This is a genomic window from Chitinophaga fulva (assembly GCF_012927205.1).
Lineage (GTDB): Bacteria > Bacteroidota > Bacteroidia > Chitinophagales > Chitinophagaceae > Chitinophaga > Chitinophaga fulva.
Map to the genome: position 1 here is coordinate 519,043 of NZ_JABBGC010000004.1, position 57,671 is coordinate 576,713.

Here is a 57,671-nt window from a genome sequence, read left to right on the forward strand (position 1 = left end):
GGTGGACTCTACGTCTACCAGCAGTACCAGCTACGCGGGTATCGTGATCAGCAGCTCCTATACTTCACCTACTAGCTCCGGTGATGCAAAATGTGATAACAACACTTTCTCCTCCAACAAAATTGTGGGTGGCTATTATGGTGTTGTGCTCACAGGTAGCAGTACCATGGCGAATATGAGCAATAAGATCATCAACAACACCATTACTGAATTCTATAACTCCGGGGTAAATGCCAGCGGATCATTTAACACGTTAGTGGAGAATAATATCATCAGCAGGCCGACGCGGGCTAACGTGTCGACCTTCTATGGTATCAATTTCTCCAACCTGAATACCAAAGCCAACATCACCCGTAACCGCATCAGCAATCCCTTTGGTGGTGCGCCTGCCAACGTGAGCACCAGTTACGGGATTTATTTCTCCAGTACTGACGCGCTGTCTCAACTGGAGAACGTGGTGTCCAACAACCTGATCTATAACTTTACCGGTAAAGGCGATGTCTACGGTATTTATAACTCCAGTTCAGACAACGTTTGGTATTTCCATAATACGGTTGCACTGGACGGGACTTCTACCAGCGCCACTACGTATATAGCGCGCGGTTTCTATCAAACCTCCAAAGCCGATGGTATTGAGTTTATCAATAACCTCATCTCGGTGACACGCGGTGGCGGCGGCAGCAAATACGCCGTGTATTTCAATACCACTACCGGTACCATCCATGCCAACAATAACCTGTACTACATGGCCGCACAGGGCGGTACCAGCTTTACAGGCTATTATACCGCCAACCGCAGCACCTTGCTCGACTGGCAGACGGCTTCCCAACAGGACACCGCTTCGTTGTCATCCAACCCGCTGTTTGCCGGTGTTGCCTCCGGCAACTATCAGCCTACCAGTGCTTCTATAGACAACAAAGGGCTGCCTGCCGGTATCCTCGTCGATATTAACAGCAATACCCGTAGTACCACTACACCAGACATTGGCGCCTATGAATTTACGCCCGGTCCGTGTACGACGCCGCCTACACCAGGCGACGCTACGGTGAGCACTACACCGGTATGTATCAACCGTAAAGTGTCACTCAGCCTGATCAATAACAGCATCGGCCTGGGACAAACTTACCAATGGCAAACAGCTACTACAGCTGCTGGTCCATATACCAATATTGGCAACCCGATGACCAATCCGGATACTGTGGTAACAGCCACGGCTACCCTGTATTATCGCGTAGCGGTGACCTGTACCGGTAATACGGCCTACAGTAACCCGGTATTGTTGTCTGTAAACCCGGCCTTCCCGGGTGGAACCTATACCATCAATAAAGGCGCGCCGTCCAGCGCGACTAACTTTGTCAGCTTTAATGCTGCCAAAGCAGCCATGGAATGTGGTATCGCCGGTCCGGTAGTATTCAATGTAGTAGCTGCTTCCGGTCCTTATGCCGAACAACTGATACTGGATTCCATCGCCGGCATGTCTGCCACCAATACCATTACCTTTAACGGTAACGGCAACACGATCAAGTTTGCACCAAACGACGACAATGAAAGAGCGGTGATCAAACTTCGTGGCGCTGACTACGTTACCTTCGATAGCCTCGTGATAGATGCACGCGGCGGTACCAACGGTTATGGCGTACACCTGCTGGCCAATGCGGATAACAATAAGATCACGCATAGCCGTATCCTTACCGACAATACCTCCACCAGTTCCAGTATGGCCGGTGTTGTGATCAACGGCGCTGACGCCAGCACCAGCAGCGGTTCCAACAACCTTTGTGATAACAACCTGGTGCGTGGCAATAACATCAACGGTGGGTACTATGGTGTGATCGTTTATGGCGCAACACCAGGTTCTCCTGTCGGCAACCGTATCGACAGTAACGCTATCAGTGAGTTCTATTCCTATGGCGTATACCTGTCTAATGCAGAAAATACTGTAGTAGACCATAACGATATCTTCCGGACAGCACGCAGCAGCGTGTCTTATTCCAACTATGGCATCAGTGTGAACAGCAAAGGTGATGGTACCGTTATCAGTGGTAACCGTATCCATGGCCTCTTCAATGCTGCCACCACCACCACTAACTCCTTCTATGGTATTGAGTTCAGCAGTGCTGATGCTATCGTTACTAATCCGGCGAAAGTGATCAACAACGTGATTTATGATATCCGTGGAAGTGGTACACAGCGTGGTTTCTATAACTACAGCAGCGACTTTGTGCTGTATTACCACAATACTGTTGTATTGAACGATGCCGCTAATACCGGCAGCGCGGAAGCCACCGGTATCTATCAGTCCAGCACTGTGGCTGGCGTGGAATTCCTGGATAATATCCTCGATATCAGCCGTAATGGCGGCGGTAACAGGACCGGTATATCCATTGCCGCTGCTGCGGAATTCAAATCCAACTATAACGACATCTTCGTAAAAAGCAGCCGTAATACCGCCTACACCGGTAATAACGGCACCAACTACATTACCCTGGCCGACTGGCGCGCCGGAGCCAAACTGGATAGTAACTCCCTCGCCATTCAGCCGGTATTTGCCGATCCTTCTATTGGTAATTTCGCACCGGTAATTTCTCCGCTGGATAACAGCGGTCGCCCGGTAGGTGTTACCATCGACATCCTGGGTGCGGCCCGCAGTACTACTACACCGGACATAGGTGCTTATGAAATCAGCATCCCTGAATGTACCTCACCGCCGGTAGCAGGTAATGCAACGGTAGATCCTACCACGCCGATCTGTATGGGTACCGCCATCAAGCTGGACCTCGTGGGTAACAGCAAAGGCGGTCATCAGACCTACCAATGGCAGGTGTCCGCTACAGCTGCTGGTCCGTGGAAATATGTGAGCGATACCCAGTACGTGAGTGTTTACAACACCATCGCTGGTGCGGAGAAATATTTCCGCTGCGCCGTGGTGTGCAGCAACCGCGATACCGTGTATTCCACACCGGTAATGGTGAACCTCAATGATCCATTGCTGGCAGGTACTTACACCATCAACCCGGCACAACCTACCAGCACCACCAACTTCCAGTCATTTGCAGCTGTTGTGTCCAAACTGGAATGCGGTATCGCAGGACCGGTGTTGTTCCTCGCTGCCAATGGCACTTATACCGAACAGCTGACCATGCGTAATGTCCCCGGTGCTTCCGCCGTGAACAGAGTGACTTTCAGCAGTGCTTCCGGCAATGCGGCAGATGTGACCATCACTTATGCCGGCACGTCCGCACTGAATTATGTGTTGAAACTCGACAGTGTGAGTTATGTGACCTGGCAGAAAATCACCTTCAAACCGACTGGTACTACTTACGCACGGGCCGTGGAATTTGCGAAGAAAGCATCTTATGACAGCTTGCAGCTTTGCGCCATCACGCTGCCGGTAACTACTTCCACCGGAACCAACAGTGCGGGTGTATACGCCAGCAGCTGTACCGGTGTGGGTAACGTGATCACCGGTAACGCCATCACCGAAGGCGGTAACGGCGTGTACTGGATGAATACCTACGGCGACGGTATGTCCCCGGGCGTCACCATCGACAGTAATACTATTACGCGGTCTTACAACTATGGTATCTATGCTGAGTATGTAAACAGATTGACAGCGCGTAAAAACACTATCAACCTGAATGGTGCGCTGGCATCCACTACATATGGCATTTATGCCGATGATTGTGATAGCGCGATTACTATTGGTCGAAATAAAATCAATATTAACAGTACCACTTCCAAAGGATATGCGATTTACCTCAGTTATTGTGAACCGACTGCAGCGGCTCCGGGCTTCGTGACCGGCAACGAAATCTTCGCCCGCACGGCCAATACCGGTGAGCTGAGAGGTATCACCCTGACGTCTTCCAACATGATCAGTGTGAATAACAACGTGGTGAGCATACATACTACTGCCACCAATTCGTATGGTCTTTACAGTGAGTACGGTAAAAACCTTAATTATCTCAATAACAGTATCCTGAATACTTCCACCAGCAGTGTGAACAACTATGCGGGTTATTTCGCGCATTCGTCTTCCTCTGCTTCACCAGTGAAAGTAAGGAACAACATTTTCGCTTCCGATGCAGGACGTCCTATGTACGTCGCCAATCCGAACTTCCTGAACAGCGATTACAATACGTTGTACACTACCGGTTCTGTATTGGTAAGACAAAATACACCGATTGCTTCCTACGCCACGCTGGCTGCTTATCGCACTGGTAGCGGTCTGGATGCCAATTCAATCGTGTACAAACCGGCATTTACAGGTCCGGCCGACCTACATCCGGCACTGACTGATCCGGAAGTATGGGCCATCCATGGCCGTGGTGTACAGGTGCCTGGTAACGATAAAGACATCGACGGTAATCCAAGGCCGGTGACATTGCAGGCAGGCGTACCGGACATGGGCGCTTATGAATTCCTGCCTACCTCCGTGCCGCCGGCATTACCAGCCTTCCCGGCAGCTCCGGCAGCAGGTGTTACCCAAACGTTCATGTTTGGTACCGACACCGTGACGAAGATCACCTGGAACAATGCCACATTGCCGTCTAACATGACCGTACGCCGTTATTCCGGCGTGAAACCGCCGAATATCGCAGCGGGAACGGACTTCATGTATTTCTATACAGACGTGGACGTTACACCGGCCAGCGGCGTGTACGACTTCAATATTCAACAGTTCTATCTTGATCCTTGGCAGGGTTATATCAAACGCCAGAAAGATATCCGGTTGGCGATGACCGACAGCACGGATAAGTGGAAGACCGATTCGCTGAGCAAGGTAGATGACATCACCAATGTGATCACTGACAGTACCCTGCATTATTTCGATAAGTTCACCGGCCTGAATGGTGGCACCGCCGCACCGCAGCAGCTGCAACCCGCAGACAGCTCCAACAGAGGCACCCGCTTCTGGGTAGGTTACGGCCATCACCAGTTCTTCACCGGCGATAACACCCAGCAAATGGTGCTGTACCTGAACGCGAAAGACTCTTCCAATGTGACGGTCCGCGTAAATGGCACCTCATGGGTTCGCACATATCACATACCGGCCAATAAAACCATCACGACGGAAACACTGCCTAAAGGCGGTATGAACGATGCCCGTCTGCTGGAAGAAGGCTGGTCCGACAGAGGTATCAGCATCGAAAGTGATGTGCCCATTGTAGCCTATGCACACATCTATGGCAGTGCCTCTTCCGGTGCCACCATGCTGTTGCCCGTAGGTACTTATGGTTACGACTACTACGCGCTGACCTCCAGACAGTATTATTCTACGGATACCTATTCCTGGTTCTATGTGGTGGCGGATTATGACAATACCACCGTGGAAATCACGCCCAGCGTGCCTACACTGGCCGGCAGACCTGCCAACCAGACGTTTACCGTAACCCTGAACAAAGGGGAAGTGTACCAGGTATTAGGCGCTCTGACAACTGGCTCTGAAGGATACGACGTGTCCGGCAGCCATGTCCGCTCCATCGTAAATAGCGACGGTAAGTGCTTCCCGGTAGCCTTCTTCTCCGGTAGCAGCCGTACCGGTATCGGATGTGGCGGCAGCACCGGTTCTTCTGGTGATAACCTCATCCAGCAAAACTTCCCGTCACAGGCATGGGGTAAAAAATACCTGACGGCGCCTACTTCCATCGATGATGATGCCACCAGCTTTATGACCAACATTTACCGTGTGCTGGTAAAAGACCAGTCCACCATCGTAAAACGTAATGGTGTGGCATTGACTGGCCTGATCAACAACCGCTTCTATCAATATGAAAGCAACACCGCAGATTATATCGAAGCAAATCAGCCGGTGATGGTTGCCCAGTATATGTCATCCAGCGGGGCCTGTGATAACACAGGAGGTGACGGTGATCCGGAAATGATCTACCTCAGCCCGCTCGAACAGGGTATCAAACAAGTCGGTTTGTACCGCAATACCGTTGAGTCTATCAACACCAACTACCTTACCCTCATCATACCAACAGGCGGATTGAGTTCTTTACAGATCGATGGCAGCAACCTGTTTGACCACACTTATGCGCATCCTAACCATCCCGGCTATACGGTAGTGGTGAAAAGGTGGGATGCTGCTGCAGCACAATGTAATGTTGTCGCTGACTCAGCCTTCACCGCTATCACCTACGGTTTGGGCAGTGTGGAAAGCTACGGTTACAACGCCGGAACATTGGTGAAGAACCTCAATATCCTGCCAGCCTTCAGCAACGTGCTGAATCCGTCCAGTGGCAACAACACGTACACTTGTGCGAAAACGCCGTTCCGTTTCTCCATGCTGATACCGGTGAAACCCACCACACTCACCTGGAAACTGAGCGCTGTGCAGCACCTGTCGCCCGCAGTGGACGTCGTACAGAACAACCCGGTGCCGAAAGATTCACTGGTGGCCAACGATCGTACTTACTATCGTTTTGTACTGCCTGATGAATATGTGTTCTCTGCACCAGGCACTTATAACATACCAATCCTGATTTCTCATCCGGACATAGAAAGCTGTAACAACAGCTTCGAGGCGATCCTCTCCATGAAGGTAATACCAGCACCGGTGGTGAACTTCACCAGTGCATACTCCGGCTGTGTGGGCGATGTGGCCCAGTTCACGGGCAGCGCCACTACCAGCAATAATGTGGGTATCAGCAGCTGGAACTGGAATTTCGGTGACGCCACTTACGGTTACCGGAAGGATACTACCAAACAATTCAAATCTCCGGGTATCTACAAAGTGAAACTCAGCATAGTAGCGGCAGAAGGATGTATCGGGGATACCACGAAAGAAGTGGAAGTATATACGCCGGGCGTAGCTGCTATCGTGAAAGATTCCATGACCGTGTGTACCGGCAGTGATGTATCACTGGCCGTAAAAGATCCGGAAGCAGGTGTGCTGTACAACTGGTACGATGCGCCAACAGGTGGTAACCTGCTCTTTACCGGTGACGTATACACGATCACTGCCGTGAGTGTCAGCGGTACCTACTACCTCGAAGCCATCAATCATGGTTGCCCGGGTGCTACCCGCGCCAAAGCAGTGGTGCATGTATTGCCGCTATTGACTAAACCGGTGGTGAGAGTAGACACTGTAGGCGTAAACATGATTCGCTTCAAATGGGATAAGGTGCCCAATGCCACCAGCTATGAAGTATCCATCGACGGCGGTCTTACCTGGACACAGCCATCATCCGGAAGAGAAGGGCTGGAGCATGTCATCACCGGTCTGCAACCTGTCCAGAGCGTGAAACTCCTCGTGAAGGTGAAAGGTTGTGAAGACAAAATCTCTGATCCGGCCGAAGGCAAAACCCTGCCGGATGGTATCTACATCCCCAACACGTTCACACCGAACAACGACGGTAAGAATGATATGCTGAAAGTGTATGGCTATATCATCAACAAGGTGCATATCGCCATATTCGATCAGTGGGGTGAAAAAGTGTTTGAGTCCAATAGCCAGGATATCGGATGGGACGGTACTTACAAAGGCAAAACGATGCCTTCCGGTGTGTACATCTATGTATGTCACCTGGTATTGAAAGACGGTTCCAGCGTAGAGAAAAAAGGTGTGATCAACCTGATCCGATAACCAAAAAATGGAAGAAAGATGAAGTACTTGCTTGCTTTCATAATTACAGCTGCGTTGCTGCATGGGGGAATAACCCATGCAGCAGCCCACAGCTGTCGGCAGGGAATAGACAGTCTGCTCAATAGCGCCCGGTCTATCACTGCTTATCCTAACCCGGCCTCTGTATCGGTGCATGTGAAATCAGTGAAGGACCTGCGGGAGCTGGTCATTTACGGACTGGACGGCAGGCAGGTGAGGAGAATAGCCACACCGGGAAAAGACCACATGGTGCAGGTTTCCGGACTGGCGCAAGGGCCTTATATGTTGCGGGCCTTATTTGAAGATGGGACAAGAACGTCGAAGATGATCATCAAACAATAATCATTTCAAGATGAAAAATTGTACAAGATGTTGACCAAAATAACCAATCATCCTGCCAGCCAACGGCTACAGCGATGTCTCATAACCATATCTGTGTTAGTGTTGCAGTTCGTAGCCTTTAGTTCGCACGCCCAGAATCTTTCCAACAAAGGGAAAGACTTCTGGGTTGGCTACGGACATCACCAGTTCATGGAACCAGGAGGGGGCAACACACAGGAGATGATCCTGTACCTGAGCGCCGAACAGGCCGCTACGGTAACAGTGAACATCACCGGCACCGCCTGGACACGGACTTATAACATCCCTGCCAATACTGTTATTGCGACAGACCTGATACCTAAAACAGGCGCCAACGATGCCCGGTTGTATTCACCACCGCCTTCTTTCGGCGGTACGGGCGGCGAAGGCACCTTTACCAACAAATCCATCCATGTTCACAGTAATGTGCCTATCGTAGCTTATGCGCATATTTTCGGCAGTGCCTCTTCCGGCGCTACCATGCTGATGCCGGAAGAAACATGGGGCTATTCTTATATTTCTGTCAACAGTCAGCAGGACTATGCCTCCGATTGTTTTTCCTGGATGTTTGTGGTGGCCAACCAGAACAATACCGTGGTGGAAATCAAACCTTCGGTGCTGACGCGTAATGGCCGTGCGCCGGGTGTTCCGTTTACCGTAACGCTTAATCGCGGTGATATTTACCAGCTGGTAGGCGCCTCCCTCGGTGGCTCCCAAGGCCGTGAGTTGACCGGTACCACGGTGAAATCCATTGGCAACTCCGCGGGAGAATGTTATCCCGTGGCCGTGTTTTCCGGTAGCAGCCGTACGTCCCAATCATGTACCAATAGCGGTGGCAGCGGTGATAATAATATTCAACAGGTATTCCCCTTCCAGGCATGGGGAAAACGTTACCTGACCGCGCCTTACTCTCATTCGGCCACCCCTACTTCCAATCAGACTTCGATGTATAAAGTAGTGGTGAAAGACCCGACGACGATCGTAAAACTGAATGGTAGTACACTTGGCGGATTGACCCCGGGTTCTTACTATACATTTAACAGCAAGACGGCCGATTATATTGAAGCCGATAAACCTGTACTGGTAGCGCAATACATGCCGTCATCCGGCTCCTGCGGCAACACCGATCCGCTGGGTGATCCGGAGATGGTTTATCTCAGCCCGATTGAACAGGCGGTGAAAAGAACTGGTTTCTATCGTAATAACCGCGAGTTCATTACGGTCAACTACCTGACGCTGATCATCCCTACCGGCGGTTTGGGTTCCCTGCTGATCGATGGCAGTCCAACGATCAATACCTCTTACCCACACCCCAATATGCCGGGTTACTCCGTGGCGGTGAAACGCTGGAATGCCGCACAGGCACAATGTATCGTGACCAGCGATTCGGCCTTTACCGCAACTACCTATGGACTGGGCAGCGTGGAAAGTTATGGCTACAACGCAGGTACGCTGATCAATAACCTCAACGCAGTGGGTGCTATTCACAACGAGTTTGATACTTCTAAAACAAAGAATGATTTTACCTGTACACAAACACCGGTAGAACTGTCTATCCTCATGGCTTACAAGCCTACCAAGATGGTGTGGAAACTGAGCCTGCTGGGAGCGGCCATTACGCCTAATGCAGATGTAACGGTGAATTCACCAGTGCCTACGGCCACCGTCGTGATCAATGGTATCACTTACTACAAGTATACCTTACCCGGCTCTTATAAATTTGCCAATACGGGAGAATTTGATATCACGGTGATGTCTACCCATCCATCTATTGAAAACTGTACCAATACAGAAAAGGTAGGCTATACGATTTCCGTGAAAGCCAAACCCCGTGCGATATCCAGTTACGCCTACAGTGGTTGTACGCTGGACAGCGCCATCTTCAAAGGAGAAAACAATCAGCCGGATTATAAGATAGACCGCTGGAAATGGGAATTTCCTGGTCCGGCACTGGATAGCGGCATCGAAGTACATCATGCGTTCCAGCCGGGACAGGCCAACGTGAAACTGACGGTGATCTCTACCGATGGTTGCGTAGGCGACACTGCCTTCCAGTTAACCGCTGCGGCCAAGCCGGTGGCTAATTTTGCCAGTGACGTTCCGTCTCTGTGCGAAGGCGCCCCTGTGAAACTGACCGACAATTCCACCTACGGCGGCACAGCACCATTGAAAGAGTGGTACTGGGATTTTGGCAATGACTCCGTGAAGAAAGCTACCACCAATGCGCCGGAATCTATGACCTATAACGGCTATAAAACTTATACCATCAAACATGTGGTGAAAGTGAGCGACCTGTGTATCAGCGATACCGCCACCCAAACCATTACGGTATATGCGAAGCCGCATGCAGCATTCACTTTCCCCGGTGACTGTCTGCCGGTAAATGGCATCGTGCAATTTACCAGCACCGCCACCGTGCCCGATGCGCAGACGCTCGCCGGACACAGCTGGGATTTTGGTGATGCGAATGCTACACCAACCAATCCGAATACGTCATTGATAGCATCGCCCTCACATGCCTATACGAAGTTTGGTACCTATACCATCAAATACCAGGTGACTACCGATAAAGGCTGTACGAAAGATACGACCGTCACCGCCAGCTTTAAGCTGAAGCCGCAGCTGGCCTATGCGCCGGTGACCGGTGTATGCGTGAACGTGAAGGGAACTATCAAAGTGGCCAATGCTACTGTGCAGAACGGGGTAACGGGCAAAGGCTACTACAAAGGGCCGGCAACCGATTCCTCCGGTAATTTCACTCCTTCCGTAGCCGGTCCGGGAACACATCAGATATGGTATGTGTTTAACACCAGCACCGGTTGCTCGGATTCAGTGGCTACTAACGTGGTCGTATATCCCAAACCAACGGCGGCCTTTACCGCAACGGCCAATGTCTGTCTTGGCCAGCCTGCGGTTATCACAGACCAGTCCACTATCAGTGGTGGCGCCATTACTACCTGGAAATGGGATGATGGTAAAGGCCAACAAACACAGGCTACCAACAATAGTCCGTTTAACATCCTCTATACTGCCGATGGCAGCTATACCGTGAAGCTGGTGGCCGTCAGTGATCAACAGTGCCTTAGCGATACCGCCTCCGTGCCGGTGGCTGTGCATCCGTTGCCGGAAGTGAATTATCAATTGCCTGCTTCCGTGTGTATGCCGGAAGGTAGCGCCAAGTTCACTAACCTGACAACGATCAAGGATAACTCAGCCCTCACCTGGCAGTGGAACTTCGGCGATGGCAGCGCTACCTCCGCATTAAAAGACCCACTGCACAACTACACTGCTTACGGTCCGTTTGACGTAGTGCTCTCCGCTACTTCCGCCTTCGGTTGTAACGCACAGGCCACCAAACGGATAGAGGCATTTTTCGGTCAGCCTGTGGCTTCCTTTAAAGTTGCTCCTGACACGCTGTGCCAGGGAACAGATAACACATTCACTGACCAGAGCACGGATGCTAAAAGCAATATCATTACCTGGGCATGGGAATTCGGTGATGGTTCTACCTCCACCGCACAGAACCCGGTGAAGAAATACACCTCTCCCGGTGAATACGGCGTGCAGCTGAAAGTAACGAATGCCGCGGGTTGTACCTCAGCGCCGTTCAGCAGCAAAGTAGTGGTATACCTGCAACCTGTCATCGACGCAGGGCAGTCGTTTGTTGTGCCACAGGGAACAGTGATCACTTTCAGGCCTACGGCCAATGATTCCGTGAACCTGAAGTTCCGTTGGGAACCAGCGGCTGACTTCCCGAACCCGACATTGCTGTCGCCCACCATTCCGGCGATGCATGATCAGGTTTATACGCTGACTGCTATCGGCAAACACAACTGTACCGCCAGCGACCAGATGTCTGTCAAGGTGTTGAAACCAGTGATACCGCCCAATGCTTTCTCTCCCAATGGTGATAACATCAACGACAGATGGGTGATCCATAACCTGAGCGATTATCCTGACAGTAAAGTGGAAGTATTTAACCGCTACGGTCAACGGGTATACGAATCCAGTGGTTATGCCCTGCCATGGGACGGCCGCTTTAAAGGCAATCCGCTGCCGGTAGGCACCTACTACTATGTCATCACCCTGCGTAACGGATTTGCGCCGCTTTCAGGGTATGTGGCCATCATCAGATAACGAACATTATTCACATAAAACACGGACACAAAATGAGAACTAAAATTGCAACATGGCTCATGTCAGTGACAGCCTTCTTCGCCTGCTCCAGGGCGATGGCCCAGGCTGACCCGCATTTCTCGCAGTACTATACCTATCCCTCGTGGCTCAATCCGGCCCTCACCGGTGCTTTCGACGGGGACTACCGTATCGCTGCGATATACCGCACCCAATGGGGAAATATCAGCCCTTTTAAAACATACGGTATCACGGCGGAAGTGCCGACCGCCAAAAATATCAACTTCGGCGCCAGCGTACTGAATCAGGCTGCCGGTGATGGTGGCTACAACTACACCACCGGTTATGTTAGTGCCGCCTATACAGGCGTGAAGTTGGATGCGGCGCATTATCATCAGCTCAACTTTGGCCTGCAACTGGGATTTATCCAGCGTCGTTTTGATCCTTCCAAGCTCACCTTTGGTGAGCAATGGAACCCGGTGACAGGCTATAATCCTGGTAACCCGGTTACCGATGTGCTCACCAGGACTTCTTCGCTTTCTTTTGATGCTGGCGCCGGCGCACTCTACTATGATGCCACACCGGGCAAGAAGTTCAATATCTATGGCGGCTTTTCCGTGATACATCTCACCCGTCCGCAGGACCAGTTTGCTGCAAAGGGAGATGCCCGTTTTCCCATGCGCTTTAACGTACATGGTGGCGTGAAACTAACGTTGTCGGACATACTGAGTATTACGCCCAACTTCCTGTTTATGGCGCAGGGACCGGCGCAGGAAAAGATGATCGGCGCCTATGGGCAACTGAAAGCCGCCCCGGAAACAGACTTTCTCCTTGGGCTGAACTACCGTTACAAAGATGCCTTCACCACCCACGCCGGTTTTATTTACAAGACCATGATGCTGGGCGTGAGCTACGATATCAATACATCAGACCTGAGCAAGATGGCCCGCGGTTCTAACAGCTTTGAAGTATCACTCACATTTATCGGACGGAGGAAGGTGAAGACACCGGAAGTGGAATTTGTATGCCCCCGTTTGTAATTCATCTCTACATGTAACAGACATCTCATGAAAAAAATATTCTTTACCGCATCTGTGTTACTGGCCACTATGACGCTACAGGCGCAGTTTACCTACGATTACCTGAAAGCAGCCGATCAGTACTATAAAAAAGAAGATTACAATTCAGCTGTACAGTATTATGAAAAATACCTCGGCACCAGGCACAAATCCTTCCGGCAGGATTCCTATAAGCCCTATGCGGCGGTGAATGCCAGCCGTAAGAACATCGTGCCGGTGAGCAGTGAACAACAGGCAGTATATAAACTGGCAGAGAGTTACCGCAACCTGCACAACTATGAAAAAGCGGCACCTCATTATGAAACAGTATTGGAAGCAGACAGGAAAAATTTCCCGCTGGCGGCTTACTATTATGCTGTTTCGCTTCGTGCCCTCGGTAAGTATGAAGAAGCGGAAAAGGCTTTCCATAGCTTCCTGCAGGGCTACGGCTCAAATGACAGCTACAGTGCTTCTGCCGAACGGGAAGTCAACAACCTCGCATTTATCAATGCCCAATTAAAACGGTCTGACCTTTCCCTCTATGAAATACGTAAAGCGCCGGCTGCGCTTAATACCACCGGCGCCAGCTATGCGCCGCTCTGGACGGCCGATGGCGCATTACTGTTTACCTCCACCCGTCCGGACCCAGCCAAAAACAAAGGGTTCATTAACAGGGTGTACACCGCCGACTATGCTGACGGACAAGCTGCCAATATCAGGCTGCTGCCGGTTGCCCAGCCTGAATCGCTGCACCAGGGCGCTGTCAGCATCAGCCCAGATGGACAGCAGCTGTTCATCACCCGTTGGCAGATAGATCACGGTAAAAAAATCACCGCTATCTGGGTGTCCCGCAAAAACGGCAACGACTGGGGAGAACCTGCGCCACTGGACGCTGTGATCAATGTGCCGGGCAGCAACACACAACAGCCGTTCGTATTACCTGATGGCAAACACCTGCTTTATGCCAGCGACCGTCCCGGCGGACAAGGTGGATTTGACCTGTGGTGCGCCACGCTCGACGAAGCCGGTAAACCGGTGAGCACCGTCAACCTTGGTGAGGTGATCAATACCACGGATAACGAACAGGCGCCTTATTACCACACCGCCACCCGCACGCTGGTGTTTTCCTCAGATGGCAGGACCGGCATGGGTGGTTACGATTTCTTCAGCAGCAAAGGAGAACCGGGCAGCTTTCAGCCGCCGGTGAATATGGGATATCCTGTCAATTCCGTCAAAGATGATATTTACTTCGCCAGTCGCAGTAACAACCGTAATCTGCTGGACGATGTGCTGCTGGGAACAGACAGAGCGGCCGAATGTTGCCTTGAGCTTTTTTTCCTGCACAAAACCCGGCCGGCGCGGCAGCTCAGCGGTATCGTGGTAGCATGTAACAGCAATACACCGGTTGCCGGTGCGGAAGTGCGTATCATCGATACCGTTAGCCACCAGGTGATCACCACCCGCAGTACCGGTGCCGATGGTAGTTATGCTTTTACGTTGAACGAATACCAGCCGCTGGTAGCCGTAGCTAACGCAGTAGGTTATACGCAGGGCTCCCAGCGCATCGGGGTGCCACAGAATGAAGATACCGTAGCCATCACCGCGCCGGAACTGTGCCTTACCCCGATAGTGCCGCCGCCATCGCCGGTGACACTCGAAAATGTATACTACGACTACGATAAAGCAACGCTCAAAGAAGAATCATCTGCATCCCTGGATAAACTGGTGACCCTGCTGCAGGCCAACCCTGAAATGGAGATAGAACTAAGCGCGCATACCGACAGTAAGGGCAGCAACCGCTACAACCAGCGCCTTTCTGAAGCCCGTGCCAAGAGCTGCGTAGATTATCTCGTGGAAAAAGGAATAGACCCTCATCGCCTTACCCACAAAGGTTACGGCGCATCCATGCCAATAGAGCCCAATACGCTGCCAGACGGATCAGACAATCCGGAAGGAAGACAGAAGAACAGAAGGACCACCTTCACGATAACGAAGAAGTAATGCGGGCCTGTTTTTAATCTAAAACATTGAGTCATGAAAAAGTTTGTGTTAACTGGTCTGATAGGATTGATGGCGATGTGGGTGCAGGCGCAGCAACAGCCGCACTATACGCAGTATATCATGAATCCTTTCATCATCAATCCTGCTGTGGCAGGAATAGAAAACTACTGGGACCTGCGGCTGAGTCACCGGCATCAATGGGCAGGATTGAATGGTGCGCCGGTGACCACCTATCTGACGGTGCACGGGCCGTTGCGCAAATCGGATTACAGCAATGCATCGCCTACCGGCTTTGAGATGCAAGGGGAGAACCCTCGGGGCAAAGCTTACTGGCGTGACTATACGACGCCTCCGCCGCACCCCGGTGCTGGCCTGACTATCCTGAATGACAAGGCCGGGCCGCTCAACCGCTTCTCCATCAGTGCCGCTTACGCTCATCATATCAACCTGACGCCAAGGACCAGCCTCAGTGCCGGCCTGTCGCTCGGTATGCAGCAGGTGAGCCTCGATGCCAGTAAAGTGGGGTTTCTTGATCCTAACGATCCGGCCATCGGCGGTACTGGTATCCTGAACCGCTGGCGTCCTGATATCGGTGCTGGTTTGTGGCTGTATTCTGCTGATTTTTTTGCAGGCATCTCGGCGCAGAACATCATCCCCCAGAATATCGGCTATGATAACGGTAAACTGGTGGGGGATAGCGTATACCGCGGTAAACTGGTGCCACATCTCTTTTTCACAACGGGCTATCGCTTGTGGATAAACGATGATATCAATGTGCTGCCTTCTGTGATGGTGAAGTTTATTACGGCGATGCCGGTCAGTGTAGATGTTAATGCCCGTATGATGTACCGTGACAGGCTTTGGGTAGGCGCCTCTTACCGTTTGCATGATGGTGTAGCGGGTATGTTTGGTGTGAACATCAACTCCACTTTTAATATAGGTTACTCTTACGACTATACGGCGTCTTCGTTGAATACTGTCAGCAAAGGATCGCATGAGATCATGATCGGTTTCCTGCTGGGTAATAAATACGGAGATACCTGTCCGCGGAATGTATGGTAGAAAAAATCAATCAAAATAAACATTTAAATCCAAACTGTAATGATGAAACAAGTATTGCGTTGCATGCCCTATGCACTGGTTCTTTCTGTTGTAGTATTTTTCATGTCCTGCTCTAAAGATGGTTCCCAGGGCCCTGCTGGTCCCGCCGGTTCCAATGGTACACAAGGTCCTCAGGGCCCTAAAGGAGATCCCGGAGATCCCGGTTCCGCCAATGTTATCTATTCCGGCTGGGTGGATGTTCGTTTCCAGGGTGCTCAGACTTCTACCAGACCTGACGGCACCGTAGACACAGTCGTGTATGCGGCCACACTTAATGTACCTAAACTGGATTCCGCTGTATTGGCCAATGCCCTGGTAAATGTGTATATCAACCTGGGCACTGCTTCGCAGCAGAGCATTGTGCTGTTGCCTTACACCGATGAATTCGGGACGCTGATCCGTTACGTGGCAGCTTCCAAATCCATTAATCTTATTTCGAATGGTAATCCCAGTACCCAGACAACATCAACCGGCAAACGTTATCAGTACCGTTACGTGATAGTGCCGGGCGGTGTGGCTGCCCGTTCTGCCAGCAGTCTGGACTGGAGAAATTATAGCCAGGTTCGGCAGGCGCTGAATCTGCAAGACTAGGTTATTTACTCATAGCCTCCAGCATATAGAAATAATGGTCTCCCTGTCGAGGGAGACCGTTTCCTGAACTTATTTTTTAACGCTTGAAACCTGTGTATGAACAAGTATTCTGATTTTACCGACCACGAACTCATTCGCCTTTATATTGATGGCGATAACCATGCGTTTACCACGCTGGTACATCGTCATAAAAACAGATTGTATACGACTATTGTACTGCTGGTACGCAACCGCGATCTGGCAGAAGATATTTTTCAGGAAGTATTCATCAAGATTGTCAATGCCCTCCACAGCGGGCAATATGCTGACAACAACCGGTTCCTGGCCTGGGCGGTACGGATTGCGCATAATTGCTGTATCAGCCATTTCCGTAAAGCCAGCGCCTGGGGCAAAACCATGGTAGCGCCCTATAATGATGAAATGGGTGATAGCCTCGATCTGATGGAACACAGTGCAGAACACCACCTGATAATGCATGAAACGAACCAGGAGATAGGAGCTTTGCTGGACCAGCTGCCGACGGTACAGCGCGAAGCCGTGATCTTACGATATTATGCAGACCTGAGTTATAAAGAGATGGCACAGACCATCGGTATCAGTATCAATACTGCCCTGGGCAGGGTACGCTACGCGATCATGAACCTGCGGAAACAGATGTTGGTGGAAGAGGAGTAATTGTCCAAATGCAGGTATATAAAGAGAGGGCTAGTTCAAAATATTGATGAGGTTAACCACTACTTTGATCATCATTTCCATTTCATCTGTTTTACTTTCTGCGATCATTAACGTCAATGCCACCAGTGCATTGTCTGCAATGCGTTTTGATCCATCGGGTTTGTACAGCAAATTATTTTTCTCCATGAACCATATGAAGAGGAAAGCAGCAATCCGTTTGTTACCATCTGAAAAAGAATGGTTTTTAATGACGAAATACAACAGGTGCGCTGCTTTTTCTTCAATACTGGGATATAACTCCTTGCCGTCAAAGGTTTGATAGATGGTGGCCAGTGAACTACGGAAAGAGTCATCTTTTTCATTACCAAATAAACTGCTGCCTCCAAATTTCTCTTTCAAACCATGAATTGCTTCCATCGCTGTATGGTAGGTTATTTGAAAAATGGTATTCGTAGTAGTGTCGGCTATGAGCAACTGTTGATGATCGTATCGGTCCAATACATCCAGAGCATAGGCGTAGTCAGTTAAAACCTTCAACAGTCCTGTGGCTTCGTCAGCCTGCAAGGGATGACTTTCCATCACATTCCCCAGGAGTCTGATGGTGTTTTTGAGTGATGTCAGTTGCTCGCTTTGTTCTTTCAGGCGTTGTTCGTTCAGTGCATAACCTTGAACCAGGTAATCCTTTAGTACCTTGTTGGCCCAAATCCGAAATTGCGTGCCTCGTCGTGATTTAACGCGGTAGCCTACTGAAATGACTACATCAAGGGAGTAAAAAGGCTTTTGTCTGGTTACTTGTCGTGCGCCTTCGGATCTCGCAATCATTGATTCTTTAATAGTGAGTTTTTTTTCTAATTCCTCCTCCTTGTAAATGTTATTAATGTGAAGACTAATGTTTTGTTTGGTTTGTTGAAATAATTCAACCATCTGGGCCTGAGTAAGCCATATCATGTCGTCTTCTAGTTTGACCTCAATGGACGTTTGTCCATCTTGTGTTTGATAAATAAGCATATGTTTATTGTTTAGTGTTGAGAGATGGAACATGAGCTTATTTTTTGTTGACATGAAGTATATGGTGAATTTTTGCAAAGTAAGTTGTTTTAACAAATCGACCATATTTACTTCTGTTTTAAAGCGACATGTTCTTGTTTTATAATTTCTATTATATTGTATATCAGTTGTTTATTCCAACTGTCAAGGAATCCTTGACAGTTGGATTTTTAAGTTTTTGCTTTGGGGTTTACGTTTCGTGGCCAACTGTCAAGGATTCCTTGACAGTTGGAATTTTAAGTTCCTGCTTTTGGGTTTGCGTTTCGTGTAGACCAACTGTCAAGGATTCCTTGACAGCTCAAAGTCTATATTGAATCTTGTAGGTGACAGAATACTTTTATGTTTTTTCCCATTTTTTAAAGCCTTATAATAATCAATCATGGATTCAACCGTAATCACCTCTTCGGAGCGTTGATACAAAGGCAACCCTTTTCTCGCCATGATCCACGGCATCTCGCGATGTGTCAGTTCTTCCAGATAACTGGCCGAGTGTTCTCCATAAATTGAATACACCTCGTTTAACAGGTCTTCTGTTTCAGTGGAAAAATTGGTTTTCTCCAGGCCATTGGTATTTATCCCGATAAGGCAATCGCGGCAGTTGTCTTTAAAACGTTGATACAGGCTGGGAACAACAGGCCCATGTACCCAGGCCTGAATAGGCTCACTAAAAAGTAGTTGATTAAAAACCACCAGATGCCATGCCTGTGCGTAATACACCAGCTTCTGCAACTTTAGCGGTGAAATAGTATCTCCGGCATTGGTGTCCAGTCTCGCCAGAAACCAATCTGCTACTTGATCAGCAGTATGCGCGGCTAGGTTTGGCTGATATGGTCTGCTTCCTTTAAGTCGTTTTTTCGTCGAAGCCATATTAATATGTATTATTCTTATAAGGGTGCTTTTTATGGTCAGCTTTCCTCTTTCAAATAATCTGAAAAAGGTATTGGCAGATGGTAGGTTTACAAACATAATCCACGATTTTTTGGTAACAGCCTGCAATATCCACCAATCCATTCCTCCAAATGTTAACTACTTGTAAATGATCGAAATCCGATCCCGGTGATTCTCCGCGTATCATCTCTCTGATCAGGGATCAATCCATAAAACCCAATACAGACAAGAGTTTTGATGGCCCCATAACAGTCCATGACAGCCCTGCCCGCTGATTTCTCTACTTTAGTAAAAACAGATACAAAAATTCCACATGGCTGTAATCGCAGGTATCATATTCCACTTCATTGGCGGCTTCGCCTCGGGCAGCTTCTATATGCCCTTCAAAAAAGTAAAAGGATGGCGCTGGGAATCTTATTGGCTGGCAGGTGGACTGTTCTCCTGGCTGATAGTGCCGCCGGTAGCGGCATGGATTACCCTGCCGGGATTCGCTGAATTTATTGCGCAGGCCTCGTGGCGCACGCTGGCGGCGACTTATATATTCGGACTGTTATGGGGCATTGGTGGCCTCACATACGGACTGGGCATCCGCTACCTGGGTATGTCACTGGGTAATTCGGTGATGCTGGGCTGCTGCTCTCTATTCGGGGCGCTGGTACCGGCGGTGTATTACAACATGGTCCCTGTTGCGGGTAAAACATCCCTGTCGGATATGCTCGGCAGCAGCTGGGGACAGGTAGTCCTGATAGGCATGCTGGTATGCCTTGCGGGCATCTGTATCTGTGGAAAGGCAGGCATGATGAAAGAAAAAGAACTGCCGGAGGAAGAAAAGAAAAAAACGGTGGCGGAGTTCAATGTGATAAAAGGATTGATAGTGGGGGTGGTATCAGGTGTTCTTAGCTCCTGTTTTGTATATGGTATCGAAGCCGGGAAAAGTATGGCGGAAATGGCGGTCACACGCGGACTGGACCCATTGTACCAAAACAACGTGACCTACGTGGTACTGCTATGGGGCGGCCTGACCACCAATCTGGTCTGGTGTCTGTTACTGAACCTGCGCAACCGCTCGTACACGGATTACACTAACAAACAAACGCCATTGGCGGCGAACTACTTTTTCTCGGCGCTGGCCGGCACAACCTGGTTTCTGCAGTTTTTCTTTTACGGCATGGGCGAGAGCAAAGTGGGCAACGGCGCCAGTTCATGGATACTGCACATGGCCTTCATCATCCTGATCGCGAACATGTGGGGACTGGTACTCAAAGAATGGAAAGGTGTCAGTACAAGGGCGAAGGCTACTATCATCGCGGGTAATCTCACTATTCTGCTTTCTGTATTAATCGTTGGTTACGGAAACTCTCTTAAATAAATATTTGTATGTCGCTGGAAAGAACACAGTTTAAAAATGTCAGTTATTTATGGGATGATGTTACTGCCGCAGCTATGGCCGGCGATGAAGTAGCGCTGCTGATATACCGCTCTAATCTGCTGGGCGCCGATCTGCGTCTCACCAACTATGGCGGTGGCAATACTTCCTGTAAAGCCGTGGTGCCGGACCCGCTTACCGGTAGGGAAACAGAGGTGATGTGGGTAAAAGGCTCCGGCGGCGACCTCGGTACCCTGAAACGTAATGGCCTCGCTGCGTTATACACAGACCGCCTCCGGAACCTGGAAAATGTATATCGGGGCATTGCCTTTGAAGATGAGATGGTGGAACTGTTTAATCTCTGCCTGTATGATCCTGCTTCCCGGCCTCCCTCCATCGATACCCCGCTGCATGCTTTTCTGCCATTCAAACATATCGACCACCTGCATCCGGATGCGGTGATTGCCATTGCTGCTGCGAAAAACGGAGAACAGATCACGCAGGAACTGTTCGGCGGCGCCATCGGCTGGGTGCCCTGGTTGCGCCCCGGGTTCGACCTGGGGCTGCAACTACGGCAATGCCTGCACGATCATCCGGGTATCCGGGGAATTATCCTCGGCTCCCATGGCTTGTTTACCTGGGGAGACACTGCCTACGACTGTTATATGAACACACTGGAAGTGATCGATAAAGCGGCGAATTATATCCATGCGAAAGTATCTCAGCAGCCTGCGGTATTTGGCGGCGCGGTGATACCCGACCTTCCTGGGGAAAAACGTCGCAGCCAGGCGGCCGTGCTGGTGCCAGTATTGCGGGGCTTCGCCTCTTCTTACCTGTCTATGGTGGGACATTTTACAGATGCACCAGACGTGATGCAATTCATCAACGCTAAAGACCTGCACCGCCTGGCGCCTATGGGCACCAGTTGCCCGGACCACTTCCTGCGGACGAAAATCTCCCCGCTGGTGCTGGACATCGCTCCGGAGGAAGACCTGCACGATATGGCGGCGGTGAAAAGCAGGATTGCACCTTTATTTGAAGCCTACCGCGGGATGTATGCGGCGTATTATCAGCAATGTAAACATGATAACAGTCCGGCCATGCGTGACCCTAACCCGGTGGTGATACTGTGGCCCGGCATCGGCATGTTCACCTTCGCCAAAGACAAACAAACAGCCCGCGTGGCGGCAGAATTTTATATCAACGCTATCCACGTCATGCGTGGATCTGAAGCAATTTCTGAGTATATTTCGTTACCAAGGCAGGAAGCTTTCAATATCGAGTACTGGCTGCTGGAAGAAGCGAAACTGCAACGGATGCCTAAGCCCAAAGCACTCAGCGGCCGTGTGGCGCTGGTAACAGGCAGTGCCGGTGGTATCGGCAAAGCCATTGCGCGGAAATTTGTGGCCGAAGGTGCGGTAGTGGTGATCAGCGATAATGATGAAACACGCCTGCAAACCGCCAGCAGGGAGTTTGGGCAACAGGTGGGTAAAGATGCTTTTACGGCTGCATTGCTGGATGTTACCCGCCCGGCTACGATTCAACAGGCTTTTGCACAGGCGGCGCTGACTTTCGGTGGGGTAGACCTGATCGTGAACTGTGCCGGCCTCTCTATTTCCAAACCGCTGGAAGCCCATACGGAGGCGGACTGGGACCTGCTCTACGATGTGCTCGTAAAAGGACAGTTCCTCGTTACGCAGGCCGGCGTGGAAGTGATGCGGAAACAACAGCTCGGTGGCGATGTGATCAATATCGTCAGCAAAAATGCGCTGATGAGTGGCCCGGACAATGCGGCTTATGGCTCGGCTAAAGCGGCTCAACTGCACCTTAGCAGGCTCAACGCAGCGGAGCTGGGGAAAGATCGTATACGTGTCAACGTTGTCAACCCGGATGCGGTCATCTCTGATAGTAAAATATGGGAAGGCGCCTGGGCCGAAGGCCGCGCTAAAGCATACGGTATCACGGTGGCCGAGCTGCCCGCCTTTTATGCCAAACGCACGCTGCTGAATGAAATCATCCTGCCGGAAGATATTGCCAACGCCTGCTTTGCCTTCGCCGGTGGCCTCCTTCATAAATCAACCGGCAACGTGCTCAACGTAGATGGCGGCATTGCCGCTGCTTTTGTCAGATAATAAAAAATCGTTTGTATGCAGATAGACCAACATCGGATCGCGGCCTGTAATGAGCTACTTACGGCAACGCACCAACGCAGGCTTCAATTCCTTCGACAGGAAATACCCCATACAGAAGACATCATCAGCAAACTGACCGCATTCCAGGTGGCTATCCCCAGCTGGGCGCTCGGCACCGGCGGCACCCGCTTCGGCCGCTTCCCGGGCGGCGGCGAGCCTCGCTCGCTGGAAGAGAAACTGGAAGACATCGGTCTCCTGCATGCGCTCAACCGGGGCAGCGGCGCGGTATCCCTGCACATCCCCTGGGACATCCCCTCCAATGCGACACATATCCGCGCGGTAGCCTCCCAGCTGGGACTAGGCTTCGATGCGATGAATTCCAATACCTTCCAGGACCAGCCCGGACAGGAACACAGTTATAAATTCGGATCCCTCGCTCATACGGACAAGCATACACGTCAACAGGCGGTGGCACATAACCTGGAAGTAATACAATACGGCCGGGAGCTGGGTTCTAAAGCCCTCACCATATGGCTGAGCGATGGCTCCTGTTTTCCTGGTCAGCTCAATTTCCGCCGGGCTTTCGATCATGCGCTGGAGAGCTTTGGCGAAATTTATCAGTCGCTGCCGGACGACTGGAAACTGCTGATTGAATACAAAGCATTTGAGCCTAACTTCTATTCCACTACGGTAGGCGACTGGGGCCAGTCACTGTTATATACTTCCAAACTGGGGCCGAAAGCTTTTACCCTCGTAGATTTGGGGCATCATCTGCCGAATGCCAACATCGAGCAGATTGTGGCCCTGCTGCTCCGCGAAGGTAAACTGGGCGGCTTCCATTTCAATGATTCCAAATTTGGAGACGACGATCTGACGGTAGGCAGCATCCGGCCATACCAGCTGTTTCTCATCTTCAACGAACTGATTGACGGCATGGATGCAAGGCATATGCAACACGCCACAGACATGGGCTGGATGATTGATGCGAGCCATAATGTGAAAGACCCGCTGGAAGACCTGCTGCAGTCTGTGGAGGCTATCCGCATCGCTTATGCACAGGCCTTGTTGGTGGACCGTGAGCAGCTGATAGCCGCCCAAAACAACCACGATACAGTACTGGCACAGGAAATCCTGCAACATGCCTTCCGTACAGATGTGCGGCCACTGATAGCAGAAGCCCGTCTCCGTGCCGGTGGCGCACTGGACCCGCTGGCGGTTTTCAGACAAACAAAAATACGAGAGCAGCTGGTCCGCGAAAGAGGCAAAACTGCCATCGCTACCGGGTTGTAAAGCATCTGCCGGTTAAAACAAATTCCACATGCCCGTTCCCGTTATAGCTGTTTTCGATATAGGCAAAACCAATAAAAAACTGTTGCTGCTCAATGAACAATACCACATTGTTTTTGAGCAGCAAACCTGTATGCAGGAAACTACGGATGAAGCCGGAGATCCTTGTGAAGACCTGCATTTACTGATACATAACATGCAGCAGCAGTTAACTGCTGTATTGACAATGGAAGCATTTGAAGTGAAAGCGGTCAACGTATCCGCCTATGGCGCCAGTCTTGTTTGTATCAATGAAAATGGCGCGCCGGCCGGCCCTTTGTACAATTACCTGAAACCATATCCGGAGGAGTTATTGAACCGCTTTTATACCGCTTATGGTGATCGTGCGCACTTCTCCCATCAAACGGCTTCGCCGGCTTTGGGTAGCCTTAATGCAGGCTTACAGCTTTACCGCATACGGCATCATCAGCTATCACTGTTTAGTCGTACCTGTTATACGCTGCACCTGCCGCAGTTCCTTAGTTACCTCTTTTCCGGACAGACATTTTCTGAGATGACCAGCATCGGTTGTCATACCGGGCTTTGGGATTTCATACAGCAGCAATATCATTCCTGGGTAGACAAGGAAGGGTGGCTGGACAAGTTGCCGCTGATAGTCCCTACAACCTGGACTACGCTGACGCAAGTACAGCAGCATGCGTTACATATCGGCGTAGGCATACATGACAGCTCCGCTGCGTTGGTTCCTTACCTGTTGCAGTTCCACGAACCATTCGTGCTGCTGTCCACCGGTACCTGGTGTATCAGCATGAATCCTTTTAACCATGAACCGCTCACTACGGAAGAACTACAGCAGGACTGCCTTTGTTATATCCGCTACGACGGGCTCCCGGTAAAATCTTCGCGTTTGTTTGCCGGGCATATGCATGAAATGGCAGTGCAGAAGATAGCTGCATTTTTTGGAGATGATCAGCAGCATTTTAAAGAACTGCCCTATGATCCGCAGATCGCGGCGCAGTTAGCACAATCGCCGGAATTTAGTATTTTGGAAATGTCGCGTTATGAAAACAGTGCGGTAGCCTACCACCATCTGGTCATGATGTTGGTAAAACAACAACAGTACGCCACCCGGCTGATACTGGGCCGTACAGCGGTAAAGAGACTGTTTATAGATGGCGGCTTTGCCCGCAACAACATCTATATGCAACTGCTGGCAAAAGCTTTTCCGGAGATGGAGGTATATGCTGCTACGGTATCCCAGGCATCCGCCATGGGCGCCGCGCTAGTGATACATGACAGCTGGAATACCCAGCCCGTGCCTGCAAACCTGGTGCAACTGAAACACTATGCCTGATATGCCTATAAAAAAATACATACCGCTATTGTTATTGCTGATGCCACTGTTCGTTCAGGCACAGGAACAATGGACAGCCCGCTGGATAGGGCTGGACACGCTTTCTGCATCCAATCAATGGATCGCCTATACGCAGAAAGCAGTGCGCACCACAAAGAAAAAGCAGATGATCACCCGTATTGCCACCGACAGCAAATACATGCTGGTGGTCAATGGGAAACTGGTTGTCCGGGAAGGGCAACTGAAACGTGGTCCTAATCCGCAGGACACTTATTATGATGAGATAGATATCGGACCCTTTTTGCAAAAGGGGGAAAATGATATCATGGTGATCACGTGGTTCTGGGGCAAAGAGGGGTTTGCCCACAAAAACAGTGGTCGTAATGGGCTGCTGTTTCAATGTGAGGACACCGCCTTTAACAGCAATACGTCCTGGAAAGCCCGTCGGATGAAGGAGTATTACAGTCCAGACGGGATACAGCCCAACTTCCGCCTCGCGGAAACCAATGTGGGCTTTGATGCATCCAAAACAGATACTGAAACGTGGCAGCAGGTAATAGATTTCGGTGCGCCGCCAGTAGCGCCGTGGCATCAGCTGGTAAAAAGGGATATTCCCTTCTTTCGGGAATCTGAACTGAAAAACTATATTGGGGAACCTGCAAAAAAAGGAGATACACTGATCTGCCGTCTGCCTTATAACGCACAGGTAACACCAGCATTTAAAATCATAGCGCCGGCAGGTATAAAAATACAACTGCTGACAGATAATTATCTCACTGCCGGAAATCCGGAACTGGCCAGTGTGCGCACAGAATATATCACACGGGAAGGGGAGCAGTCATTTGAAACCCCTGCCTGGATGAATGGACATTTCGTTAAATATGTGATGCCACAGGCGGTGAAAATCCTCTCCCTGCAATACCGCGAAAGCGGCTACGATACAAAGCTGGCAGGCACTTTCCATTCCAGTGATTCCGCATTGAATACACTGTGGCAGAAAGCGCAACGCACCTTGTATGTCAATATGAGGGATAATTATTTCGATTGCCCCGACAGGGAAAGAGCGCTCTGGTGGGGTGATGTGGCCATTGAAATAGGAGAGACGTTTTATGCATTGGACACGAACGTTAATCAACTATCCCGGAAGGCTATACGAAACCTGGTGGACTGGCAAGCGCCGGATAGTAGTCTTTATGCTCCCATACCCGCCGGTAACTGGCGCCAGGAACTGCCGCAGCAGATGCTGGCGGCTATCCATGGTATGGAAACTTACTTCCTGTACACCGGGGATACGGCCACCATGCGGTACGTATATCCCGCTGTCAAAAGATATCTGTCATTATGGAAAACAGATGAACGCGGTATGATCATCCACCGCAAAGGCGGATGGGACCTGCCGGACTGGGGTACCAACATCGATGCATCGTTGTTGGACAATGCCTGGTATATCGTTGCGGCAAGGGCGGTGATCACCATGGCATCACTGAGTAATGATAAATCCTATGCTACGCAGCTCGAAAAGCAGATAGAGAAGATAACTTACGCTTCCCGGCAATATTGCCTGCGTGATGGTGTTTACCGTTCTCCTGATTACCAGGGGGAGACAGACGACCGCGCTAACGCCATGGCTGTCATAGCCGGTATTGCGCGACAGTCAGACTATCCGGCTATTATCCGGTTGTTGAAAACAGCTCGGCATGCGAGCCCTTATATGGAAAAGTATGTGCTGGAAAGCTTGTTTGCCATGAATGCGCCCGGAGAGGCTTTGGAGAGGATGAAATCCCGGTACCAGGTAATGATCGATAACCAGTATACCACGCTTAATGAATTGTTTGATGACAATAAAGGCGGCACCAACAACCACGCCTGGTCCGGCGGTCCGCTTACATTGTTATCGCAATATGCTTGTGGTGTTGTGCCCCTGAAGCCCGGATATGAACGTTATCTTGTGAAACCGATGCCCGGCGGACTGTCTGTTGTCGGTGGCTCCCATGAAACCATAAAAGGGCGTATAGCCGTACAGTATACCAAAACCGGTTACGGCATGAAACTGGAACTGAATGTGCTGCCTGAAACAAGCATGGTGGTGGCTGTGCCTTATGAAGAAGGACAGAAGGTTGTGGTAAATAACAAGGATGCATTTGTCAGCGGTGGTTTCATCCCGATAATCGGGCTGACCTGGATCGGTATAGAGAATGGATATATGTATTTTTCAACGAACGTAAAAGGTAAATATGTTTTTGAAACTTATTGAGATATGAAAGCACCCAGATTGATAGACCTGATCGTAATAGATGAGTACTCCGCTACGCCGAAATACCTGCAGCTGGCCAATTCTATCCTGAAAGGATTGGAGAACGGGCAGATCAAGCCAGCGGACGTGCTGCCTTCTATCAATGAGCTTAGCTTTGAGCTGGATATCTCCCGGGATACGGCGGAGAAGGGATACCGTTATCTGAAAAAGACAGGCGTGCTGGGCTCCGTACCAGGTAAAGGATACTTTATTCCAGATAACGAAGTGCCGGCCATTCCGCGCATATTCCTGTTGTTCAATAAACTCAGCGCACACAAAAAAATCGTGTATGACGCTTTCATGGCCGCATTGGGCGATCAGGTAGCGGTAGATTTTTACGTCTACAACAATGATTACGCGCTGTTCAAAAAATTACTGACCAATAAAAGAGAAGACTATTCCTATTACGTGATCATCCCCCATTTTACAGAAAGAGGGGAGAAAGCACATGCGATCATCAATACATTGCCCAAAGACAAGCTGGTAATCCTGGATAAAAAAGTGGATGGCATCACCGGTGATTTTGGCGCGGTATATGAAAATTTTGAAGAAGATATCTACAACGCCCTGCGGGAAGCACGGCCGGCATTGAGCAAATATCATACGCTGAAGATTATCTTCCCTGATGACTGTTACATCCCGTCAGAGCTGTTGACCGGGTTTACCCGTTTTTGCCAGGACTATGCCTTCTCCTACAAAATACTGCATGATGCAGCAGAGGAGCCGGTGGATGCAGGCGAAGTATATATTACGCTGATGGAAGATGATCTGGTAAAACTGATAGAAAAGATCAATGCATTAGAATTAACGGTAGGAGCGCAGGTAGGCGTGATTTCCTACAACGAAACACCACTGAAACGTATTATCCTAAATGGTATCACCACCATATCCACTGATTTTCAGAAGATGGGAGAATTGGCCGCCCGGCTGGTCCTGGAGCGCTCGGTAGCGCATATGGAAGTTCCTTTCCGGCTCCGGTTAAGGGCTTCTCTCTGATATTATAGTTTGCGTGTATATACGTAATCGCAGAATGCGTATTTACAGAACGCTTTTTGTGTTGCTGAAACTGTAATTTCGTATCGCAGTTTCCGGAAAACGGCATACAGTTCACATTTACCCCAAAACGCCAAAAACTACAAGGTACGCCTGTGCATTACCTCGTTGTGCTTAAACCCCAACATCATGAAAAAGTTAGCAGCAAGTCTGGCCGGCGCTATAGGTTCGCGCTACCTGAAAAACAGGAACCAGCTTATTTTCGTCGAATACGGCGGCTTCATTTCCACTATTGATCTTTCTCCTGCCGCCGCTACGGTGGTATCCCAGGGCACTGTTGATATTAAAGGCACCTGGTCATTTGACTGTGAAACCGGTACCAATGTTCCCATGGGCGGTAACGCTGATATCTTTTGGGAACAAATCGACAGCGTTAAAAGACAAATGGTGCCGCAGGGCAATGCCCGCATTATCAATCTGGGTGTCACAGATTTTAACCTGGTGACAGCTGCCGCCTTGCAATCCTACGCCTACAGCAACACACCGGTGATTGGTAACAACGATGCCACAAATAAACTGATCAACGGTGATGTCTTTTGTGTGCAAACAAAAGAAGGTAACTACTGTAAATTAAAAGTGGTCACTTATGGTTATAATCTTACTGTACAGTGGGTCACTTATAGACTGAATCCTATTTACAGGCATATTGGTAGTGGTTATAATCAACCGGAAGATATTGCCGTAACAGCCAATGAACAAACCGCGTATGTTACGGAACGTACGGGCAATGTGTTAAAAGTAAATCTTGCTACAGCAGATCGTTCTGCCGCTGCTGTGGTATGCTCCGGCCTGAATACGCCACAGCAGCTGTGGCTGGATGAAGCGCATATGCAGGCTTACGTAGTGGAATATGCCAATCCTGGTAATCTGGTGCGCGTAGATCTGAATACCGGTACCAAAACGGTGCTGTACAGCGGTCTTAACCTGGCCGTGGGATTAACGCTTACCGCTGATCTGTCTACTGCCTACGTTACAGAACAGGGTGGTACGCCTGGTATTAGCCGCATTACATTGGCAACTGGTACTAAAACGCTCATTGCGGGCGGTTTAACAGCCCCCTTCTTCCTAACCTGGGCAGACACCACTGAAAGCCGGCTGCTCGTAGCAGAGCGGGACCCGGCCAATCGCATCTCTGCTGTAGACGTTACCAAAACCAGCGGTAATGTCAACGTATTCATCGGTGGTACCGCTTCACGTCCTTCCAGTATTGCCGTGATACAACCGGGCAACTACTGTATATGCTGCAATGATGAGGTAGATCAATACACGCTGACCGCCACTTCCGGCAACTGGTTGTACAAAGGCATCGGTTATGTGCCCTGGAACCTGATTACTGCCGCGGGTAAAGCCGATACCACTACACAACCAGCCTATCCTTTTCAGTTCCCGAAAGACTCTCCTTTCGGTGGCACGTTGCCGGTGAATATCGATCACTACAATGCCTGGAACAACAATGTCCGCTACTATAAAGTGTTGATAGATGGCAGCCCCCGCTTCGATTCATGGAATGATCTTCGCCTCAACCCGGTGAACGGGCATTACGATATCATCGAGCTGCAAAAGCCTGATATCAGTGGTTTCTATGGCATTCACAATCCGGCGTTCGTATACTACAATACGGATCTGGGTTGCCTGTTGAATAGTCTGTCTGTGCCCAACGGTGCCCATACGCTCAAACTGGAATTCTATGATGGGGCACACGTGCTGGTATCTTCCATGAGTAATGCGCTGCTGGTGAATAACGATCAGTGTGTGGCCAGCATGGACATTCCATTATTGAACATCACGCCGGCGGATCCGAATTGTGGTTACCTGAAATACACCAATACCGCAGATATAGTGAAGTTGCACTGGACAGCTTCCCATCCGCAGGGATTTGCTACCTGGTCTTTTGGTATCATTAAAGGTGCCCATGGTTATTTTGGTACATCCGGGGCTTTATTCCCGGCCACCTTCCATACGGAAACCTTTACCAAAAGTGTGGCGGATATGCTGGGTGCCTGTCCGGGCGTAGCAGCATTTGCTGAATCGCTGTATGTGGCGTCTACGGTGATTAACGGAGTGGGTCGTCAGAGCCAGTATGATGCATCTGCATCCATTGCTTTCTGTCTGGCTCCGTGATGATAAAAGTAGTAGGTTATGTTGGAGATTTGATTATTTGATTCATCTGTTGTCAAATAATCAAATCTCCTTGTATTATATAACAGCGGGGAGTCCTTCATATTCCACCCGCGCAATGACTGTCTCATCATCAGGTTTTACTTTACGGACAGAATTTACCGGCCAGTATTCCAGCTGTCCTGCCGGATATTCATGTTGGATAACATTGCGTATATCCGTCTCTGTTAGATCTTTTTTAATCCATTGAAAGGCCAGGTCATCTGGTAGCATCAATGGCATTCTGCCGGCGTTATCGCCACCATTGTGTATTTGTTGCATGACGGAATTAGCGGCGCGGGTGAGCAGCGTGAAAGTAGGGATACGTTCGGGTTTGTCCACATCCCAGGAATTGGAGTAAGCCCACAATCCTGCGATGAAGAAAATATCCTGTTCACGGGAATGGATATAGTAGGCTACTTTGTTTTTCCAGCCGGGTATCTGCCGGTATTCGAAGAAACCAGTAACAGGCACCAGGCAGCGCTGGTGGCGGATTGCGTTCCACATGGTACCGCTTTCCGGTACTTTCTCGCTGCGGGCGTTCAGGTACATTTGCCGTTGTCTTTTCACTTTTTCGGCGGTGTCCAGCAGTTTGGGGATAGGGCCCCAGGTGAACCTGTCCAGCTGTGGCCCTTCGTTATCTACAATAACAGGCCATTGCGGAAAAGACATCCCTATTTTATGGTAAGTGGCTGCAAAGTCAAAGTTCGGGTTGATGCCCGTCTGAAGCAGGGGTACCCGCTTCAGGATCTTTTGCAGGTTGGCATTCAGCGCGATATCGTAGCACATTATTTTAGTAGCTTTCTATTGCCGGTAAAGGTACTTTTATTTCTTCATCTCCATATTTCAGGGAGAGATATAATTCCCCGTATTGCAACGCGTATTGAATGCGGATATATTCCGTTGGCCAGGTGGTGTATTGACTGATATAATGTTTCACATGCTGTACCAGTTGCGGGTCCGGTGTTTCATGCTCCGGATCTATCAGTGCCACATATATTTTGTAGCCCACAGGTTGTGCGGCGGCCACGCAGAGCTTATCCACTTCTTCCAGGTGAATGGTCTGGTAGATATACTTGCGCCGATCGAACCGGATATGCTGAAAATGTGCGTTGGCGCTGGCAATGTCTTTATACGGCGTGATCAGGAATGCTTCCCGGATATGGGTATCCGCAGCTGATATGCCCGCAGGATAACACTGGCGGACAAAAAAATGATATTCTTCCTTCAGCAGCGCGGATAACAGCGCTGCCGACAATAATGTTAACGGATGATGCATAACAGTTGTCGTTTCGCTATTTACGCATGTCCACAATTACCGCCGTCACAATGCCCCATACCTGGAAATCCGCGTCGTCCGTGATCATCACCGGTTTATGAAACGGATTCTCCGGATGCAATACCCAGTTACGTCCCGCTTTTACCAGCCGCTTGATCGTAAACTCGCCGTTCAGTGTCCCGACGATAATATCGCCGGTAGAAGGCCGGATGGACCGGTCCACCACGGCAAGGCAACCATCCGGAATATGTGCCTCGCTCATACTGTCGCCTTTTACCCTTACAATAAAGGTATTACGGGCATCTGTGGGTATAATACGGGAAAGATCAATGGTTTCCTGTTCGTTGTCAAAGGCAGGTGAGGGAAGACCCGCGGCAATACTGGTATCAAAATATGGCAGGGTCATGTTAGGCTCACTCCACTTCAATGCTTCCATACAACTATCGCTTTAAATGAATACTAATATTATTAGCAAATTAAAGCTAAATTATTTAGTTTAAAAAATACATTAACAGATCATTTGCAAAGGCCGTAACCCTCGTTGGATGCTAACTGCCGGCAAATCAACCGGATGAGAAAAACGATTGCTAAAACGGCCGCACCGGAAATTTTTTCGGCTGAAAGCGGGCAGCACCCCACTGCGGAAGCATTTCAGAATATGAAAATTATTTCTATATTGCCAACAACCCAACAACCTATGGCTTACATAATGGTAGATGTAGAATCAGACGGCCCCATCCCCGGAGACTATTCCATGATCTCTTTCGGCGCCGTACTGGTAAATGATGCCCTGGACACCACGTTCTACGGGCAGTTAAAACCCGTTTCAGATAATTATATCCCTGAAGCGCTGGCCGTGTCTGGCCACACGCGGGAAGAAACCCTGCAATTCGATGACCCCAAAAAGGTAATGTCAACCTTCGCGGCATGGCTTAGCAGCAACTGCAAGGACAGGCCCGTGTTTATCAGCGATAACAACGGGTTCGACTGGATGTTTATCTGCTGGTATTTTCATCATTTCACCGGCAGCAATCCCTTTGGCCACAGCTCCCAGAACCTGGGCAGCCTGTACAAAGGACTGGTGAACGATACCTTTAAGAATTTTAAACACCTGCGCCGGACCAAACACACCCATCATCCTGTAGATGATGCTATCGGCAACGCTGAAGCCTTGCTGACACTTAAAAAAGAACATGGCCTGAAAATTAAATGGTGATTAACAAAAAAATAAGTTTGATTTCCCGATTTACTTATTATTTTTGTCCCGACATTATGATTATCAACATACATATCCATCATCACCATCATTCTTACCAAGCAGGTAGGCTGGGATGATAATGTGTATACAACCATATTAGATTCATCATCAGGGGCTTACCAACCGGTAAGCCCCTTTTTTATTTTTACACATCATGAAATTAAAGATCGCCATCCAGAAATCCGGCCGCCTGCACGATGATTCCATCAAATTGCTGAAGGAATGCGGCATCGACATTAACAATGGTGTTAACAAACTGAAAACGGAAGCCAGCAACTTCCCGCTGGAAGTGTTCTTCCTTCGTGATGATGATATTCCGCAATACATTGAAGACGGCGTAGCAGACATTGGCATCGTCGGCGAAAATGTAGTGCTGGAGAAGAAGAAACAAGTCAACATTGTTGAGAAATTAAACTTCGGCAAATGCCGCCTGTCCATGGCCGTGCCTAAATCCTTTGAATACAGCTCTGTAAAGGATTTGGAAAACACCCGTATCGCTACCAGCTACCCGGTGATCGTACAGGAATTCCTGCAACGCAACGGTATCAAAGCTGAAATCCACGAGATCAGCGGGTCCGTGGAGATTGCTCCCGGCATCGGCCTCGCAGATGCTATCTGTGACCTCGTCAGCAGCGGCTCTACCCTCTTCATGAACGGCCTGAAAGAAGTGGAAACCGTTCTCAAATCTGAAGCAGTGCTGGCTGCCTGCCACCACCTGCAACCGGAACAACAACAGCTGCTCGATAAACTGGTGTTTCGTATTCAGGCGGTGAAAAGGGCCAAGAACACCAAATACATCCTGCTCAACGCGCCCAATGAAAAACTCAATGACATCATCGGTCTGCTGCCCGGCATGAAAAGCCCTACGGTACTGCCATTGGCACAGGAAGGATGGAGCTCTGTTCACTCCGTGCTCAATGAAAATGATTTCTGGGACATCATCGAAAGCCTGAAAACCGCTGGCGCACAAGGGATCCTCGTAGTGCCCATCGAAAAAATGGTGATCTGATAAAAAGCAAAAGCAAACATGCAAACAATAAAATTTCCCGATAAAGCTACCTGGAACACTTTGCTGCAACGCCCGGTGATGGATACTACCGCGCTGGAAGCCAAAGTGGAAGCCATTCTCCGCGATGTGCAGCAGAACGGCGACCAGGCAGTAAAAAAATATGCGGCTGAATTTGACAAGGTGCAACTGACAGACCTGGAAGTGAAACCGGCAGCATTCACCGCAGCAGAAGCGGCACTGGAACCGGCCCTGAAAGCGGCTATTCAGCAGGCGGCTAAAAACATTACCACTTTCCACAAAGCCCAACAGGAAAAAACACAGATCATCGAAACCATGCCAGGCGTTCAATGCTGGCGCAAACCGGTAGGCATCGAAAAAGTGGGACTATATATCCCCGGTGGCTCTGCGCCACTGTTCTCCACCATCCTGATGTTGGGCATCCCTGCGGCGATTGCAGGTTGTAAAGAAATCATCCTCTGCACGCCTTCTTTACACCCGGCTATCCTGTATACGGCTCAACTGGTAGGCATCTCCCGTGTATTTACTATCGGCGGGGTACAGGCTATCGGCGCTATGGCCTATGGCACGGAGACAGTGCCCAGGGTGTACAAGATCTTCGGTCCGGGCAATCAATACGTAACCTGTGCCAAACAGCTGGTCAATAAAAGAGGCGTAGCCATCGATATGCCGGCCGGTCCTTCGGAAGTGGCGGTACTCGCAGACGATAGCTGCGTACCTGATTTTGTGGCGGCCGATCTGCTCTCTCAGGCAGAACACGGTCCGGATAGCCAGGTGGTACTGGTCACCACCAGCGAAAAAGTAATCACCGATGTGGAAAAGGCCCTGCAGGCGCAGCTGGACAAGCTGCCCCGTAAGTCCATCGCTACTGCGGCGCTGGACAACAGCAAAATGATCCTGGTGAAGGATATTGATACAGCGATGGAGATGCTCAACGCGTATGCGCCGGAACACCTGATCCTGGCCTGCCGTAACGAGCTCAACGTGGCCGATAAGGTGACCAACGCCGGTTCTGTGTTCCTCGGTAACTATACGCCAGAAAGCGCGGGCGACTACGCCTCTGGTACCAATCACACCCTGCCTACCAACGGCTATGCTACCGCCTATAGCGGTGTGTCTTTGGATAGTTTTGTAAAGAAAATTACCTTCCAGCAGATAACGCCGCAGGGCCTTCAGCAAATCGGTCCCACCATTGAGGCAATGGCCGCGGCAGAAGGACTGGATGCACACAAAAACGCTGTCTCTGTCAGACTTCAATAACTAAATACAAAATATCAAAATATCAAGATGTTTAATCTGGACTCCCTGCTCAGGGAAAATATAAAAAGACTGGTGCCATATTCTTCCGCCAGGGATGAATTTAAAGGACAGGCATCTGTATTCCTGGATGCCAACGAAAACGCCTTCGGATCGCCGCTGCCGGTGAACTACAACCGGTATCCCGATCCAATGCAGTGGCCGCTGAAATACAAACTGGCCGAAATCAAAGGCGTACCGCCGCAGAACATCTTCCTCGGCAATGGCAGCGACGAACCTATCGACCTGCTGTACCGCGCTTTCTGCAATCCCGGTGGCCGCGACAACGTGGTGCTGTGCCCTCCGACATATGGCATGTATGAGGTAAGCGCTCACATCAACGATGTGACCATCCGTAAAGTAAGCCTCACACCGGATTTTCAGCTGGACCTCGAAGCGCTGCAACAGGCGGTGGACGAAAATACCAAACTGGTATTTATCTGCTCTCCTAACAATCCTACCGGTAATTCTATCAACCGGTCAGATATAGAACTGCTGCTGAATAATTTCGATGGTATTGTGGTGATCGATGAAGCGTATATCAACTTCTCCCGCCAGAAGTCCTTTATACAGGAGCTGACGGAGTACCCTAATCTCGTGGTGCTGCAAACCCTGTCCAAAGCATGGGGACTGGCAGGTCTCCGCGTAGGCATGGCTTTCGCCGGTGAGGACATCATCAACGTTTTCAACAAAGTAAAACCGCCGTACAATATCAGCCAGGCTACCCAGGAACTGGCCTTACAGGCGCTGGACAACGTGGCGCGCGTGAATGAATGGATACGCGACATCGTAGTAGAACGTGACCTGCTTTCTGCCGGACTGGAACAGCTGCCGCAGGTGCTGAAGGTGTATCCCAGCGATGCCAACTTTATCCTGGTGCAGACTACTGACGCCAAAGGTATCTATCAGTACCTCACCGAACGGGGCATCGTGGTACGCGACCGTTCCAAAGTAGAGCTCTGCATGGGCTGCCTCCGCATCACCGTGGGCACGCCGGAAGAAAACGTGCAGCTGCTCGACGCTTTAAAATCTTTTAACCTGAAAACTGAAACACCGGTATCTGCATGAAACGAGTGCTCTTTATAGACCGCGACGGTACCCTCATCAAAGAAGTGCCGCCCACCTATCAGATCGATAGCCTGGATAAAGTGGAGTTTTATCCAAAAGTATTTGTGAACATGGCCCGTATTGCGGCCGAACTGGACTATGAACTGGTGATGGTCACCAATCAGGACGGACTGGGTACGGCTTCTTTCCCGGAAGATACGTTCTGGCCGGCACAGAACATGATCCTTAAAGCTTTTGAAAACGAAGGGGTGACCTTCAGCGAAATATTCATTGACCGTAGCTTCCCGGCAGATAATGCGCCTACGCGCAAACCTGGTACCGGTATGCTTACCCGCTTTTTCTCCGATGGTTATGACCTGGCCAATTCTTTCGTGATCGGTGACCGTATCACCGACGTGCAGCTGGCCAAGAACCTCGGCGCCAAAGCTATCTGGCTCAATGAAGGCAACAACCTCGGCGGCACAGAAATCAGTGATACGCTGCAGGCCCTCGAATCCGTGATCGCCCTGGAATCTACTGACTGGAACCGGATCTATGAATTCCTGAAACTGGGACTTAGAACGGTAACGCATGTACGAAAAACAAACGAAACTGATATTACCATCAACCTGAATCTGGATGGTAGCGGTAAAGCAAATGTGCATACCGGTCTGGGTTTCTTTGATCATATGCTGGACCAGATCGCCCGCCATGGCTCCATCGACCTCAGCATCACCGCTAAAGGCGATCTGCATATAGACGAACATCATACCATTGAAGATACCGGTATCGCACTCGGTGAAGCGATTTCCAAAGCACTGGGCGATAAACGCGGCATCGAACGTTATGGCTTCTGTCTGCCGATGGACGACTGCCTGGCGCAGGTGGGCATTGACTTCGGTGGCCGTAACTGGCTGGTATGGGATGCTGAATTTAAGCGTGAGAAGATAGGGGAGATGCCTACCGAAATGTTCTTCCATTTCTTTAAGTCCTTCTCCGACGGGGCAAAAGCCAACCTCAACATCAAAGCGGAAGGGGAAAACGAACATCATAAGATAGAAGCGATCTTTAAATGTTTCGCCAAAGCTATCCGGATGGCGGTAAAACGCAATCCATATAATATGCAGCTGCCAAGCACCAAGGGTATGTTGTAGCAGGCAAAAAAAAATTTGCATTTGTTATAAAAATGTTTCAATTTTGTCTCGCTATGAATAATAACATGACAAATAAACATTGGTGGTGGCACGGAATCAATTCCTGATCTGTGTTACAGTGCCATGTTTCGTCTGAAATATACTTGGAAAGGCTCGCTGTTACACAGCGGGCCTTTCGGCTTTTTAGGCATATCCTTTTTCTAACAAACAGCAAACACTTTCACCCTGAATATCATGCGTACCATTCAAGTAAAAACGAGATCCAAACAGATGCTGGCGGACATCTTCACGCCGGTGGGCATCTATCTGCGGTTGCGCGACAAGTTCCCCGGCTCTATCCTTCTGGAAAGTACGGACTACCGCGCCAGCGAAAACAGCTATTCCTATATCTGTATTAAGCCTATCGCAGGCATCGAAGTAACTTCCACCAGCCACTTCGAATTTAAATATCCTAATCTGCCGGTGGAAAAGAAGGAACTGAAAGACACCCAGAAAGTACTGGACGAATTACAGAAGTTCCTCGGCAGCTTCTCCTTCAACGGCAATCACCCCGTACCCCTTGCCCAGACGCTCTTTGGATACAGCACGTTTGATTCGGTACAGTTCTTTGAAAAACTCGAATTCAATAAAAATAAAGAAGGCGGCAACGCACAGATACCCCTGATGCGATACCGGTTTTACCAATATGTGATCGCCATCAACCACTTCAAAGATGAACTTTACCTCTGCGAAAATCAGATAGAAGGCCTCGACAGTGAGTTTGATCTGGTAGAATCACTCATCCGCCACAAGGACTCTCCCGGTTATCCTTTTGCCACCACCGGGGATGAAACCAGTAACATGACGGACGCGGAATACATGCAGATGGTGGAACAAGGCAAACAACACTGTTTTCGCGGAGATGTCTTCCAGGTAGTTCTTTCCCGCGCCTTTAAACGGTCTTTCTCCGGTGATGAATTCAACGTATACCGCGCGCTCCGCTCCATCAATCCCTCCCCCTACCTCTTCTTCTTCGATTACGGCGACTATAAATTAATGGGTTCTTCTCCTGAAGCACAGATTGTGATCAAGGACGGCACCGCTGCTATCCACCCGATTGCAGGCACTTTCCGCCGTACCGGTGATGACAGGCAGGATAAAATACTGGCAGATAAACTGCTGCAGGACCCGAAAGAAAATGCGGAACATGTGATGCTGGTAGACCTGGCCCGCAATGACCTCAGCAGAAATGCCACTGATGTGGAAGTGTCCACTTACCGCCAGGTACAGTACTACTCCCACGTGATACACCTGGTGAGCGAAGTGAAAGGGAAAGTAGATCCTGCCACCAATCCTTTTGCATTGCTGGCTTCTTCCTTCCCGGCAGGCACCCTTTCGGGAGCGCCCAAGTATCGCGCCATGCAGATCATTGACCAGCTGGAACCGACACCCCGCGGCTTCTACGGCGGCTGTATCGGTTGGGTGGGCTTTAACGGCAACTTCAACCATGCTATTATGATCCGCTCCATGCTTAGTAAAATGAACACCCTTTACTATCAGGCCGGAGCCGGTGTAGTGGCCAAATCGGTAGCTTCTTCCGAACTGGAAGAGGTCAACAATAAACTCAATGCGTTAAAACAAGCCATCCTGCTGGCACAAACCATCTGACATGAACATCCTCGTTTTCGATAATTACGACTCTTTTACCTATAACCTCGTTCACCTCGTGGAAAAGCTGATCAACGGCAAAGTGACCGTTGTCCGCAACGACGAAATTTCACTCGAAAAAGTGAACGACTATGATAAAATCATCCTGTCGCCAGGTCCTGGTATCCCGGAAGAAGCCGGCCTGCTGCTGCCGCTGATTAAGGAATATGCACCGTCTAAATCCATCTTCGGCGTATGCCTCGGCTTACAGGCCATCGGACAGGCGTTCGGCGGTTCGCTCATCAACCTTAGCGAGGTATACCACGGCGTGGCCACCAATGTGAAAATTGTGTCCGATCAGGGCCGCCTCTTCAAAGGCATGCCCCGCGAGATACAGGCTGGCCGTTATCACTCCTGGGTGATCGACAAAGCGACCCTCCCTGCCGATTTAACCCTGACGGCGGAAGATGAGGAAGGCTTTATCATGGCCCTGCAACATAACAAGTACGATGTAAGCGGTGTACAGTTCCACCCGGAAAGTGTACTCACGCCACAGGGAGAACAGATACTGAAAAACTGGCTGGAGTTATAATACCCCCACCGTTTTTTAATTCTCTTTGATCATTTTAAATACATCATTCTGGTATGAAAAAGATACTTAACTACCTGTTCGAACATAAAACTTTTACCCGCGAAGGGGCTAAAGATATACTCATTAACATCTCCAAAGGCATGTACAACGAGAGTGAGCTCGCTGCTTTCATGACCGTATTCCTCATGCGCAGCATCACGATCGATGAGCTGCTGGGCTTCCGCGATGCCCTGTTGGAGCTGTGTATCCCTGTAAAACTGAACGGCTATGATGTCCTGGATATCGTAGGTACCGGCGGGGATGCAAAAAATACCTTTAATATTTCTACCTTGTCGTGCTTTATCGTAGCCGGCGCAGGTGGTAAAGTGGCGAAACATGGCAACTATGGCGTGTCTTCCATCAGCGGTGCTTCCAACCTCATGGAGCTGGTAGGCTACAAGTTTAAGGCTGATGACGCCAAACTCCGTACAGAACTGGAAGAAGCAGGCATCTGCTTCCTGCACGCACCGCTGTTCCATCCGGCCCTGAAGAATGTGGCCGGCATCCGCCGAGAACTGGGCATCCGCACGTTCTTTAACATGCTGGGACCATTGGTAAACCCGGCTTTTGCCCAACATCAGCTGATTGGTGTGTACAGCCTCGAAATGGCCCGTGTGTACAACTACCTGTTCCAGCAGACCGACAAAAAGTTTGTCATTGTGCACAGCCTCGACGGTTACGATGAGATATCGCTGACCGCAGATACCAAAGTCATCACTAACAAAGGGGAGCAGGACTGGACTCCTGAACAGCTCGGCAAACGTAAAGTACATCCGGAAGATATCTATGGTGGCAACACTGTGGAAGAAGCGGCAAAGATCTTTATGAAAATACTCAAAGGCGAAGGTACCTGGGCACAGAACTCTGTGGTGCTGGCCAACGCCGCCATGGGCCTCTATAGCCTCGGTAAATACAACTCTTACGATGATGCATTTACAGCTGCTGTGGAATCCCTCGAATCCGGCAATGCCCATAAAGCATTCAAAAAACTGATTGAATTACAATAACGCTGATGAAAAATATATTAGCAGAAATAGTCGCCCATAAACAGGTGGAAGTAGCGGCCCGCAAATTACAACGCAGCGCAGCTGAACTGCAACAGACATCCGTGTTTGACCGCGAGCCGCTGTCGCTCCGCAGTTTCCTGCAGAACCCGGAAAAAACCGGTATCATCGCGGAATTCAAACGGCGCTCTCCCTCCAAAGGACTGATCAATGGCGAAGTAACGGTGCAGCAGGTCACTACAGCCTATACCCGTTACGGCGCCTCCGGCCTCTCTGTATTGACGGACGAGAAATATTTCGGCGGTTCCTCCGATGACCTGCAACAGGCACGCAGCTTCAACCAGATACCCATCCTGCGCAAGGATTTTGTGATCGATGAATATCAAATCCTCGAAGCAAAAGCCATCGGCGCTGATGTGATACTGCTGATCGCAGAATGCCTCGATGCCGCACAGGTCGCGCACCTCTCTCAGTTTGCGCACAACCTCGGCCTCGAAGTGCTGCTGGAAGTACACAGCGAAGCACAGCTGGAAAAGGTAACGGACCATACTCACCTCGTGGGCGTGAACAACCGCGACCTGATCACTTTCCAGGTGGACTTTAACCGCTCTTGTGAACTGGCGCCGAAAATTCCGGCAGACAAAATCAAAGTGGCGGAAAGCGGTATCAACGACCCTGCTGCTATCATAACGCTCAAAGCAGCCGGATTCCAGGGTTTCCTGATCGGTGAACACTTCATGAAACAGGAAGATCCTGCCCGCGCTTTTGAAAACTTTGTACAGACATTAAACGATCTGCAGGCTAAATAATCACACTATGCGTATTAAAGTTTGCGGAATCACCAGGGCGACCGATTTACAGGGACTGACAGATAACCAGGTGGACTATGCCGGATTTATCTTTTATGAAAAGTCCCCCCGTTTCGCCGCCAATAAAATAGATGCCCGTACCGTGCGGGAAACTGCCGGTATCCGCAAGGTAGGCGTGTTTGTGAACGCCACCGCTGAACAGATACAACGCACCGTGGCCGACTATGCGCTGGATATGGTGCAACTGCACGGCGACGAAACACCGGCATTCTGTGCCACGATCCGTGAAACGGTCCCGGTGATCAAAGCTTTTCGTATAGGTGACAACGTAGACTGGGAAGTGCTGCTGGCGCCTTACATACCGGTAACGGATTATTTCCTCTTTGATACGGCGTCTGTAAAAGGTTATGGTGGCACCGGAGAACGGTTCAACTGGGAACTGTTACAGCAATATCCTTTTGATCATCCGTTCCTGCTGAGTGGCGGCATTACGCCGGAAGATGTGGATATCATCGGTGAACTGAAACTGCCCGCGCTTTTTGCGGTAGATATCAACAGCAAATTTGAAGAGGCTCCCGGCATCAAGAATATGGAAAAGGTGAAGCTGTTCGTTGCCGGAATACATAAATATCAAATAACTAAATAAAAATATTCTCCATGGACATTGCAATTGACACCAGCAAATCCAGGTACCAGGTAGACAAGAATGGCTATTACGGCAGATTTGGCGGCGCCTATATTCCTGAAATGCTGTTCCCCAATGTGGATGAACTGCAACGCAAGTATATGGAAGTGCTCAGCGATCCTACCTTTCAGCAGGAGTTTGAGGCCCTGCTGCGGGATTACGTGGGCCGCCCTTCACCACTGTACTTTGCTAAACGCCTGTCTGAAAAATACAAGGCGAAGATTTTCCTCAAAAGGGAAGACCTGAACCATACCGGCGCCCACAAGGTGAACAACACCATCGGGCAGATACTGCTGGCAAAGAGACTGGGCAAAACACGTATCATCGCTGAAACCGGCGCTGGTCAGCATGGTGTGGCTACCGCCACCGTATGTGCTTTGATGGGTATGGAATGCGTGGTATACATGGGCAGCATCGATATCGAAAGACAGGCGCCCAACGTGTCCCGCATGAAAATGCTTGGCGCTACCGTAGTAGCTGCCACCAGCGGCAGTCAAACCTTAAAAGACGCTACCAATGAAGCGATCCGTGACTGGATCAACAACCCGGTAGATACGCATTATATCCTCGGTACCGCTGCCGGTCCGCATCCTTATCCTGACATGGTGGCCCGCCTCCAGTCAGTGATCAGCGAAGAAATCCGGAAGCAGCTGCTCGAAAAAACCGGCAGCGAACTTCCAGATTACGTGGTGGCCTGCATCGGTGGCGGCAGTAACGCTGCCGGTGCGTTCTTCCACTACCTCGATGATGAAGAGGTGAAGCTCGTAGCCGTGGAAGCTGGTGGTAAAGGCGTACATAGCGGTCACTCTGCCGCTACTACACAGCTGGGTAAAATAGGTATCATCCACGCTGCCAAAACACTGCTCATGCAAACAGAAGACGGCCAGATCACCGAGCCGTATTCTATCTCCGCCGGACTGGACTATCCCGGTATCGGGCCCATGCACGCGCATCTGTATGAAACAGGCCGTGCCATGTTCCTCGATGCTACCGACGATGAAGCCCTGGCCGCCGCCTATGAGCTGTGCAAACTGGAAGGTATTATCCCCGCCATGGAGTCAGCCCATGCGCTGGCCAAACTGAAAGACCTGCCGTTCAACCCCGATGACGTGGTGGTGGTGTGCCTTTCCGGCCGCGGTGATAAAGACCTGAATACCTATATCCGTCACATGAATAAATAATCTGGAGTATGCAAAATCGTATTGACCAATTGTTTGCTGCCAAACAAACTGGTGTGCTGAATATATATTGCACCGCCGGGTATCCGGAACTGAACGACACCCTGCCGGTGATGACAGCCCTGCAACAACATGGGGCAGACCTCATCGAACTGGGCGTGCCCTTCTCTGATCCGCTGGCTGACGGCCCCGTGATCCAGGACAGTGGCACCCGGGCTTTGAAAAACGGTATGAGCCTGCATAAACTGTTTGAACAACTGGAAGGTTTCCGGGAACGTATACATGTGCCCGTTATCCTTATGGGTTATTTCAATCCCGTGCTGGTGTATGGTGTGGAGGCCTTTGTGAAAAAATGTGCGGAAGTAGGCGTAGATGGTGTTATTCTGCCCGATCTGCCTAAAGCAGAATATGAAGCGGAGTATAAAACAATCTTCGAAAAATACAATGTGTCCCTGGTCTTCCTGGTGACACCTGAAACCAGCGATGAACGTATCCATCAGTTGGACAACCTCAGCAAAGGGTTTCTGTATGCGGTGTCTTCCTCTTCCACGACCGGTAAAGACAAAGACATGTCGCACCAGCAGGCTTATTTTGAACGCCTGCAGCAACTGAAACTGAAAAACCCGGTGCTCATCGGTTTTGGTATTAAAGACAAGGCCACTTTTGACACTGCCTGCCGGTATACCAATGGCGCTATTATCGGCACCGCCTTTATTAAAGCGTTGGGAGAAGGCAAGGATATTGACAGCACAGTTCGTACTTTTATTGGCGCTATCAAAAACTAAATATGAAAACAGCCATCATAAAATACAATGCCGGGAATATCCGCTCCGTGCAGTTTGCGCTGGACCGTTTAGGTGTGAATGGTATTGTAACAGATAATCCGGAAGAGATCCTGTCGGCCGACAGGGTGATCTTCCCCGGCGTAGGCGAAGCCAGTACTGCTATGCGGTACCTGAAAGAGCGTAACCTCGATAAGCTGATCACCAGCCTGCAACAGCCGGTGCTGGGCATTTGTCTGGGTATGCAGCTGCTGTGCCGCCATTCGGAGGAAAACGACACGCCGTGCCTCGGTGTGTTTGACGTGGAGGTAAAACGTTTCACCTCCCCGGTAGAGAACCTGCTGAAGATACCACAGATAGGCTGGAACAATATTACTGGTCTGCATAGCGTGATGTTTGAACATGTACCGGAAAACAGCTACATGTATTTTGTGCACAGTTATTATGCAGCACTGGGTGCAGACACTGTGGCGATCACCAACTATGTGATCAACTACAGCGCTGCGTTGCAGAAAGATAATTTTTATGCGGTGCAGTTCCACCCCGAAAAATCGGCGGAACATGGCTCCCGTATCATTGAAAACTTTTTGAACTTATAAGATGCAAATCAGAAGGATCAGTGTGGATGATGCGTTGTTGCAGGTGCGCCGGGATGTATTGTACCCGCAGGCAACCCTGAACGCGGTGACGGTGGAACATGACGCTGACGGCCTGCACTTCGGTGCATTTGAAGGCGGACAGCTGGTGACGGTGGTGTCGCTGTTTCCCGGAAAAGGGGAGGCGCAGTTCCGTAAACTGGCCACGCTGCCCGCAGCGCAGGGTAAAGGTTATGGAAAAGCCATACTGGAGCACCTGGCAGACGTCTGCCGGAAAGAAAATATCAAACTCCTCTGGTGCAACGCCCGTGACACGGCAGTATCTTTTTACGACCGCCTCGGGTATACCACCCGGGGCAATTATTTTGTAAAAGACGGTATCAATTTCATCCGCATGGAACTATCATTGGAAAAGCCTGTGGCCAAACGTTTTGAGGTCATCCCAGCTATCGATATTATCGATGGTAAATGTGTGCGCCTCACGCAGGGCGATTACAGCCAGCAGAAAGTATATAACGAACATCCGCTGGAAGTGGCAAAAGAATTTGAAGCACTGGGCGTACGCCGCCTGCACCTGGTAGACCTCGACGGCGCCAAAAAAGGTGCGGTGGTTAACTGGAAGGTGCTGGAGAATATTGCCGGTAAAACATCGCTGGTAACGGATTTTGGCGGTGGCATCAAAACTGACAAGGACCTGGAGATCGTATATGAATGTGGTGCGGCGCTGGCCACCATTGGCAGCGTGGCGGTGAAATCGCCGGAACTGTTTTTCAGCTGGGTAGAGCGGTTCGGAGCAGATAAGATCTTCCTGGGCGCCGATGTGAAAGACGAGAAAATTGCCGTAGGCGGATGGCTGGAAACGACCGGCGTGTCGGTGTTTGATTTCCTGGCCTCCAATATAGAAAGGGGCGTGCAACATATTTTCTGTACAGATATCGCGAAAGACGGCCTGTTGGCTGGTCCTTCCATCGACCTGTACAAAAAAATCCTCGGCGAATTCCCCGGTATCAGCTTCGTGGCCAGCGGCGGCGTGAGCAATATCAGCGACGTGGCCGCATTGCAGGAAATAGGTTGCCATGGCGTGATCATCGGCAAAGCTATCTACGAAGGAAAAATTTCAACAGCGGAATTAAAATCATTCCTCTAAAATTATTGATGTATGCTGACCAAACGTATCATACCCTGTCTGGATATCAAAGACGGCCGTACCGTGAAAGGTATCAATTTTGAAAATATCCGGGATGCAGGCGATCCTATCGAACTGGGCGCGCTGTATGCATCTCAGGGAGCAGATGAACTGGTGTTCCTGGATATAACGGCAACGAATGAACGAAGAAAGACACTGTCGGAACTGGTTACCCGCATCGCGCGGCATGTCAACATCCCGTTTACCGTGGGTGGTGGTATCGCTGAAGTGGAAGATGTGAATGTGCTGCTGCAATCCGGGGCTGACAAGATTTCCGTGAACACGGCCGCGTTTAAGAATCCCGGGCTGGTAGACTCGCTGGCACGGGAATTTGGCAGTCAGTGCATCGTGCTGGCTATTGACACGCGCTTTGAAGATGGTGACTGGTATGTATATCTGAACGGAGGCCGCGTGAAAACAGACCGTAAGGCGTTTGACTGGGCCAAAGAAGCGGTAGACCGCGGCGCAGGCGAGATCCTGCTTACTTCCATGAATAATGATGGTACCAAACAGGGCTTTGCCCTGGATATCACGGCGCAACTGTCGCAAAACCTACATGTGCCGGTGATTGCCTCCGGAGGCGCAGGCACGATGGAACACTTCGTGGACGTATTTGAAAAAGCACAGGCAGATGCAGCGCTGGCTGCCAGCATCTTCCACTATAAAGAAATCGAAATTCCGGAACTCAAAACCTTCCTGTATGGGAAAGGGGTGAATGTCCGCTTTTAACCACCGCTGAAATTGCTTATCATGCAAATAGATTTTGAAAAATCGGCCGATGGCCTGGTACCGGCCATCATCCAGGATGCCGCCACCGGCAAAGTGCTCATGCTCGGGTATATGAACCGAGAAGCGCTGGATAAAACCCTGGCTGAAAACAAAGTCACCTTCTACAGCCGTTCCAAAAAACGTCTGTGGACAAAAGGAGAGGAGAGTGGCAACTTCCTCCTGTTGCAAGACCTGAAGGTAGACTGTGACTCGGATACTATCCTTATCAAAGCCAATCCCGTTGGCCCCGTATGCCATACCGGTGCTGACACCTGCTGGAATGAAGTCAATACCAGCAACGATTTCCTGGCACGCCTCGAAAGCATCATCACAGACCGGAAAAATAATCCTTCCGATAAGTCCTATACTTCCCAGCTGTTTACCAAAGGCATCAACAAGGTGGCGCAGAAAGTAGGGGAAGAAGCCGTGGAAGTGGTGATCGAAGCCAAAGATGATAACGATGAACTGTTTCTCAATGAATCAGCTGATCTGTTGTTTCACTACCTTGTCCTCTTGCAGGCCAAAGGTTTTACCCTGGCAGACGTTATAAAGGTGTTAAAAGAAAGACATAAATAACAGCCACCTGGCTGCAGTGATTAGCGGATTACCAACGGAGTATGATGAATATGCATGATATTTTTTATGTATATTTATTTCTCTGTTTGTAATTCGCTTTTCGTATTTTGTATTGTTGTAAATTACGTCCCAACTAACTGATTAAAATTAATTATAATGAAAGGAATTTTCCTGTTAGCCGCAGGTGCTTTATTATCTGCGGGAGTTTATGCCCAGCAGGTGTCTGGAACGGTGAAAGGAGCAAATGGTAAGAAGATATACCTGTTCGACGACCAGGATAATAACCCGGATGACTCCCTGACCATACAAAATGAGCAGTTTACCTTCAAGGTGAAATCAGGCAAAGAACCTGCTGTATATGCGCTGATCATGCAGGATGTGAACTATCCCATGTTGTTTGTATCTGGTGGTGAACCGGTTCACTTTACCACTACCATGGCCACTTTTCCGCTGGCATCAGCAGTAAAGGGTAATGAAAATACCATGGCCATGCAGGCCTACCAGAAAGCATTTGATCCGTTGATCAAACGTGCGCAGGACCTCAACCAGGAAGCCCGTGAAATCAATCCGGAAGACGAACCTGCAAAAAATGCTTTTCGTAAAAAAGCAGACCAGTTCAGCAAAGACATCGTGAAAACCGGTACTGACTTTATCAAAACGCATCCTAAAAACATCGCCAGCATCTGGCTGATGATGAATGAGCTGCGCTCCCGCGTAGAGCCGGCCGAGTTCCAGCAACTGTTCGATTCACTGGACAAGTCCATTCGCGAAAGCGCCTATGGCAACAGTGTTACCGCCTACATAAAAAGCCTGAAAGCCAATGCTGTTAATATTACAGCAGATGATTTTTCCCAGGAAGATGAGAAAGGCAACCCGGTTAAACTGTCTTCTTTCAGAGGGAAATATGTGCTCGTAGATTTCTGGGCCAGCTGGTGCGGTCCGTGCAGACAGGAGAATCCTAACGTAGTAAAAGCGTATAACAAGTATAAAAGTAAAAACTTCACCATCCTGGGGGTATCCCTCGATAACGACCGTGACCGTTGGCTGCGGGCTGTAAAGCAGGATGGGCTTGCCTGGACACAGGTGTCTGACCTGAAAGGCTGGGGCAATGAAGTAGCGGTGCAGTATGGTATTCAGTCCATCCCTGCCAACATGCTGATAGGCCCTGATGGTACTATTCTGGCCAGAAATCTGCGTGGAGAGGAGCTGGAACAGAAACTCCAGGAAATCCTGAAATAGCCGCTTATCAAAATCAGGTTGGCAATACGCGCCTGATTTATCAAATTTGTTATTCGTATAAAAATTAAAAACCAATGAAGAGATATTTTGTAGGGATCGCCCTGCTAATGCCAGCTGTAGCTTTGTTTGCCCAGGAAAAAAAGGCCGGTGCTGCAGGTAAACCATTCACTATCCAGGGAACTATTTCCGAACAAAAGAAACCCGCTACCGTATTTCTCAGAATGCGTAAAGGCAGCGAAATGGTAACTGACAGTGCGCAGATAAAAGACGGTAAGTTCGCGTTCTCCGGTACGCTGGAAGAACCGCTGCTGGCCAGCCTGATGCTGGTGCAACGCAGTGGTGAAAAACCTGTCTCCATGGGCCGTGACATGCTCGCTGTATTTCTGGATAAAGGAAACATCGTGGTAACCACCACCGATTCCATCAGCAAAGCCACTGTAAGCGGCTCCCCTGCGAACGAAGACTACAAACATCTGCAAGAGCAACTGAAGGAAGTAAACGAAAAAGGCACGGCCCTGCAACAGCAGTATCGTGAACTGTCCAAAAATAAAGACGAAGAAGGTATCAAAAAGCTGGAATCAGCTTACGATGCACTGGACGCGGAAGAGAAAAAAATTGAGAACGATTTCTTCTCTAAAAATGCCAGCTCTCCGATCGCATTGTACGTGCTGAATCAGGTGGCTGGTTATGATATCAAGCCGGAAGAAATAACACCACTGTATAAAAAACTGAGCAAAGAAGCGAAAAACTCCCCTTCCGGTAAAGAGTTCGCCAAACGTCTCGAATCAGCCCGTAAAACAGCTGTAGGTCAGTCTGCACTGGAATTTGCGCAGGCAGATGCTGCCGGTAAAAATATCAGCCTGTCTTCCTTCCGTGGAAAATATGTGCTGGTTGATTTCTGGGCCAGCTGGTGCGGTCCCTGCCGTGCTGAAAATCCTAACGTGGTAAAAGCATATGGCAAATTCAAAGACAAAGGTTTTGAAATCCTGGGTGTTTCCCTCGATGATAAAAAAGATAAATGGCTGGCTGCTGTAGAAGCCGACAAACTCGCATGGACACACGTTTCCGACCTGAAAGGCTGGAAAAATGCGGCCGCTGAACTGTACGGCGTACGGGCCATCCCGCAGAACGTACTGATCGATCCCAAAGGAAAGATCGTTGCTAAAAACCTGCGCGGCGAAGACCTCGAAAAGAAATTAACCGAGGTGCTGCCTTAATCACTCCGAAGGTTTAAAACAAAGTATACCGGGCTGGCCTGCATAGGTCAGCCCTTGTTGTTTCCTGGAGGCCAATCCCAGGGATCGGCCCTTTTGTCTCCCAGTGTCCAGCCCCGGAACTCACCCCTTTTTGTCTCCCAGGGCTAAAGCCCTGGGTTAAGATGTCATTCAGTTTCTTTCCAGGTAAGTTCTCTCATTTATGATTGATAAACATCTTAGCCCGGAGCATATGATGGATCTATTCTCCTTCCTTAAGGAATCACACCAGAAACAGCCTGAATAACATCGTAGCCCAGGGCTTTAGCCCTGGGTTTAATGGATTGATTCCGGTCCCATTTGCATTCCGATTGATTCTCCCTATCCGATCATTCCCATTGATCTCATTTCCAGGTTAGCTCCGTACTACGCCATCAGGGCTCCGCTTATCCTTATTCTTATCATGATTTCATTTTTTGTCATTGATAATGAATGATTTATGTGCCAAAATACCCATCCTTCAAAAAAACATATTTTGATTTACGAAACTTTCGTAGATTTACGAAACATTCGTAGATAGTTAAATCACGCTATATGGAAAAACTCACACAGCAGGAAGAAGCGGCCATGCTGGCGATATGGAAAACGGGGAAAGGGTTGGTGAAGGATTTTCTGGAGAACCACCCGGCACCGGCGCCGCCATATACTACGCTGGCATCTACCATCAAAAACCTGGAGAAAAAAGGATACCTGGAAAGCAGAAAGCTGGGTAACGTATATGAATACACGCCCGTGATCGCTGAAGTTACCTACAAGAACAAATTCATGAGTGGTTTTGTGAAGGACTATTTTGAGAACTCCTATAAGGAGCTGGTTTCCTTTTTTGCCAAAGAACAAAAGATCAGCCCTGAAGAATTGAAAGAGATTATCAAAATGATTGAAAACAGTAAATAACTAAAATCCGGAACAATGGTACCTGCGATACTGATATACCTGCTCAAAGCCAATGTGGCGCTTACCTTGTTTTTTCTGGCCTACTGGCTGGGACTGAGACGACTGACCTTTTATACGCTTAATCGTGTATTCCTCTTGTCCGGCATTGTTTGTTCTTCCCTGTTTCCACTGGTATCTGTGAACACGTTTGTAGAGCGGCATGAAACCATTGCCGGCGGCATCGCTTACCTGCCGGACCTTAGCGCATTAACAGCGCCGGCTGAACAGTTTTCGGTGTGGACGTTGCTCGTGTACCTCTTCTGGACAGGTGTAGCGGTGATGACTATACGGCTCGCGGTACAACTCTTTTCCCTGTGGAAAATACACCGGCGCTCCAGTCCGGCCACTGTAGATGGTGTACCGGTAAGGGCTGTAAAGCAACAGGTGAACCCGTTTTCCTTCTTCCGTCATATCTACATCAATCCTGCGCTGCATCAGCCGGAGGAAAGACAGGGGATTCTCTGTCACGAAAAAGTGCATGTACAACAATGGCACAGCGCTGATGTAGTGTTAGGGGAACTAAACAATATCTTCTACTGGTTTAATCCGGGTGCATGGCTCATGAAAACTGCCATCAGGGAAAACCTGGAATTCATTACCGACCGCTATCTGTTAATACAGGGCGTGGATAAAAAAGCTTATCAATACAGTCTGATAAAAGTCAGTGGGATCCCATATGCGACGGCCATCGCAAACAATTTCAATTTCTCACATTTAAAAAACAGGATCATTATGATGAACAGGAAACAATCATCTACCATCCAGCTGGGTCGCTATGTGGCGCTGGGCGTGTTGGTGGGAGGCATGGTATTATCGCTCAACTACAGCAGGGCTTCCGCAAGCCCGCAGCAAGAGCCGAAACCGGCCACTGGTCAGCCTGCTGCTGCCGCAGCACCTCAGCATGTGGCCCTGATGAAAACTGATTCAGGAATTGCGGTTACAATAGCCCCGGATGCCATGTCCGACAAACCCACGGCTACGCCTGCCGCCAAAAACACAGCTCCTAAAGCCAACAACAATCCTGCTCCTGCTCCGCAACCCAATGCCGCTCCCGCTCCTGTTCCCGCACCACAGGCAGGATCAGTCTTTACTTTAAGAAATGGCACGGGGCCCGAACCTATTTATCTATTGAACGACAGGCTGATCACCCGGGCGGAAATGGGCAACATCATTCCGAACGACATCGAATCTGTTAGCGTATTCAAAGGCAACGGCATTAGTGAAGAAATGATTGCCGAGTATGGTGAAGATGCCCGGAATGGTATTATTGCCATCTATACCAAATCCTGGTTGGCAGCTTCCAATAAAAAACGTTTGGGCCCAACTACAACCCAGGTAGCCACCGTCGGTAAAACCGGTACTGTCACTGCTGGTCAGGGCCAGGTTGTAGGTGTGCGTAATACCACTACAGGCGCCGTTTTTGTTGCTACCAGCGGCTATACCAGCGGTTCAGGTACTACTTCCAGCTCCGTTTCTGCGAGCAGTACAAATGCAGGCAACAGCACCGCCCAATCTGGGACAGTCGTACTAGTCGGCAAGATAGCTGGCCAGCCGGTAAATACTGGCACAGCTGAAAAGGCTGGTGCTGTCGGCAAAAACGAGGAAATCATCGTAATCGGCAAAGGTACAGCTGAGAAAAAAAGTACTACACACGAAGAATAAAGCAGTCAAAGTGCCGATAAATGAGAAGTAGAGGCAACACTGTTTATGTTAGCAAAAAGCCACGGTTCGCCACCGTGGCATTTTTGTTTAAAGACAACTTTCTCCGGGCCTCAACGTTATATTAAAGCACCCGGATAAATTGTTGTGTATGTTACAGAAAGGCAATAAAGCACCCGATTTTACCCTCGTGGCGTCTCCGGACAAAATGATAACGCTTTCAGACCTCCGGGGAAAAAATGTAATATTGGCATTCTATCCCGCGGACTGGAGTCCGGTGTGCAGCGATCAGATGGCCTTGTATAACGAAACACTTCGTTTTTTCGAGCGGCATAACGCTGTACTGTTAGGCATTTCAGTAGACGGGAAATGGTGTCATAAGGCTTTTGCAAAAGACAGGAACCTGCATTTTGACCTGCTGGCCGATTTTGAACCGAAAGGAGCTGTCTCCCGGCAATATGGTGTTTATAAAGATGGTGTTAGCCAGCGCGCGCTTTTTGTCATTGATGATCAAGGGATGATACAATGGAGTTATCTGTCGCCCATCAGCGAAAATCCAGGCGCTGATGGTATTCTGCAGGCATTGGAAACAATGGCGAAAACGGTCTGATACCCCATCGTAATTCGTAACTCGTAATTCTCCTTTATGCTTACACCTCCCATTACCAGCCGTGACCACGTCACCGGTAACCAGCAAGGCTCCACGGAGATTGTGGAGTATGGCGACTTTCAGTGCCCCTATTGTGGAGAAGCTTTTGGGGTGGTCCGCGATATGTTGCAGGCACTCAGTAATATAAAGTTCGTCTTCCGCCATTTTCCGCTGGCGGAATCACACGAGTATGCCATGGATGCCGCACTGGCGGCAGAAGCAGCCGCCCGGCAACAACAGTTCTGGCAGATGCATGATGCCCTCTACCTGCACCAGCAGGAACTTTCTGACGCGCTGTTTCCCGAACTGGCGAAACAATTGCAGCTCAACCTGGAGCAGTTTAAGGAAGACATGCAGGACAACCTGCTCGTCAGCAAAGTGGAAGCTGATTTTGAAAGCGGTATCCGTAGCGGCGTGAATGGTACCCCCACCTTTTTTATCAACGGAAAGAGATTTAACGGTGATTACCGCAACCTACTGTCGGCCGTTCGCCACTGACTTCACACAACGAAAGCCAAGATTGGCCAGGCCTGACTCCGGCGTAGTTTTCATTCTGGCAGATACCCGGTAGCCCCGGCAATATTCATCGCTGCACATATAGGAGCCTCCACGGATCACATGTTTTTGCTGCCCCGGATCTTCGGGGTCATAGCCCTTGGCTGGTCCGGCAGGATTGGCCGCACCTTTTTCCACCTGCGCGTAATAGTTGGCATCATACAGGTCCGCTACCCATTCCCACACATTGCCTGCCATATCGTATAGCTGATAACCATTAGGCTTATACGATTTCACCGGTGCAGTACCCGAAAAACCGTCAGTGGTAGTTTTATCATAAGGGAAATGACCATTCCAGGTGTTGGCTTTCGGTTGACCGGCAGTGAGCGCTTCGCTGCCCCAGGGGTATACCTGGTTGGAAAGGCCGCCTCTGGCAGCATATTCCCATTCTGCTTCCGTAGGCAGGCGTTTGCCGGCCCACTGAGCGTAAGCCCGGGCATCGAGCCAGGATATCTGTGTAACGGGATGATCTTCCCTGCCTTTGATATCGCTGTGAGGTCCTTCCGGGTGCTGCCAGTTGGCGCCGGCAACAAAACTCCACCATTGTGATACGTCGTTCAGCGGTACCTGGTGGTCCGGTGGTGTAAACACCAACGCTCCGGCTGCCAGCATGCTGCTGTCCGGTTCCGGTGAGCCCGGCGGCAGACTGGCGATCAGCTCTTCTTTGGAGATAGGCTTCTCAGCGATAGTCACATAACCGGTGGCGGCCACAAACGTGGCAAACTCCCGGTTGGTCACCTCATGTTCGTCCATCCAGAAACTGTCTACTTTCACGGTATGTTTGGGATACTCGTCAGGCATACCGGTGCTGTCATCTGCACCCATACTGAAACTGCCACCGGGTATCAATACCATGCGGTTTAATGTATCCGGCCCGCTGGCAACAGCCACTACAGCATCTTTCTGAACGGGTGCTTTGCTGCCGCCTCCGCAGGCAGTCAGCGCTGCTGTCATAATACTGAGATATATCAAATGCCTGGTCATCTGCACAAAATAAGAAAAGTTTTTTCTCACAAAGGAATAATGTGAGCAAGGGTTTCCCACGGAAAAGCAGTTAACAATAAAATAATGATTTTTTTACGTAAACTATTGTAAACTGCACCCTGATCTGGTGCAGCCCGACTGCACTTTTATTCAGCTAATATGCAACAATCGGCCATCCCTTTCACCCGGAAGGATTTCGGGGATGATTTTCTGTGGGGCGTTACCATCTCTGCGTTTCAGAATGAAGGCGCACACGACATCGACGGAAAAGGGGCTTCCATCTGGGATACCTTCTCCCGCCGCAAAGGAAAAATCCGCGATAAAACACATGCACAGGTGGCGTGCGATTTCTATAACCGTTATACACAGGATATCCTGCTGGCAAAAATGCTGGGCTTCAATGTGTTCCGCTTCTCCCTGTCATGGGCCAGGATTATTCCGGGCGGTACCGGCGCTGTTAATCAGGCGGGTATCGATTTTTACCACCGGGTGATAGATGCCTGTCTGGAACTGGGACTGGAGCCATACGTGACCTTATATCACTGGGACCTGCCACAGGCACTGGAAAACAAGGGGGGATGGTGCCACCGCGGGGTGGTGTTTGCCTTTGAAAACTATGTACGTGTATGCACACGTGCTTTTGGCAACAAAGTGAAAAACTGGATCATCCTGAACGAACCTTTCGGCTTCACAGCATTGGGATATATGCTGGGCGTGCATGCGCCGGGAAAGATAGGCCTGTCCTGGTTCCTGCCGGCAGTGCATCACGCGGTGATGGCACAGGCGGAAGGTGGCCGCGTGGTACGCGAGGAAGTGGCGGGCGCCAATATTGGCACCGCGCTGTCCTGTTCCCAGGTCATCCCGTTTACCAACAATGAAAAAGATCTGCAGGCTGCCCGTAAAGCGGACGCACTTTTTAATCGCATGTTCCTGGAACCTGCGCTGGGCATGGGCTATCCGGTAGATGATTTCCCGCTGCTGAAACGTATCGGCAGAAGGTATGCCCTGTGGCGTGACTGGGACAAGCTGGCTTTTGACTTCGATTTTATCGGGGTACAGAATTATTTCCCGCTGGTGGTAAAATACAATGCTTTTATGCCGGTGGTCAACATATCAGAAGTGAAGCCCCGCGCCCGCAACGTGCCTACCACTGCGCTGGGTTGGGAGATCAACGGCAACGGCCTGTACGAAGTGCTCAAACAGTTTTCCACCTATGAAGGCGTGAAGAAACTGATCGTCACGGAAGGCGGCGCCGCCTTCCCCGATTTACGCGCGGAAGACGGGGCCATTCATGATACGGACCGTGTCCAATATTTTACCGAATACCTCGAAGGGGTACTCAAAGCCAGAAGGGAAGGCATCCCGGTAGATGGATATTTCGCCTGGACACTCACCGACAACTTTGAATGGGCGGAAGGATACCGCGCCCGCTTCGGATTAGTGCACACCAACTTTGAAACGCAGCAGCGTACCATTAAAGACTCCGGCTACTGGTTCAGGCAATTGTTACATCCGGATGTCTGATTATTGGTTCAACCGCTTCAGGAACCAGATATCGCGCAAACTGAAGTTAAATACCGCATTCACATAAGTCTCCTTGATCAACCCGTTGCTGGTGCTGCCCCGCTGTCCGGCTTCAATCCCTATATAGTAACGTAACTGCCCCGTTTTGCTGGGAAGCGAAGCACCCAGTGTGCCGGCTACATCGCGTATAACAGTATTCTTGATCACGAGCGGGGACTGGTTGTAGCTGAAGCCTGCCTGGAGTATCAGTCCTTCTATCGGACGGTTGTAGTACTGCCGGCTCATGGCGTATTCTACGCCGGTGGAAAACCGTTGCCCGTCCCGGTAGTAATAGTTCAGCCCTTTGTCATTGAGGTTATTCCACTGCTGATGGCGGTAGTCTGCCACCCAGGTGATGGTGCCGTTGGTGAGGGAGAGGCCGCCGCCGAATTCGGCGGGCAGCGTGAAGGAGCCGGGGGCCAGTTGTTCGGTGTAATAAGGAATATTGTCCTGATTAACGATGTTGAGTTTCTGTTGCAGTTTCATGTGGGTCTCAAAGCGGTAGGTGGCGCCGAGGCCCAGTTGCCAGTCTTTGGACACTTTGGTCACATACTGTGCGCCCGCGGTGAAGTTGGGCTTAAAGGTGTACTGGTTGTGTTGTGTGGCCAATGAGTCGGTACCCACCGTTTGACTGATATTGATAGGACCGAACAGGAAGCCGGTGGACACTCCGATGGAGAAATGTTTGTTGAGCTGAAACCCATTGGAGATATAAGCCCTGTTTAATCCGCCTGTCCCGGTGGTGGTGGCTGTTACAGGATTGCCGGTACCGGTAATGAACTGGTTGTTGAGCAGTTTGTAATCTACGGTGCTGAAAGGCGTGATGCC

Annotated in this window: 45 protein-coding genes (2 of these 45 only partly in view); 38 read left to right on the forward strand and 7 right to left on the reverse strand. The window is 49.9% G+C overall.

Annotation, left to right across the window (positions count from 1 at the left end; translation table 11 throughout):
- The 8 genes from HHL17_RS30545 to HHL17_RS30580 form a co-directional block, all read left to right on the forward strand.
- Positions 1-7,591, forward strand: the 3' portion of a protein-coding gene (locus HHL17_RS30545; RefSeq protein WP_169228607.1) for an Ig-like domain-containing protein. Its footprint begins 1,346 nt before the window's first position; the window shows 7,591 of its 8,937 coding nt (coding positions 1,347-8,937); its start codon lies beyond the left edge, outside the window; the stop codon is at positions 7,589-7,591.
- Between the two features lie 18 nt (positions 7,592-7,609).
- On the forward strand, positions 7,610-7,951 hold the full coding sequence (locus tag HHL17_RS30550) for a T9SS type A sorting domain-containing protein (protein WP_169228608.1): 342 nt from the start codon (positions 7,610-7,612) through the stop codon (positions 7,949-7,951).
- A 27-nt stretch (positions 7,952-7,978) separates the two neighbouring features.
- Positions 7,979-12,106, forward strand: a complete 4,128-nt coding sequence (locus HHL17_RS30555; RefSeq protein WP_169228609.1) for a PKD domain-containing protein — start codon at positions 7,979-7,981, stop codon at positions 12,104-12,106.
- Positions 12,107-12,138: 32 nt separating this feature from the next.
- A complete protein-coding gene (locus tag HHL17_RS30560; RefSeq protein WP_169228610.1) occupies positions 12,139-13,143 on the forward strand; it encodes a PorP/SprF family type IX secretion system membrane protein in 1,005 nt (334 codons plus the stop codon).
- 27 nt (positions 13,144-13,170) lie between these two features.
- Positions 13,171-15,162 carry an OmpA family protein gene (locus HHL17_RS30565; RefSeq protein ID WP_169228611.1) on the forward strand — a complete coding sequence of 664 codons (1,992 nt, stop codon included), beginning with the start codon at positions 13,171-13,173 and terminating at the stop codon, positions 15,160-15,162.
- A gap of 33 nt (positions 15,163-15,195) precedes the next feature.
- On the forward strand, positions 15,196-16,224 hold the full coding sequence (locus tag HHL17_RS30570) for a PorP/SprF family type IX secretion system membrane protein (protein ID WP_169228612.1): 1,029 nt from the start codon (positions 15,196-15,198) through the stop codon (positions 16,222-16,224).
- A gap of 39 nt (positions 16,225-16,263) precedes the next feature.
- Entirely contained in the window at positions 16,264-16,854 is a 591-nt protein-coding gene (locus HHL17_RS30575) for a collagen-like triple helix repeat-containing protein (RefSeq protein WP_169228613.1), read from the forward strand.
- Between the two features lie 96 nt (positions 16,855-16,950).
- A complete protein-coding gene (locus HHL17_RS30580) occupies positions 16,951-17,529 on the forward strand; it encodes an RNA polymerase sigma factor (RefSeq protein WP_169228614.1) in 579 nt (192 codons plus the stop codon).
- Positions 17,530-17,559: 30 nt separating this feature from the next.
- Here HHL17_RS30580 and rhuM read toward each other — a convergent pair whose 3' ends face one another.
- The gene (gene rhuM / locus HHL17_RS30585; protein WP_240976004.1) at positions 17,560-18,615 is read right to left on the reverse strand and encodes a RhuM family protein; all 1,056 of its coding nucleotides are present in this window, start codon (positions 18,613-18,615) and stop codon (positions 17,560-17,562) included.
- 240 nt (positions 18,616-18,855) lie between these two features.
- The gene (locus tag HHL17_RS30590; protein WP_206156227.1) at positions 18,856-19,587 is read right to left on the reverse strand and encodes a Panacea domain-containing protein; all 732 of its coding nucleotides are present in this window, start codon (positions 19,585-19,587) and stop codon (positions 18,856-18,858) included.
- A gap of 190 nt (positions 19,588-19,777) precedes the next feature.
- Here HHL17_RS30590 and rhaT point away from each other — a divergent pair, with 190 nt between their 5' ends.
- The 7 genes from rhaT (at position 19,778) to HHL17_RS30625 (ending at position 31,070) form a co-directional block, all read left to right on the forward strand.
- Complete coding sequence (gene rhaT / locus HHL17_RS30595) at positions 19,778-20,833, forward strand: L-rhamnose/proton symporter RhaT (protein WP_169228615.1); 1,056 nt, start codon at positions 19,778-19,780, stop codon at positions 20,831-20,833.
- A gap of 8 nt (positions 20,834-20,841) precedes the next feature.
- A complete protein-coding gene (locus tag HHL17_RS30600; RefSeq protein WP_169228616.1) occupies positions 20,842-22,962 on the forward strand; it encodes a bifunctional aldolase/short-chain dehydrogenase in 2,121 nt (706 codons plus the stop codon).
- 15 nt (positions 22,963-22,977) lie between these two features.
- Positions 22,978-24,252 (forward strand): TIM barrel protein, encoded by a 1,275-nt coding sequence (locus tag HHL17_RS30605; RefSeq protein WP_169228617.1) that lies wholly within the window; start codon positions 22,978-22,980, stop codon positions 24,250-24,252.
- A gap of 28 nt (positions 24,253-24,280) precedes the next feature.
- Entirely contained in the window at positions 24,281-25,603 is a 1,323-nt protein-coding gene (locus tag HHL17_RS30610; protein ID WP_169228618.1) for an FGGY-family carbohydrate kinase, read from the forward strand.
- Between the two features lies 1 nt (position 25,604).
- Positions 25,605-27,857: an alpha-L-rhamnosidase-related protein gene (locus HHL17_RS30615; RefSeq protein WP_169228619.1), complete on the forward strand. Its 2,253-nt coding sequence runs from the start codon at positions 25,605-25,607 to the stop codon at positions 27,855-27,857.
- A 3-nt stretch (positions 27,858-27,860) separates the two neighbouring features.
- Positions 27,861-28,892 carry a GntR family transcriptional regulator gene (locus tag HHL17_RS30620; protein ID WP_169228620.1) on the forward strand — a complete coding sequence of 344 codons (1,032 nt, stop codon included), beginning with the start codon at positions 27,861-27,863 and terminating at the stop codon, positions 28,890-28,892.
- Positions 28,893-29,078: 186 nt separating this feature from the next.
- On the forward strand, positions 29,079-31,070 hold the full coding sequence (locus tag HHL17_RS30625) for a hypothetical protein (protein WP_169228621.1): 1,992 nt from the start codon (positions 29,079-29,081) through the stop codon (positions 31,068-31,070).
- 75 nt (positions 31,071-31,145) lie between these two features.
- Here HHL17_RS30625 and HHL17_RS30630 read toward each other — a convergent pair whose 3' ends face one another.
- Genes HHL17_RS30630 through HHL17_RS30640 form a run of 3 tightly spaced genes read right to left on the reverse strand, consistent with a single transcriptional unit; the run spans position 31,146 to position 32,821 of the window.
- Positions 31,146-31,895 carry an SOS response-associated peptidase gene (locus HHL17_RS30630; RefSeq protein WP_169228622.1) on the reverse strand — a complete coding sequence of 250 codons (750 nt, stop codon included), beginning with the start codon at positions 31,893-31,895 and terminating at the stop codon, positions 31,146-31,148.
- 4 nt (positions 31,896-31,899) lie between these two features.
- Positions 31,900-32,385 carry a hypothetical protein gene (locus HHL17_RS30635; RefSeq protein WP_169228623.1) on the reverse strand — a complete coding sequence of 162 codons (486 nt, stop codon included), beginning with the start codon at positions 32,383-32,385 and terminating at the stop codon, positions 31,900-31,902.
- Positions 32,386-32,401: 16 nt separating this feature from the next.
- Positions 32,402-32,821 carry a LexA family protein gene (locus HHL17_RS30640; RefSeq protein WP_169228624.1) on the reverse strand — a complete coding sequence of 140 codons (420 nt, stop codon included), beginning with the start codon at positions 32,819-32,821 and terminating at the stop codon, positions 32,402-32,404.
- Positions 32,822-33,082: 261 nt separating this feature from the next.
- On the opposite strand from HHL17_RS30640, the gene HHL17_RS30645 reads away from it, so the two are divergent.
- The 22 genes from HHL17_RS30645 (at position 33,083) to HHL17_RS30750 (ending at position 54,239) form a co-directional block, all read left to right on the forward strand.
- Positions 33,083-33,601, forward strand: a complete 519-nt coding sequence (locus HHL17_RS30645) for a 3'-5' exonuclease family protein (RefSeq protein WP_169228625.1) — start codon at positions 33,083-33,085, stop codon at positions 33,599-33,601.
- A gap of 196 nt (positions 33,602-33,797) precedes the next feature.
- Positions 33,798-34,652, forward strand: a complete 855-nt coding sequence (gene hisG / locus HHL17_RS30650) for an ATP phosphoribosyltransferase (RefSeq protein ID WP_206156228.1) — start codon at positions 33,798-33,800, stop codon at positions 34,650-34,652.
- Positions 34,653-34,670: 18 nt separating this feature from the next.
- On the forward strand, positions 34,671-35,930 hold the full coding sequence (gene hisD / locus HHL17_RS30655; protein ID WP_169228626.1) for a histidinol dehydrogenase: 1,260 nt from the start codon (positions 34,671-34,673) through the stop codon (positions 35,928-35,930).
- A gap of 27 nt (positions 35,931-35,957) precedes the next feature.
- Entirely contained in the window at positions 35,958-37,034 is a 1,077-nt protein-coding gene (gene hisC / locus HHL17_RS30660; protein WP_169228627.1) for a histidinol-phosphate transaminase, read from the forward strand.
- Positions 37,031-38,167, forward strand: a complete 1,137-nt coding sequence (hisB, locus tag HHL17_RS30665; RefSeq protein ID WP_169228628.1) for a bifunctional histidinol-phosphatase/imidazoleglycerol-phosphate dehydratase HisB — start codon at positions 37,031-37,033, stop codon at positions 38,165-38,167. Before hisC ends, hisB begins: the two co-directional genes overlap by 4 nt.
- A gap of 234 nt (positions 38,168-38,401) precedes the next feature.
- The gene (locus HHL17_RS30670) at positions 38,402-39,814 is read left to right on the forward strand and encodes an anthranilate synthase component I family protein (RefSeq protein ID WP_169228629.1); all 1,413 of its coding nucleotides are present in this window, start codon (positions 38,402-38,404) and stop codon (positions 39,812-39,814) included.
- A 1-nt stretch (position 39,815) separates the two neighbouring features.
- The gene (locus tag HHL17_RS30675) at positions 39,816-40,385 is read left to right on the forward strand and encodes an anthranilate synthase component II (RefSeq protein ID WP_169228630.1); all 570 of its coding nucleotides are present in this window, start codon (positions 39,816-39,818) and stop codon (positions 40,383-40,385) included.
- 53 nt (positions 40,386-40,438) lie between these two features.
- A complete protein-coding gene (gene trpD / locus HHL17_RS30680) occupies positions 40,439-41,431 on the forward strand; it encodes an anthranilate phosphoribosyltransferase (RefSeq protein WP_169228631.1) in 993 nt (330 codons plus the stop codon).
- Between the two features lie 5 nt (positions 41,432-41,436).
- Complete coding sequence (gene trpC / locus HHL17_RS30685) at positions 41,437-42,237, forward strand: indole-3-glycerol phosphate synthase TrpC (RefSeq protein ID WP_169228632.1); 801 nt, start codon at positions 41,437-41,439, stop codon at positions 42,235-42,237.
- 7 nt (positions 42,238-42,244) lie between these two features.
- The gene (locus tag HHL17_RS30690; RefSeq protein WP_169228633.1) at positions 42,245-42,883 is read left to right on the forward strand and encodes a phosphoribosylanthranilate isomerase; all 639 of its coding nucleotides are present in this window, start codon (positions 42,245-42,247) and stop codon (positions 42,881-42,883) included.
- Between the two features lie 11 nt (positions 42,884-42,894).
- Positions 42,895-44,103: a tryptophan synthase subunit beta gene (trpB, locus tag HHL17_RS30695; RefSeq protein WP_169228634.1), complete on the forward strand. Its 1,209-nt coding sequence runs from the start codon at positions 42,895-42,897 to the stop codon at positions 44,101-44,103.
- An 8-nt stretch (positions 44,104-44,111) separates the two neighbouring features.
- Positions 44,112-44,885, forward strand: a complete 774-nt coding sequence (gene trpA / locus HHL17_RS30700) for a tryptophan synthase subunit alpha (protein ID WP_169228635.1) — start codon at positions 44,112-44,114, stop codon at positions 44,883-44,885.
- A gap of 2 nt (positions 44,886-44,887) precedes the next feature.
- Complete coding sequence (gene hisH / locus HHL17_RS30705; RefSeq protein ID WP_168871944.1) at positions 44,888-45,481, forward strand: imidazole glycerol phosphate synthase subunit HisH; 594 nt, start codon at positions 44,888-44,890, stop codon at positions 45,479-45,481.
- A 1-nt stretch (position 45,482) separates the two neighbouring features.
- Positions 45,483-46,625, forward strand: a complete 1,143-nt coding sequence (gene hisA / locus HHL17_RS30710) for a 1-(5-phosphoribosyl)-5-[(5-phosphoribosylamino)methylideneamino]imidazole-4-carboxamide isomerase (protein WP_169228636.1) — start codon at positions 45,483-45,485, stop codon at positions 46,623-46,625.
- A 12-nt stretch (positions 46,626-46,637) separates the two neighbouring features.
- Entirely contained in the window at positions 46,638-47,393 is a 756-nt protein-coding gene (gene hisF, locus HHL17_RS30715; RefSeq protein WP_169228637.1) for an imidazole glycerol phosphate synthase subunit HisF, read from the forward strand.
- A gap of 21 nt (positions 47,394-47,414) precedes the next feature.
- The gene (gene hisIE, locus HHL17_RS30720; RefSeq protein ID WP_169228638.1) at positions 47,415-48,008 is read left to right on the forward strand and encodes a bifunctional phosphoribosyl-AMP cyclohydrolase/phosphoribosyl-ATP diphosphatase HisIE; all 594 of its coding nucleotides are present in this window, start codon (positions 47,415-47,417) and stop codon (positions 48,006-48,008) included.
- A gap of 156 nt (positions 48,009-48,164) precedes the next feature.
- Positions 48,165-49,247 carry a TlpA disulfide reductase family protein gene (locus tag HHL17_RS30725; protein WP_240976005.1) on the forward strand — a complete coding sequence of 361 codons (1,083 nt, stop codon included), beginning with the start codon at positions 48,165-48,167 and terminating at the stop codon, positions 49,245-49,247.
- Positions 49,248-49,321: 74 nt separating this feature from the next.
- Positions 49,322-50,464 (forward strand): TlpA disulfide reductase family protein, encoded by a 1,143-nt coding sequence (locus HHL17_RS30730; protein ID WP_169228639.1) that lies wholly within the window; start codon positions 49,322-49,324, stop codon positions 50,462-50,464.
- 570 nt (positions 50,465-51,034) lie between these two features.
- Positions 51,035-51,394 carry a BlaI/MecI/CopY family transcriptional regulator gene (locus tag HHL17_RS30735; RefSeq protein WP_169228640.1) on the forward strand — a complete coding sequence of 120 codons (360 nt, stop codon included), beginning with the start codon at positions 51,035-51,037 and terminating at the stop codon, positions 51,392-51,394.
- Between the two features lie 15 nt (positions 51,395-51,409).
- Positions 51,410-53,095: a M56 family metallopeptidase gene (locus tag HHL17_RS30740; RefSeq protein WP_169228641.1), complete on the forward strand. Its 1,686-nt coding sequence runs from the start codon at positions 51,410-51,412 to the stop codon at positions 53,093-53,095.
- 148 nt (positions 53,096-53,243) lie between these two features.
- Positions 53,244-53,702 (forward strand): peroxiredoxin, encoded by a 459-nt coding sequence (locus tag HHL17_RS30745; RefSeq protein WP_169228642.1) that lies wholly within the window; start codon positions 53,244-53,246, stop codon positions 53,700-53,702.
- Positions 53,703-53,738: 36 nt separating this feature from the next.
- Positions 53,739-54,239 (forward strand): DsbA family protein, encoded by a 501-nt coding sequence (locus HHL17_RS30750; RefSeq protein WP_169228643.1) that lies wholly within the window; start codon positions 53,739-53,741, stop codon positions 54,237-54,239.
- Here HHL17_RS30750 and HHL17_RS30755 read toward each other — a convergent pair.
- Complete coding sequence (locus tag HHL17_RS30755) at positions 54,216-55,250, reverse strand: formylglycine-generating enzyme family protein (protein ID WP_240976006.1); 1,035 nt, start codon at positions 55,248-55,250, stop codon at positions 54,216-54,218. The two genes, HHL17_RS30750 and HHL17_RS30755, sit on opposite strands and share 24 nt — an antisense overlap.
- A gap of 189 nt (positions 55,251-55,439) precedes the next feature.
- On the opposite strand from HHL17_RS30755, the gene HHL17_RS30760 reads away from it, so the two are divergent.
- A complete protein-coding gene (locus tag HHL17_RS30760; protein ID WP_169228644.1) occupies positions 55,440-56,804 on the forward strand; it encodes a GH1 family beta-glucosidase in 1,365 nt (454 codons plus the stop codon).
- Here the strand turns inward: HHL17_RS30760 and HHL17_RS30765 are convergent, their stop codons facing one another.
- Positions 56,805-57,671, reverse strand: the 3' portion of a protein-coding gene (locus HHL17_RS30765) for an OmpP1/FadL family transporter (RefSeq protein ID WP_169228645.1). The gene runs 363 nt beyond the window's last position; only the last 867 of its 1,230 coding nucleotides appear in the window; its start codon lies beyond the right edge, outside the window — the gene reads right to left on this strand; it ends in the stop codon at positions 56,805-56,807. It abuts the gene before it with no gap.

Excerpts from the sequence above, each read along its gene's own strand:
- HHL17_RS30550 (WP_169228608.1), top strand. The coding sequence starts at position 7,610 with ATGAAGTACTTGCTTGCTTTCATAATTACAGCTGCGTTGCTGCATGGG.
- HHL17_RS30555 (WP_169228609.1), top strand. The coding sequence starts at position 7,979 with ATGTTGACCAAAATAACCAATCATCCTGCCAGCCAACGGCTACAGCGA.
- HHL17_RS30560 (WP_169228610.1), top strand. The coding sequence starts at position 12,139 with ATGAGAACTAAAATTGCAACATGGCTCATGTCAGTGACAGCCTTCTTC.
- HHL17_RS30565 (WP_169228611.1), top strand. The coding sequence starts at position 13,171 with ATGAAAAAAATATTCTTTACCGCATCTGTGTTACTGGCCACTATGACG.
- HHL17_RS30570 (WP_169228612.1), top strand. The coding sequence starts at position 15,196 with ATGAAAAAGTTTGTGTTAACTGGTCTGATAGGATTGATGGCGATGTGG.
- HHL17_RS30575 (WP_169228613.1), top strand. The coding sequence starts at position 16,264 with ATGATGAAACAAGTATTGCGTTGCATGCCCTATGCACTGGTTCTTTCT.
- HHL17_RS30580 (WP_169228614.1), top strand. The coding sequence starts at position 16,951 with ATGAACAAGTATTCTGATTTTACCGACCACGAACTCATTCGCCTTTAT.
- HHL17_RS30590 (WP_206156227.1), bottom strand. The coding sequence starts at position 19,587 with ATGGATTGGTGGATATTGCAGGCTGTTACCAAAAAATCGTGGATTATG.
- rhaT (WP_169228615.1), top strand. The coding sequence starts at position 19,778 with ATGGCTGTAATCGCAGGTATCATATTCCACTTCATTGGCGGCTTCGCC.
- HHL17_RS30600 (WP_169228616.1), top strand. The coding sequence starts at position 20,842 with ATGTCGCTGGAAAGAACACAGTTTAAAAATGTCAGTTATTTATGGGAT.
- HHL17_RS30605 (WP_169228617.1), top strand. The coding sequence starts at position 22,978 with ATGCAGATAGACCAACATCGGATCGCGGCCTGTAATGAGCTACTTACG.
- HHL17_RS30610 (WP_169228618.1), top strand. The coding sequence starts at position 24,281 with ATGCCCGTTCCCGTTATAGCTGTTTTCGATATAGGCAAAACCAATAAA.
- HHL17_RS30615 (WP_169228619.1), top strand. The coding sequence starts at position 25,605 with ATGCCTATAAAAAAATACATACCGCTATTGTTATTGCTGATGCCACTG.
- HHL17_RS30620 (WP_169228620.1), top strand. The coding sequence starts at position 27,861 with ATGAAAGCACCCAGATTGATAGACCTGATCGTAATAGATGAGTACTCC.
- HHL17_RS30625 (WP_169228621.1), top strand. The coding sequence starts at position 29,079 with ATGAAAAAGTTAGCAGCAAGTCTGGCCGGCGCTATAGGTTCGCGCTAC.
- HHL17_RS30630 (WP_169228622.1), bottom strand. The coding sequence starts at position 31,895 with ATGTGCTACGATATCGCGCTGAATGCCAACCTGCAAAAGATCCTGAAG.
- HHL17_RS30635 (WP_169228623.1), bottom strand. The coding sequence starts at position 32,385 with ATGCATCATCCGTTAACATTATTGTCGGCAGCGCTGTTATCCGCGCTG.
- HHL17_RS30640 (WP_169228624.1), bottom strand. The coding sequence starts at position 32,821 with ATGGAAGCATTGAAGTGGAGTGAGCCTAACATGACCCTGCCATATTTT.
- HHL17_RS30645 (WP_169228625.1), top strand. The coding sequence starts at position 33,083 with ATGGCTTACATAATGGTAGATGTAGAATCAGACGGCCCCATCCCCGGA.
- hisG (WP_206156228.1), top strand. The coding sequence starts at position 33,798 with ATGAAATTAAAGATCGCCATCCAGAAATCCGGCCGCCTGCACGATGAT.
- hisD (WP_169228626.1), top strand. The coding sequence starts at position 34,671 with ATGCAAACAATAAAATTTCCCGATAAAGCTACCTGGAACACTTTGCTG.
- hisC (WP_169228627.1), top strand. The coding sequence starts at position 35,958 with ATGTTTAATCTGGACTCCCTGCTCAGGGAAAATATAAAAAGACTGGTG.
- hisB (WP_169228628.1), top strand. The coding sequence starts at position 37,031 with ATGAAACGAGTGCTCTTTATAGACCGCGACGGTACCCTCATCAAAGAA.
- HHL17_RS30670 (WP_169228629.1), top strand. The coding sequence starts at position 38,402 with ATGCGTACCATTCAAGTAAAAACGAGATCCAAACAGATGCTGGCGGAC.
- HHL17_RS30675 (WP_169228630.1), top strand. The coding sequence starts at position 39,816 with ATGAACATCCTCGTTTTCGATAATTACGACTCTTTTACCTATAACCTC.
- trpD (WP_169228631.1), top strand. The coding sequence starts at position 40,439 with ATGAAAAAGATACTTAACTACCTGTTCGAACATAAAACTTTTACCCGC.
- trpC (WP_169228632.1), top strand. The coding sequence starts at position 41,437 with ATGAAAAATATATTAGCAGAAATAGTCGCCCATAAACAGGTGGAAGTA.
- HHL17_RS30690 (WP_169228633.1), top strand. The coding sequence starts at position 42,245 with ATGCGTATTAAAGTTTGCGGAATCACCAGGGCGACCGATTTACAGGGA.
- trpB (WP_169228634.1), top strand. The coding sequence starts at position 42,895 with ATGGACATTGCAATTGACACCAGCAAATCCAGGTACCAGGTAGACAAG.
- trpA (WP_169228635.1), top strand. The coding sequence starts at position 44,112 with ATGCAAAATCGTATTGACCAATTGTTTGCTGCCAAACAAACTGGTGTG.
- hisH (WP_168871944.1), top strand. The coding sequence starts at position 44,888 with ATGAAAACAGCCATCATAAAATACAATGCCGGGAATATCCGCTCCGTG.
- hisA (WP_169228636.1), top strand. The coding sequence starts at position 45,483 with ATGCAAATCAGAAGGATCAGTGTGGATGATGCGTTGTTGCAGGTGCGC.
- hisF (WP_169228637.1), top strand. The coding sequence starts at position 46,638 with ATGCTGACCAAACGTATCATACCCTGTCTGGATATCAAAGACGGCCGT.
- hisIE (WP_169228638.1), top strand. The coding sequence starts at position 47,415 with ATGCAAATAGATTTTGAAAAATCGGCCGATGGCCTGGTACCGGCCATC.
- HHL17_RS30725 (WP_240976005.1), top strand. The coding sequence starts at position 48,165 with ATGAAAGGAATTTTCCTGTTAGCCGCAGGTGCTTTATTATCTGCGGGA.
- HHL17_RS30730 (WP_169228639.1), top strand. The coding sequence starts at position 49,322 with ATGAAGAGATATTTTGTAGGGATCGCCCTGCTAATGCCAGCTGTAGCT.
- HHL17_RS30735 (WP_169228640.1), top strand. The coding sequence starts at position 51,035 with ATGGAAAAACTCACACAGCAGGAAGAAGCGGCCATGCTGGCGATATGG.
- HHL17_RS30740 (WP_169228641.1), top strand. The coding sequence starts at position 51,410 with ATGGTACCTGCGATACTGATATACCTGCTCAAAGCCAATGTGGCGCTT.
- HHL17_RS30745 (WP_169228642.1), top strand. The coding sequence starts at position 53,244 with ATGTTACAGAAAGGCAATAAAGCACCCGATTTTACCCTCGTGGCGTCT.
- HHL17_RS30750 (WP_169228643.1), top strand. The coding sequence starts at position 53,739 with ATGCTTACACCTCCCATTACCAGCCGTGACCACGTCACCGGTAACCAG.
- HHL17_RS30755 (WP_240976006.1), bottom strand. The coding sequence starts at position 55,250 with ATGACAGCAGCGCTGACTGCCTGCGGAGGCGGCAGCAAAGCACCCGTT.
- HHL17_RS30760 (WP_169228644.1), top strand. The coding sequence starts at position 55,440 with ATGCAACAATCGGCCATCCCTTTCACCCGGAAGGATTTCGGGGATGAT.